Source organism: Bradyrhizobium sp. GW821-FHT12B03, assembly GCF_058807535.1.
Map to the genome: position 1 here is coordinate 111,374 of NZ_JBXAQU010000021.1, position 48,232 is coordinate 159,605.

A 48,232-nucleotide genomic window follows, 5' to 3' on the forward strand; every position below is an offset into this window, starting at 1 on the left:
CCAGGACCGATCACAACGCCTTGCGCGCCTACGCCGGTGAAATGCACGAGATCGCAGGCGCCCTGGAAGCCGAACGGGCCCGGCTTGGCCACACCATGGGCCCGGCTCGCAGCAAGGCTCGCACTCACGATCGGGCTGTCCAGCGCGGTTTCCGTTGCTCCGCCCGTCGTCGCCTTGTAGTCGACGATCTCGGCGCGCAGGCCGAAACGCTCGCGCGCGACCACGAGGAGCTCGCCGATCTCGCGCTTGACCGCCTCCTCGTCTTCGCCCGGCACCATCCGGCGATCAAGCAGCAGATCGCAGGCGCCGGGCAGCACGTTGTCGGCGTGGCCGCCATTGATCCTGGTGACCGTGAGGCTGGCTGCTCCGACCAGCGGATGGCTGCGGTGACGGACCACCTCGTCGTGATGCTCGGCGACGAGCCCGAGCAATTCGCCGGCGCGGTAGATCGCGTTCTCGCCGAGATGCGGCGTTCCCGAATGCGCCGACACGCCGTAGACCCGCACGATCGGCCGCAGGCTGCCCTTGTGCGCGGAAAAGACCGCATTCGACGTCGGCTCGCCGACCACGACAGCATCGATCCTGGGATGGCCCGCCGCGTAGAACCTGGCGCCCTCGCTGGCGACCTCCTCGTCGGCCACGAAGACGCCAAGCAGCGTGCCCGACCATGCCGCGCGATCGCCCGCCAGCATGCGCATGGCCTCCAGCATCGCGGCCAATGGCCCCTTGCAGTCGCAGGCGCCGCGGCCGTAGAGCCGCCCGTCCTTCTCGGTCAGGCCAAAGGGATCGGAGGACCAGCCCTCGCCGGCGGGCACGACGTCCATATGGGTATTGAACGCGAAGACCGGGCCCGCGCCATTCTCGAGCCGCGCGATGACGTTGACCCGTCCCGGCTTGTACTCCTGCACCGTGACGCCGAAGCCGCCACCGGCCAGCAGCTCACGCAGATAGTCCGCCGCGGGCGCCTCGTGACCGGGAGGATTCTGCGTATCGATCGCAATGAGCCTTGCAAGCTCCTGCTTCATGCGTGCGACGTCGGGAGAGCTGGACATCAACGGATTCCGGATATCGGGAGTCAGTGCAGGATCTGGTCGAGAAAGCGCCTGGCACGGTCGTTGACCGTGCCGCCGAAGAACCGGTCGCTCGGCGCGCTCTCGATGATCTCGCCGTGCTCCATGAACACGATCCTGTCGGCCGCGCGCCGGGCGAATCCCATCTCATGGGTGACCACGATGCTGGTCATGCCCTCGGCGCTGAGCGTTGCCATGACGTCGATCACCTCGCGGATCATTTCCGGATCGAGCGCGGAGGTCGGCTCATCGTACAGCATCAGCTTGGGCCGCATCGCGAGCGCGCGCGCAATGGCGACGCGCTGCTGCTGCCCGCCGGACAGTTCGTCCGGGAAGGCGTCCGCCTTCTCGGGGATCTGCACCTTGCGCAAGAGATCGACCGCGATGTCGTGGGCATCGGCCCGGCTCATTCCGAGGATCTTCACGGGCGCCAGCATGACGTTCTCGGCGGCCGAGAGATGGGCGAACAGTTCGAAGTTCTGGAACACCATGCCGATCTGCCGGCGCAACAGATGAGCCGTACGCCGGGCGCGCGTGACGTTCTCGCCTTCGAAGAAGATGTCGCCGCTGTCCACCGTTTCCAGCAGGTTGACACAGCGCAGCAGCGTCGACTTGCCGGACCCTGACGGACCGATCACGACAACCGTCTCGGAGGGATCGACCGCCAGCGTGCACGTCTTCAGGACCTGCGTCGCACCGAAGCTCTTGTTGACGCCGACGATCTCGAGAAGGTGCTGCATGTCGCTACCGCACCGCCACGATCTTCGATGTGCCAAGCATCCGTTCGGTCAGCGAAAGCCGCCGCATGCCGCGCCGCTTCTTGGGGTCGAGGGCGATTTCCATGAGGATCTGCAGACCCATGAAGATCGTGGTCATCGCGAGATAGTAGATGCCGGCCGCGGTCAGCGCCTCGAAATAGCGGAAGTCGGCACTCGCCGCCTGGTTCGCGACCAGCAGCAGCTCCTCCACGGCGATCACCGAGACGAGCGCGCTGAGTTTCAGCATGCCGATCATCTGGTTGCCGATCGGCGGCAGCACGATCCTTGCGGCCTGCGGAATCACGACATGGCGCATCATCTGGGTCCCGGTCATGCCAAGCGCGAGACCGGCCGTACGCTGGCCTTTCTTCACCGCCTGAAGCCCCGAGCGCAGGATCTCCGCCATATAGGCGCCCTCGTTCAGCGACAGCGCCAGCACCGCGCATACGAAGGCCGAGAGCCTGATGCCGAACGACGGCAGCACGTTGTAGATGAAGATGATCTGGAACAGCACGGGCGTGCCGCGGAAGAGCCAGAGATAGGCGACCGTCACGACGGCGCCGATCCGGGTCTGGCTCTCCTGGATCAGCGCGAGCACGAGACCGATCAGGATGCCGAGGACGAGCGAGGCGACCGTCAGCAGCAGCGTCATCTCCGCCCCGCGCAGGAAGTTCGGCGAGGTGAGGTACTTCAGGACGAGTTCGATGGACACCGGCAGGCTCCCTTAGTCGAACAGCGACACCGAGGCAGGAAATTTCCAGGTTTCGATCAGCTTCTTGTAGGAGCCGTCGACGACGATCTCCTTGAGTGCGGCTTCGATCGCCGATTTCATGGCGCCGTCGCCCTTGCGCACCGCCATGCCAATCTGCGTGTTGGCCTCGAACTCGGAGCCGGCCACGGCGTAGACGCCCGGCACCTTCTCCATCAGCTCAACCACGCCCGGGGTGGAATTGAACAGGGCGTCGGCACGTCCCTGCCGCAGCGTCAGCGCCGAATCCTGCGCCGTGGGCAGCGTCATCACGTTGATAGCGGCAAGCCCCTTGTCGCGGCAGCGCTTGTCGTCCTGACGCGCGTAGCTCTCCTGAATGCCGCCAAGCGTGACGGCGATGGTCTTGCCGCAGAGGGAATCGTCGCGGCCGGTGATCTTGGCGGGATTGTCCGCCTGCACCACCACGAGCGTCCCGATCTTGAGATAGGGAACGAAGTCGACCTGGCCGGCCCGCTGCTCGTTGATGTACATCGCCGAGTTGATGAGATCGACGCGGCCGCCTTGCAGCGCAACGATCAGCCCCTTGAACTCCATGTTCATCGGCTTGGGCTCGGCACCGAGTTTCTTGCCGAGCAGCCCGATCATGTCGATGTCGAAGCCGGACAGTTTTCCGTCCTTCTGGAATTCGAAGGGCGCGAAGGTGCCGGCAACGCCGTAAGTCAGCGCGCCTTTCTCGACCAGCGAGACCGAAGACAGATCCGCAGCCATCACCGATCCGGACAGAACAAGTGACAGGACTCCGCAGGCGAGGCGCAAACGAGACATCGGCAGCTCCTGACTTGATTGTTCTATTGTTGCTTATTATACAATCTTTGCTGCCTTCGACGTCAAGCCTGTTCAGCGGGCAATCGCTGACCAAGGCTTACTCATTGGGGTTTTGGCGCAGATTGCAGCCGGTAGTTATTGTATCGCTAGCAACAACTTGTACCTTAGGATGGATCCGAGAGCTCCTTTCATGGCGCGGTCAACGCAACAAAGTCGCTTTCGCCTCGCCAACCAGATTCTCGATGTCATCCGGAATGCCAGGCTGGAGCCCGGCCACCATCTGCGCGAGCAGCAGCTTGCGGACCTGATCGGTGTTTCGCGAACGCCGATCAGGTCCGCGCTCGACCTCCTCGCCGAACGCGGCATCGTCGAGACACGGAAGAACCACGGGTTCTTCCTGCGAAAGCCGTTCGAATCCCTCCATCGGATTGAGATCGAAGTGCCCTCGACGATCGACGAGGAGCTTTACGCGAAGCTCGTTCGCGATCGCCTCGAGCATCGCATTCCGAACTCCATCACGCAGAGCGAAATCGCACGGCGCTACAATGCCGACCGCGCGGCGCTGGCGCGCACCCTTGCGCGGCTCGCCGAAGACGGCCTGATCGCGCGCAAACAGGGGCATGGCTGGACCTTCCTGCCGACGCTCGACTCCCTCGTCTCGCTTCGCGCCAGCTACGAATTTCGACTGACGCTCGAGCCCTCGGGCTTTCTGCTGCCGACGTTCAAGCCGGATCCCGCCGCGATCGAACGGATGCGGCTGCAACATTTGTATCTCGCCTCGCATCCCGACATCGCCTCGATCTCCAGCACGCAATTGTTCGAGACCGATGCCGCATTTCACGAGATGTGCGCCGAGTTCTGCGGCAACGCTTTCTTTGCCCAGGCCATCCAGTACCAGAACCGGTTGCGGCGCCTGCTCGAGTTCGGCAGCTATTTCGACAGCCGGCGCGTCCGCGAATGGTGCCGCGAGCACCTTGCGATCATCGAGGCCATTGCCGCAGGCGATGCGCCGCTGGCATCGACCCGCATGCGCGCGCACCTGGAACAGGCCTTTCTCGCCGCGCGGGCGACAGCACCATGACGACGGAACAGAATTGCTGAATTCGGCGCCCGGCTTCGCCGAGCTGCTTCAGCCGTCTTCGTCACGGAAACGTCAGCCGGCCGGTCTGGAGCAACCACATCACGCTGGTCAGCGTGACCACGGACGCAAAGGTCCCGAGCAGCACCGCGACAGAGGCGGATTCGATCCAGGCCTCGTTCTGCCGGGCGATCACGAACACGTTCAATGCCGGCGGCAGCGAGGCCATCAGCACGGCGGTCGCGGCCCAGGGCTGCGCGAACGGGCCGAACGCCAGCATCAAGCCGAAGGCCATGAGCGGATGGATCAGGAGCTTCACCGCGACCACGCCCGGCACCTCCCACGGCACCCGGTCGAACGGACGGAGCGCCACGGTCACGCCGAGCACGAACAGCGCGGTCGGGGCGGCTGCGTTCTGGAGGAAGGTGATGGTGCGGTCGAGCGCGACCGGCAGCTCGATATGGAGCGCTGCCACTGCCGCGCCAAAACAGGCCGACATGATCAGCGGGTTGAGCACGATCTGCTTCAGCACCACGCCGAAGGCGTGCACGATCGAGGGATGGTCGCGGTCGGACAGCTCGATCAGCAGCGGCACGATCGTGAACAGGAAGATGCTGTCGCAGCAGAAGATCAGCGCGGTCGGCGCCGACGCCTTCGTCCCGAGCACGGCCAGCGCCAGCCCCGGCCCCATATAGCCGATATTGCCGTAGCCGCCGGACAGCCCTGCGAGCGTGGCCTCGCGCAACGTCAGGCGGCCGAGGACCTTGCCGACGACCAGCGCCAGCGTGAACGCCGCAACCGTGGACAGCGTGGTCGCGACCAGAAACGGCGGGTTGTTCAGCTCCGCGAATGGCGTCTTCGACATGATCGCGAACAGCAGCGCCGGCAGCGACACGTAGAGCAGGAAGAAGTTCATCCAGGCGAGGCCCGATTCCGGCAGCGACTTGACCTTGCCGCAGGCAAATCCGACGAAGATCAAGCCGAAATAAGGTAGTGCAAGATTGAGGATATCGACCATTTCTCAAGTTTCTTCTGAAGACTTGGGGGCTATCTGCCCCTTGGGCGGACGTTAATTCCAAATGAGGGCACTAGCATCGGCCACAATCCTGGTCTATCGACGGGGAATGATTAAAGCGCGGACCGCGAAATTCCAGATCGGACAGGTCGTTCGCCACCGGATCTTCTCGTTCCGGGGCGTGATCTTCGACATCGATCCGGAGTTCAACAACACCGAGGAATGGTGGCTGTCGATCCCCGAGGAGGTACGGCCCCACAAGGACCAGCCGTTCTACCACCTGCTCGCGGAGAACGCGGAGTCGGAATACGTCGCCTACGTGTCCGAGCAGAACCTGTTGCCCGACGAGTCCGGCGAGCCGATCCGTCATTCGCAGGTGGCCGAGATCTTCATCAAGAACAAGGATGGCGGCTACCGCCCGCGCAATCCCTCGCTGAACTGACACCTCGGCGCCAACAGGCGGCCCACAACATTCGGCGCCAGCAGGCGACCAACAAAAAAGGCGCTCATGGGAGCGCCTTTTTCACGTCCGGAATCTGATCCCGACTTACTTCTGGCCGGTCGGAGCTGCGCCGGGCGCGCCACCCTGCTGCTCGAGCTTCTTGCGCTGCTCGTCGGCCTTCTTCTGAAGCTCTTCCTGAAGCTTCTTCTGGGTTTCCTCGAACACCTTCGGATCGGTCGGCGGACCGTCATAGGCCTTCTGGAATTCGCCGGCGAGCGGCAGCGGCAGGGTCAGCGGCGCGCCGTTGGCGTTGATCGCCTGGACAACGAGATTCTGGCCCTTCTTCATGTTGGCGATGAGCTCGGGCGTGGCTTCGTAGTCCGACATGCAGCCGTTCTGGAAGCAGATCACATACGGTTGCTGCAGCGGCGCGTTGCTGTCCACGATGATGCGGGTGCCGTGCACGAGCTGCATGCCGAGCGGCAGCGTCACGCGCAGGATCTTCTTCGGCTCACCTTCCGGCTCGATGATCACGGCGGCGATGACCGGCTGGCCCGACTCGATGCGGCCGTCCTTGCCGGTGAAGCAGACCTGCTTGGCGTTGGCGTCCTGGCCCTTGAGGCAGAACTTGGTCCAGGGCGCGTAGATCAGCTGGATCTGCTGATCAGCCGGCTGGGCCGCGCCCTGCTGCGCAGGTGCGCCCTGAGCGGGAGCCGGCTGGGCGGGCGCCTGGGCCGCCGGTGCCGGAGCCTTGGGGGCAGCCTTGGGTGCCGCTTTCGGGGCCGGAGCCGCCTTGGGTGCGCCGGGGGCCGGCGCCGGGGTCTGGGCCTCAGCAGCAAACGGAACGGCCAACGCCGTCGCCGTCAACAAGGCGAGAAGTCGCCCGCGCGGCCGGACGGACGCGGCCAAGTAACGGAAATTCATTGCGGAAAACCCTTTCTGAACGGGAAGTGCCCGAACCGCTCCGAAGCGCCGAACCTGGCCGCCTGGGCGCGGCTCTCTCCCCGTCAATTGAGGCGGATAAGTGACGGGCTCGACGCTCTTGCGCGATTGCCCGCCTTCTTAACGTGGCCGACGAAAAGATCAATGCCGACAAGCGTCTTTGGCCACATCCGCAGCTGCGTCCGGTGAAATTCCCTGTGATAGGATTCAGGCCCGCCGGTCCTCGAATCAACGTGTGTCGATGTTCATGTTCCAGCGCCTGCTCGAGGGCCCCGACACCCGCCTTTGCATCCTCACCGCAGTCCTCGCTTTGGCCCTCGCCGGCGGACTGTCGGCGAGTGAGGCACGGGCCGAGGAGGCCCATGCCATCGCCATGCATGGCAAGCCGGCGATGCCCGCCGGTTTCACCCACATGCCCTACGCCAATCCCGATGCGCCCAAGGGCGGCCGGCTGACCTGGGGCATTCTCGGCACCTTCGACAGTCTCAATCCCTTCATCGTGAAGGGATTGGCGGTGCAGCCGATTCGAAGCTACGTGGTCGAGAGCCTGCTTGCGCGCGGTCAGGATGAGCCGTTCACGCTCTACGGCCTGCTCGCCAGATCGGTCGAGACCGACGACGAGCGGACCTATGTCACCTTCCGCCTCGATCCCCGCGCCCGCTTCTCTGACGGCAAACCGGTCACCGCCGAGGACGTGCTGTTCTCCTGGCAGCTGCTGCGCGATCACGGCCGCCCGAACCTGCGGCAATACTATGCCAAGGCCACCAGGGCCGAGGCGCCCGATCCCCTCACCGTCCGCTTCGACCTCACCGGGGCCAACGACCGGGAATTGCCGCTGATCCTCGGCCTGATGCCGATCCTGCCGAAGCACGCGGTCGATGTCGCGACCTTCGAGGAGACGACGCTGACGGGACCGGTCGGATCGGGGCCCTATCGCGTCGCGGCGGTGAAGCCCGGCGCCAGCGTGACGCTCACACGCGATCCCGACTATTGGGGCCGCGACCTCGCCGTCAATCGCGGGCTGTACAATTTCGACGAGATCAGGCTCGACTATTTCCGCGAGGCCAACGGCCAGTTCGAAGCCTTCAAGCGCGGCCTCTACGATTTCCGCATCGAGCACGAGCCGCTGCGCTGGCACGACGGCTACGATTTTCCAGCCGTCAGAAGCGGCGAGGTGATCCGCGACACCGTCAAGCCCGGCGTGCCGCAACCGTCCGAATTCCTGGTCTTCAACACCCGCCGTCCTGTCTTCGCCGACATCCGCGTGCGAAAGGCGCTGACGCTGCTGTTCGATTTCGAGCTGGTCAACCGCAACTACTTCTTCTCGCTCTATTCGCGCGTCGCCGGCTATTTCGCCGGCTCGGACCTGTCGGCCTATGGCCACCCTGCCGACGCGCGCGAGCGCGAGCTGCTCAAGCCATTCGCCGCGCAAATTCCGCCCGATATCATGGACGGCAGCTATCGCCTGCCGGTGACTGACGGCTCCGGCCGCGACCGGACCATGCTGCGCGCCGCGCTGAAGCTGCTGTCGGAGGCCGGCTACGATCTCGACGGCACCGTGCTGCGCAACCGCACGACCAAGGCGCCCTTCACGTTCGAGATTTTGGTCACCACCCGCGACCAGGAACGCATCGCGCTGGCCTTTCAGCGCGACCTCAAGCGCGCCGGCATCGAGCCGAGCGTGCGGTCGGTCGATCCCGTGCAGTTCGACCAGCGCCGGCTCGCCTACGAGTTCGACATGATCCAGAACCGCTGGGACCAGTCGCTGTCGCCCGGCAACGAGCAGTATTTCTATTGGGGCAGCGCCGCCGCCGACAATCCCGGCACCCGCAACTACATGGGCGCCAGGGATCCGGCGGTCGACGCCATGATCGGCGCCCTGCTGGAGGCCCGTGAACATACGGCCTTCGTCTCGGCGGCGCGCGCGCTCGACCGCGCCCTGATCGCGGGCTTCTACACAATCCCCCTGTTTAACGTATCCGAGCAATGGATCGCGCGCTGGAATCGGATAGAACGACCAACGGCCACTGCGCTGTCCGGCTATCTGCCGGAGACCTGGTGGTCCAAGGGTGTACCTCAAGCCAGTCCAGCGAAGTGACGCCGTGAACCAGCCAGCCGTATCGCCGACGCTCGACACGCTGTTCCAGCGTACGCTGATGCGCCAGCCGCACGCGCCCGCTTTGCTCGACCCGCTCAACAAGGCGCGCGTGACCGGGCACCAGCCGCGGCGGCTGAGCTATGCCGAGGCCGATACCGCCATCGAGGCGCTGTCGGCCTATTTCGTCGAATCGGGCCTGCCGGCCAATTCCGTCATCGCGATCCAGCTGCCGAACACGGTCGAGTTCGTGCTGACCGTGCTCGCCGCCCATCGCGCCGGCCTCGTCGTCGCCGTGCTGCCGCTGCTGTGGCGCCACGCGGAACTGACTGCCGCGCTGAACCGCACCGCGGCGCGCGCCATCGTCACCATGAGCAGGGTCGACGGGGTCAGCTATGCCGACCTGGCGATGCATGCCGCGGCGGAAGCCTTCTCGATCCGCCATGTCTGCGGCTTCGGCACCGAACTACCCGAAGGCATGGCCTCGCTCGACGAGGTGCTGGCCCGTCCGCCCGGCACCACGCGTGCCGTGATCCAGGACGGCCGCAAGGCGGCGATGATCTCCTTCGACGTCACGGCGGAAGGCTTTCGCCCGGTGCCGCGGCCGCATTTCAGCCTGATCGCCGGTGGGCTTGCGATGTCGCTGGAGGCCGACATCAGGCAGGGCGCGACCGTGATGGCGGCGTTCACGCCGATGTCGTTCGCCGGTCTCGCCTCCTCGCTCGCGGTGTGGCTGCTCTCGGGCGGCGCGCTGGCGCTGCATCATCCGTTCGAGAACGACGTGCTGGAGCAGCAGATCAACGAGCATGAATGCGAGGTGCTGATTGCGCCCGCGCAGCTCGCGCTGCGGCTCGGCGATTCCGACCTGGCGGCGCGGATGCCGACCTTGCGCAACGTCGTCGGCCTGTGGCGCGCGCCCGAGCAGGTGGCGGCGAGCGAGGCCTGGACCGCGCCGCATGCGCCGCTGACCGACGTCTATCTGTTCGGCGAGGCCGGCCTGTTCGGCGCCCGCCGCGGCGAGGACGGCATGCCCGTTGCGGTGATGCCGGGGCCGCACGGCGCTCCGCGTGAGCAGTCCGGCTCCTCCATCGCCGGCGAGATCCTGCTGACGCCGAAGGGCACGCTCGGCCTGCGCGGCGCGATGGTGCCGATCGCGGCCTACGCCCCGCCGCAGCCGGTCGGCGACACGCTGATCGCGCAGCCGCCGCGCGACTATGTCGACACCGGCTATGCGGCGCGGCTCGACCGTCCGAGCGGCGCGATCTGCATCACCGCGCCGCCCTCCGGTATCATGGCCGTCGGGGGCTACCGCTTCCTCTCCAACGACCTCCAGGAATGGGCGCGCCGGCTCGGCCAGGGCGCCCTGCTCACCGCGCTGCCCGACCGCCTCAGCGGTCATAGGCTGGCGGGACGCGCCCAGGACAACGCCCGCGCCCGCGAGGCGCTCAACGAGCTCGGGCTTAACCCCCTGATGGTCGAGGCTTTTCGCGACCGCTCCGGGGCGGCCTAGGCGTACTTTCGCTCCCATCGTTGACGCTGCATTAAGGCGGCCAACCTAGATTGCGCAGCACCTGTTGCGTGATCAGAGTTTCTCGATGTCCCAGGCGGGCCCGATCCTCTTTGTGTCCAATACCGAGCGCCCCGCCTTCGTGGCGGCGCTGGACGAGGCCCGTCTGTTCCCCGTGGTCGACACCGACTGGGCGAGCGCCGCACGCGCGGTCGAGCAGGTGCAGCCGGCCGCGGTTCTCGCCGCAATGAACAGCGGACATGAGCCGCACATGGCGCTGCTCGCCAGGAAGATTGCCGACCAATCGCCGTACCTGCCCTTCGTGGCCGTGGATGCGGCGGGCACGCTGCCCCACAACGCCCTGCCCTTCTCCTCGCGCGCCGGCCATCCCGATCGCCTGAGCGCGCGGCTGCGCGCCGCGCTGCGCGTGCGCACCCTTCATGCGACCGTGCTGCGCCGGCTGCCGGAGGTGAAGGTCGCGCTGCCGGAGAGCGACCCGTCGCGCGATGCCACCGTGCTGCTGATCGGCCGCGGCGCGGCCTATCCCGCACTCTCCGTCGCGCTCGGCGAGCGCGTCGGCGTCATCGGCGCGCTCTCGATCGAGGCCGCGGCCAAGCATCTCAACACCCGCGACATCGACGGCGTCGTGCTGGCCGAAGGGTTTACGGCGCGCGTGACGGATGCCTTCCTCACGGTGCTCGCCGAGGACACCCGCTTCCGCAGCCTGCCCGTGGTCGTCACCGCGCACCAGCTCGTGCAGAGCTACGACCTGCCCAATCTCGAGCTCATCCCGGGCGAGCCGGCGAGAGTCGCCGCCAACGCGCTGCCGCTGATCCGCCAGCACGCGATGGAAGCGCAACTGAGCCGCACGCTGCGCTCGATCGATGCCGGCGGCTGGCTCGATCCGCGCAGCGGCCTGCTCACGACGGAAGCCTTTGCCCGCGATTTTGCCAGGGCGGTGGAGCAGACACTCGCCCGTGGCGGCGGCCTGTCCGTGGCGCGCTTCGCCTTCGACCCCTCGAATCCCCGCGCCCAGCTCGATGCCGCGCGCATCCTGAGCCGCCTGATGCGGCAGATGGATTTTGGCGCGGCGCAGAAGGACGGCTCGGTCATCGTCGTGTTCGCGGAGACCGACTTCCGCACCGCCCACATGATCGCCCGCCGCCTCTCCGCGGTGATGCGGCACACCGCGAACGGCAAGCACGAGATGCGCAGCGATCCCGTGGTCAGCGTGGATTCGCTGTCGCCATCGGATACGGCAAGGTCGCTGCTGGCGCGGCTGTCCGCCGACGCCTCGCGCGCGGCGTCGTAGTCAGCCGCCGGCGTTCCCTGATCCGATGCTCGTCTTGACGTCCGCCGTCGGGCCTTGGCTGCTCAGGTCATCACGAGCTTGATCTGGCCGTCCTCAACGGCTCCTATCGCGAGAGCGTCGCGAGCCATCTTTTCGACGGCCGGCCAATTCGCGAGAAGATATTTTTGCGCCTGCGCCTTGGTTGGAAGCGTGGTTTGCAAGATACAGGTCTGCCGCGCGTTCCCGTTCGCGATCTGAAAGGACACGGTTTGAGGCCCCTCTTTGAGCTCTTGCTCGGTGGGCTTGGGAAACTTGCGCATGCGGCTCCTTCTCGAGGCTCAGCGAACCGGTGCGGTGACACCGGACGCTTGATCGGCGCGGGTGATCCCGACCGCGATCTTCCGTGCTTTCGCTGGGCGCTTCGACGCGCTGCCGGGCTGCGTGTTGCGGACGGCCTCGGTCAGCATCTGGCGGAGTTCCGCCTTCGTCTTGGGTGCTTGCCGCGGACTCGACTTCTGCCAGTTGGTCATGCCCCTATATGGGGATGATCGCGCTAAATGCCACTCTTCGCGTTCGCGTTGGCCGAAAGAGCGGGAGTAGCCAGGAGAAAGCCGACAGAATCGTGCAAGAGTTCGTAGGCACGGTCGACAATATCGTCCAGCGAGATGGTCTTGGCGAACATGCGCTGCGCTTCGGCCAGCAACTGCTCGCGGGTCGGCATGCTGGAGAGGCGCAAGTCGGCACGTTGCTGCAACAGACTGAGCGCGTCGCGGACCGACAATTCGGTTTCATGGATCGACGTTCTGATCGCGAGCGCGATGTGTTCGGGGTCAAAGCGCGCGGCCAGCTGCTCGGCCGCTTGCTTGACCACGCGTGATCCCAGCCGATGCTCGTTGCGCAGGACCTGCCTGGGCGGCAGCTTCAGATCCCGGACGATCCCGAGCCAGGACAAGGCCACCAGGACATAATAGGTGAGATCAACCTCGTACCAGTAGAAGCCCTGACGCGCGCTGGCCTGGTAGGCGTGATGGTTGTTGTGCCAGCCCTCACCCATCGTCAACAGAGCGAGCAGCCAGTTGTTGCGGGAGTCGTCACCGGTCACATACCGCCTGCGTCCGTGAACATGTGCGAGGGAGTTGATGCAGAACGTGGCGTGATACACAAGCACGGTGCTCCAGAGGAATCCGACCACGAGTCCCGACCACCCGGCGATGAGGAAGCACAGCCCCGCGAGCACGGCCGCCGGCAGGAGCTCCAGCCTGTGCAGCCACATCAACTCGGGATACGACGCCAGATCCGATACCTTCACGAGGTCAGTCGCATCGTGCTGCCGGTAGAAGATCCAGCCGACATGACTGTAGAAAAAGCCCTTGTGCCGGGGCGAGTGCACATCATGCGCGGTGTCCGAGTGCAGATGATGATGACGGTGTTTGGCGGCCCACCACAGCACGCTTTTCTGAGCGCTGCTCTGGGCAAGCACGGCAAGGATGAACTGGAACACCCGGCTCGTCGCATAAGCCCGATGCGAGAAGTACCGATGATATCCGGCCGTGATCCCGAACATGCGCAACCAGTACAGAGCGGCGCAGATCGCAATGGCTTGCCACGAGATGCCAGACCAGATCGCCGCGACGCATCCGGCGTGGATCAATACAAACGGCAGGACCTGCGGGTACATGACGTCGTCATGTTCCTGATCTGACTCATGGTCTGATCCTTGGCCTGAATCGATATTGATAGACACGCGCGCGCCCTCAGCTGTTTCGATGGACGGGGTAACCCGCAGCCGGTGTAAAAAAACCCGCGGCCGGTGAACCAGTCGCGGGTCGAAAGAACCAGAAGCTCTGCCAGTACATCCGTGGTCAAAGCAACATAGTACCGATTGCGGCAGCCTAGGCGGCGCGCAGATTGTCCGCCGAAGACTTGCCGGTCCGGCGGTCTGCGACGACTTCGAAGGAAACCTTCTGCCCCTCGTTGAGGGTGCTCATGCCGGCGCGTTCAACGGCGCTGATATGAACGAAAACATCCTGGCCACCCTGGTCCGGCTGAATGAAGCCGAAACCTTTTTGACCGTTAAACCACTTCACAGTTCCCGTATTCATGGGGTCGTCCTTTTAGAGATATATAAGGCTTTAGAACCGCGCTCAGGGAACGCAGTCCGCGAATTCGAGATCTGGAGGGAGGGTCGTCAGTCAGGCACGCTGTTCAGCGGCGAGGCCAAGTCGTTCGGCCGAAACTCGATTCGAGGAGTATGGCCATTGTTCGGTCATTCCGCAAGGGGCCATATGTCGCGGTTTCCGGATCAAAGCGCCGCGTTGATGGCCTCGGGCGCCGACAAAGCGCTTTTTGCTGGGTGCGCCGAGCGTCCGCCCAATCCAGGATTCCGGCGGTCGCGGGGGCGGACCTCGAAGTCGCGATGGCGGGCCAGGACCAAGCGCGGGCAACGTTGTGACGACCGCCTTACGGTTTGTAGCGGAGTGCGCCGATCAGTGCCGCCAATGCGGGAGGCGTCTGCCGCCGGCTGGGGTGATAGAGGTAATAGCCCGGGAAGGTCGGGCACCACCTGTCCAGAATTCGCTTGAGCCGCCCGGCCCTGATGTCGGCAGCCACCTCGTCCGCGTAAACATAGGCGACGCCTTGCCCCGCCAGCGCTGCCTCTCGAATCAGATCGGCATTGTTGAACACGAGCGGCCCCTCGACACGAACCTCGAACGGCCGTCCCTTCTCCTCGAAATCCCAGGCGTAAAGCCCACCGGATCTGACGTGCCGATAGTTGATGCAACGATGGCCGGCGAGCTCTCGGGGTGTCCTGGGCGGCGGATGGTCTGCGAAATACGAGGGCGCGCCGACGACGGCCATCCGGATGTCCGGCCCGATGCGGACGGCGATCATGTCCTTCTCGACGATGTCGCCGAAACGGATGCCGGCGTCGATGCGGTCCGCGACGATGTCGGTCAGATTGTCATCGACGATCATGTCCACCCGGATATCGGGATGGGCCGCGAGGAAACGCGGCAGGACAGGCATCACGACGGACGAGACCGCGTGCTTGGTAGCCGTGACGCGGACGGTGCCGGACGGCTTGCCGCGAAGCGCGCCGAGCGCGTTGACGCCTGAGGAGATTTCGTCCAGCGCGGGACGCAGCGAACGCAGCAACGTCTCCCCCGCTTCCGTCGTCGACACCGAACGCGTGGTGCGCGACAGCAGCCGCACTCCGAGCCGCTCCTCCAGGGCCTTCATGGCGTGGCTCAACGCCGACTGCGACATGCCGAGCTCGGCCGCCGCACGGGTGAAGCTGCCATGCTCCGCGACCGCAGCAAAGGCTGCGAGGTCATATAGATCGTCTCGCTTCATTCATGCACCACATACATAAGCTTAAGCGAATTATAACGGCTAATCGAAATCCGCATCCAGGTTTATCTGGGTTGTCAGCGGGCCCGTAGCGCGCCGGTCGAGACGACGCCGGTGCGGCCGTCCGACAGTTCCGAACGCTGCCGAGATGTCGGCACGTCCGATTGACCAACTTGGCCTGCGCGACAGGCCGCAAGGAGCGGATTGATGAAGCTTATGGTGAACAATCGAGAGGTCACGATCGATGTCGATCCTGCGATGCCCCTGCTCTGGACGCTGCGCGACGTCATCGGGTTGACCGGCACCAAGTTCGGCTGCGGCGCCGCGCAGTGCGGCGCCTGCACGGTGCATCTGGACGGCGAGGCCATTCGTTCCTGCATCACGCCCGTCTCCGAAGCCGAAGGCAAGAAGCTCACCACCATCGAAGCCGCGACCGACGGCACCGACCGCGTCGGCGCCGCTGTGCATGCAGCCTGGGTCAAGCACGACGTGGCGCAGTGCGGCTACTGCCAGAGCGGCCAGATCATGAGCGCCATCGCCTTGCTCAAGTCGCTGGCCCCGGGCCAGCAACCCACGGTCGACAACATCGACACGGCCATGGCCGGCAACATCTGTCGCTGCGGCACCTATGTCCGCATCCGCGCCGCCGTGGCCGACGCCGCCCGCACGCTCGCCTGAAGGAGCCGTCATGTTGCCGAACATCGACTACAGCGAATTGCCGCGCGCGCTTCAGCATATGTTGGACCGGGACCAGACTAGTACGAGGACGCTGCCGCGCCGCAGCTTCCTGAAGCTCGCCGGCGCCACCGGGCTGGCACTTGGCGCCTTTCCGCATATCGCGATGGGCGCGACGACCGGTGGTGACGCCGCCAGCGCCCTCAAGCCGACCCAGCAGCCATCGGCCTTCGTCCAGATCGCCGGCAATGGCGAGGTCACCGTGACCATCAACCGGCTTGAATTCGGACAGGGCGTCCACACCGCATTGCCGATGATCCTGGCGGAGGAGCTCGACGCCGACTGGAGCCTGGTGCGCAGCCGGCACGGCACCAACGATGCCGCCTACGCCGATCCGCTGTTCGGCATTCATCTCACCGGCGGCTCGCATTCGATCAAGAACAGTTTTTCGCAATATCGCGAGCTCGGCGCACGCGCGCGGACCATGCTGCTCGGCGCCGCCGCAGCGCGCTGGAAAGTGGATGTAGGCACCTTGCGCACACATGCCGGTGCGGTGCTCGGCCCCGGCGGCCGCAAGCTCGGTTATGGCGAACTGGCCAAGGCTGCCATGGCGCAGCCGGTGCCCGAGAAGGTCACGCTGAAGGATCCGAGGGATTTCCGCATCATCGGCCGCCCGACGCCGCGCCTCGATGCGCGCGCCAAGAGCAGCGGACGGCAGGATTTCGGCATCGACATGCGCCTGCCCGGCCAGTTGACCGCCGTCGTGGCACGTCCGCCGGTATTCGGGGCACGCCTCGCCGCCGTCGATGACAGCGCGGCGCGCGCCGTGAAGGGCGTCAAGGCCGTGCTGCGCGTGCCGCTGGATGGCGGCGCCGAAGGCGTGGCGGTGGTCGCTGACGGATACTGGCAGGCAACGCAGGGCCGCGACGCGCTGAAACTGAACTGGGACACCGCGAAGGTGGAGAAAGTCGACAGCGAACGGCAGCTCGTCCAGTATCGCGAGCTGGCCGGCCGCTCCGGCCCGCGCAAGTTCGACGCCGATATGGCGCCGCTCGCCGCTGCGCCCCGGCAACTGGAAGCCGAATTCGTCTTTCCCTACCTCGCCCACGCGGCGATGGAGCCCTTGAACTGCACCGTTGCCCTCACCGAGGGCCGCGCCGAATTGTGGGTCGGCAGCCAGTGCGCCGGGCTGGACGCCGGCGCGGCGGCACGCGTGCTGAACCTCAAGCCCGAGCAGGTCACGCTGAATGTGCAAATGGCAGGCGGTGGCTTCGGCAGGCGCTTCTCCAGCACGAGCGACATGGTGGTCGAGGCCTGCGAGATCGCGAAGGCCGCACGCGCCGCCGGACTGAATGCGCCGGTACGCACGCTGTGGAGCCGTGAGGATGACATGCGGGGTGGCTTCTACCGTCCCATGCATCTGCACCGCGCCCGTATCGGCTTCGACGAGCGCGGTAACATTCTGGCCTGGGACCACGTCATTGTCGGTCAGTCCATCACCACGGGCTCCGTGTTCGAGCAGTTCCAGGTCAAGAACGGCATCGACGGCACGGCCACCGAAGGCATGCGGGAGCCCTACCCGGTGCCGATGCGCCTGACCGTGCATCACCCCAAGGTCAACGTGCCGGTGCTGTGGTGGCGCAGCGTCGGCTCCACCCACACCGCTTTCGTCATGGAGACCGTGCTCGACGAGATCGCCCGCGCGACGCAGCAGGATCCGGTCGCCTATCGCATGCGGATGTTCGGCGACAAGCATCTGCGCCACAGGGACGCCCTGCAACTGGCGGTCGACAAGAGCGGATATGGCAAGACGCGCCTGTCTGAGGGGCGGGCTTGGGGCGTGGCGGTGCACGAGTCCTTCGATTCCGTGGTGGCCTATGTCGTGGAAGCCTCGGTGAAGGACGGACGTCCCGTACTGCATCGCGTGACCGCCGGCGTGCATTGCAATCTGGCGGTGAACCCGCGCACCGTGGAGGCCCAGGTCCAGGGCGCCGCAGTCACTGGCCTGTCGATGTGCCTGCCGGGTTCGGCGATCACGCTCAAGGACGGTGTGGTCGAACAGAGCAACTTTGATGGCTACATCGTCGCGCGCATCACCGACATGCCCGAGTTCAGCGTCCACATCGTGCCCAGCGCCGAGCCGCCCACGGGCATGGGCGAACCCGGCCTGCCACCTCTGGCCCCCGCATTCGCCAATGCCATTGCCCGGCTGACGGACAAGCCGCTGCGCCAGCTCCCGTTCAAACTGGCCTGACGCAATGGCTCGGTTGTCTTCCGAAGATCCAGATCATCGATAAACAGACAGAAGACGTCATGACACCAGACGCGAACAAGGCCGCGATGATCCGTTTCACGGACTTCATCAACACCGCTAGCGAGACTCTGGCCGCAGAGCTCATTTCTCCAGATGCGATCTTCCATGTCCCCGGACGCAGCGAGCCGATGCGGGGGCCAGCGGGCTATCTCGACATCATCCAGATGATGCGAGGAGGTTTCCCGGATATTCAATGGACGCTCGAGGAGATGGTCGCCGAAGGTGACAAGGTGGCTGCCCGCTTCACCATGCGAGGCACGCACCTCGGCACCTTCTTCGGCACCGCATCGACCGGGAAGACGATCGCGGTCCAGGCCCTGAACATCTACCGCCTCTCGGGTGGGCAGATCGTCGAAGAAACAGGCCAACCCGATCTGCTCGGATTGCTTCAGCAAATCGGGGCGATCCCTGCAAATTAGCGTCTGTCCGGCAAGCCGCGGCGCCAGCGCCCTTTCAACAATACGGGAAACAGGAATTCATCATGAGCAAGGTCTGGTTCATCACGGGTGCCGGCAGCGGTATTGGCGCGGCAACCGCCAAGGCGGCACTGAAGGCCGGCGACCGCGTGGTCGCGACCGGCCGGAACCTCGACAAACTCCGCAAAGCCCTGAACGACGTCGCAGGCGACAACCTCGCGCTCGCCCAGTTGGACGTCGCCAACGAGGCCCAGGCAAAGCCCGCGGTTGACGCGGCGATCAAGGCGTTTGGGCGCATCGACGTTCTCGTCAACAATGCCGGCTACAGTCTGCTCGGCAATTTCGAGGAGTTGAGCACAGCCGAGATCGAGCGACTGATCGCGACCAATTTCTACGGCGTGCTGTACATGATGCGCGCGGTGCTTCCGGTGATGCGCAAGCAGAGGTCCGGCCGGATCATCAACATCAGTTCGCTTGCAGGTATCGTCGGCTTCAAGCATTGCGGGCCTACAGCGCCGCAAAGTTCGCGGTCGAGGGCCTGTCGGCATCCGTAGCCCATGAAGTGGAGCCGTTCGGTATCAAGATCACGACGGTCGAACCCGGCTTCTTCCGGACAGACCTTCTCGAAGCTCACAACGCCAAATATGCCCGGAGCTCCATCGAGGATTACACCGCGGAAGGCACCGCGGAAAACATGTGGTCAGGCTATCACGGCGCCCAGCAGGGTGACCCGGCCAGGCTCGGTGACGTCCTGGTCAAAATCGCCGGGATGGACAATCCGCCGAAGCAGTTCCTGGCCGGCAGCGACGCACTCGCGGTGGTCCAGCCAGCCCTCGAAGCTCGCCTTGAGGAACTACGCGCGTACTCTGATCTCTCCAAGTCGACAGACGGCTCGTTCTGAAGTCACGCCGCCTTCTTGCTCGTCGCGAGCTGGGCCAGCTGCCGCATGATCTCCGTGGTGCCGGCGAGCCGTTCTTCCGGCGTCTCCCAGTCCTGGAGGAACACCACCTTCATGTCGGGCCGCACCTTGGCCGCCTGACCGTGGCTGCGGATGAACGACACCAGGCGGTCGGGATGCGCGAATGAACTGTCGCGGAAGGCGATGACGGCGCCCTTCGGGCCGGCATCGATCTTCTCGACATTGGCCGTCCGGCAGAACGCCTTGATCGCGGCGACCTTGAACAGGTAGCGCACCTCGTCCGGCAGCACGCCGAAACGGTCGCGCATCTCGGCGCCAAAATTCTCGATCTCCTCCTCGGTGTCGAGGTCGGCCAGCCGCCGGTACAGCGACAGCCGGACCGAGAGGTCGCTGACGTAATCCTCCGGAATGAGCACGGGCATGCCGATGGTGATCGACGGCGACCAGCGGTCGGCCGCGGGCTCGGAGACGCCGGCCTTGAGGTTGACGATCGCCTCCTCCAGCATCGACTGGTAGAGCTCGAAACCGACCTCCTTGATGTGGCCGGACTGCTCCTCGCCGAGCAGATTGCCGGCACCGCGGATGTCGAGGTCGTGCGAGGCGAGCTGGAAGCCTGCGCCCAGCGTCTCCAGCGATTGCAGCACGGTGAGCCGGCGCTCGGCCTGCGCGGTGATCTTCTGCTGCGCCGGCAGCGTGAACAGCGCATAGGCCCGCAGCTTGGAACGGCCGACGCGGCCGCGGAGCTGGTAGAGCTGCGCGAGGCCGAACATGTCGGCGCGGTGCACGATCAGCGTGTTGGCGTTGGGAATGTCGAGGCCGGATTCGACGATCGTGGTCGACAGCAGGATGTCGAACTTGCCGTCGTAGAACGCGGTCATGATGTCCTCGATCACGGCGGGCGGCATCTGCCCGTGCGCAACCGCGACCTTCATCTCCGGCACGTTCTTGTCGAGGAAGTCCTTGACCTCGGCGAGGTCGTCGATGCGCGGCACCACGTAGAACGCCTGGCCGCCGCGATAGCGCTCGCGCAGCAGCGCCTCGCGGATCATCAGGGGATCGTGCGGGGCAACGAAAGTGCGGACCGCGAGGCGGTCGACCGGGGGCGAGGCAATGATCGAGAGCTCGCGGACGCCGGTGAGTGCCAGCTGCAGCGTGCGCGGGATCGGGGTTGCCGACAGCGTCAGCACATGCACCTCGGCGCGAAGCGCCTTCAGCCGTTCCTTGTGCGTGACACCAAAATGCTGCTCCTCGTCGACGATGACGAGGCCGAGATCGCGGAATTTGATCGCCTTGCCGAGCAGCGCGTGCGTGCCGACGACGATGTCGACCGAGCCGTCGGCGATCCCTTTCTTGACCAGGTTCAGCTCCTTGGTCGGGATCAGGCGCGAGGCCTGCGCCACGTTCACCGGAAAGCCCTTGAATCGCTCGGTGAAGGTCTTTGCGTGCTGGCGCGCCAGCAGCGTGGTCGGCACCACGACGGCGACCTGCTTGCCTTCGAGCGCCACGGCAAAGGCCGCACGCAAGGCGACCTCGGTCTTGCCGAAGCCGACGTCGCCGCAGATCAGCCGGTCCATGGGACGGCCGAGCTCGAGGTCCTTCAGGGTGGATTCGATGGCCCCGAGCTGGTCCTCGGTCTCGTCATAGGGGAAGCGCGCGCAGAATTCGTCATAGAGGCCCTGCTGCACCGGCAGCTTGGGCGCCTCGTGCAGATGGCGCGCGGCAGCGATCTTGATCAGTTCGCCCGCGATCTCGCGGATGCGGTTCTTGAGTTTCGCTTTTCGGGTCTGCCAGCCGGAGCCGCCGAGACGATCCAGCTCGACCGAGGTCTGGTCGGAGCCATAGCGCGACAGCAGCTCGATGTTCTCGACGGGGAGAAACAGCTTTGCGTCGGCGGCATAATGCAGCTCGAGGCAGTCATGCGGCGCACCGGCAACGTCGAGCGTCTGCAGGCCGACGAAGCGGCCGATGCCGTGATCGGCGTGGACGACGATGTCGCCCGCGGTGAGGCTCGTGATCTCCGAGATGAAATTGTCGAGCTTGCGGCTGGCCTTGCGCGTCCGCACCAGGCGGTCGCCCAGAATGTCCTGCTCGCTGATCAGCGCGATCTCGTCAGTCTCGAAACCGGCCTCCAAGCCGAGCACGGCGAGCATGGTCTCGTTGCGCGGGGTCGCCTGCACCGTCCGCCAGGCGTTGACGCTGGTGGTGTGGGCCAGCTTGTGGTCGCGCAGCATCGAGGTCATGCGGTCGCGCGAGCCTTCGCTCCACAGCGCAATCACGACCTTCTTGCGCTGCGCCTGCAAGGCCATCACGTGGCTGACCACGGATTCGAACACGTTGACGGTGCTGTCGTTGCGCTCGGGCGCGAAATCGCGGCCCTTGCGTGCGCCGGCATCGACGACACTGGTGCCATCGGCCGGCACGGAGAACTGCGTCAGCCGCGCCAGCGGGATGTCGCCGAGACGCTTGGTCCACTCGTCTTCGGTGAAATACAGCCGATCAGGCGGCAGCGGCTTGTAGATGGCGCCACCGCCGGGATGCTCCATCGCATCGCGGCGGGCCTCGTAATAGTCCTGGATCTGCTTGAAGCGCTCGCGGACGGCGTCCTCGGCCTGCGGCTCGATCGCGACCGCTGCGCCCTGCAGATAGTCGAACAGCGTGTCCATCCGGTCCTGGAACAGCGGCAGCCAGTGCTCCATGCCGGGATGGCGGCGGCCTTCGCTGACGGCCTCATACAGCGCATCGTCGCGCTCGGGCGCGCCGAACTCGGCGACATAGCCCATGCGGAAACGGCGGATGGTGTCGGTGACGAGCTGGAATTCGGAGACCGGCACGAGGTCGAGCGAGCGCATGTCGAGCAGCGTGCGCTGGGTCTCGGCGTCGAAGGAGCGGATCGATTCCAGGCTGTCGCCGAAGAAATCGAAGCGGACGGGCTGGTCGAGGCCGGCGGGAAAGAGATCGAGGATACCGCCGCGCACGGCGTATTCGCCGGGCTCGCGCACCGTCGAGGAGCGGTTGTAGCCGTTGTGCTCGAGCCAGGCGACGATGGTGTCCATCGGCACGACGTTGCCGGGCGCGACCGACAGTGCCTGCGCGGCGACCAGCTCTCGCGCGGGCACGCGCTGCACGATTGCATTGACCGTCGTCAGCACGATCAGCGGCTTGTCGCTGCCGGTGAGCGGAGCCAGCCGTGCCAGCGTGGTCAGGCGTTGCGCGAGGATGCCACCGTGCGGCGAGACGCGGTCATAGGGCTGGCAGTCCCAGGCCGGAAACGTCAGCACCGGCAGGTCAGGCGCGAAGAATTGCAGCGCGCGCTCGAGCTGCTGCATGCGCGCACCGTCGCGGCAGACCACCGCAAGGCTGACGGCCGGCTTCTTCGGCCGCGCCGCGATGGCGCGCGCCAGATCCGAGATGACGAGGCCTTCGGCACCTTCCGCGACATTGGCAAGCGTCAGCGCACGGCCGGGCGTGAGCAGCTCGGCCGGCGACTTCATCCCCTGCTTCATGCGTCGCGATCCGCGATCGGAAACGCCTTGATCCGGGCAAACAGCGCGCCGGTGACTTCGGCCGGCAGCACCTTGTCGCCGGTGATGGCGGCGTAGAGGTCGGGATCGGATTCTTCGAGCAGGGTCTCGAGCTCGGTCAGCTCCGCATCGGACAGATTGCCAATCTCGGCATCCGCGAAGCGGCCGAGGATCAGGTCCATCTCGCGCGTGCCGCGGTGCCAGCAGCGGAACAAGAGCCGCTTGCGGCGGTCGTCCAGCCCGTTGCTCGATCGTGTCGTTCCCGTCATGTCTCAGATCCAGTCAAACGCCGAAAGCCCGGACGTGCCGGGCGGGGGTGATATAGCCACTCGGGCGGGCCGTGTCAGCCCTTTGTTATTGCAATTGTTCGGGGAGCATCATTGCCGGGCTTGACCCGGCAATCCATCGTCATTGAAAAGACGTGATGCGCCCCAGCCTGCTCAATCCGCTGTTTGCTCCCGTGACCAGCCTGCCCGGCGTCGGCCCGAAGCAGGACAAGCTGCTGCAGTACCTGCTCAGCCGGAGCGAGACGCCGCGGCTGGTCGACCTTCTGCTGCATCTGCCGAGCCAGGTCATTGACCGCCGGGCCCGGCCGAAAATCCGTGACGCCGCCCAGGGAACCATGGTGACGCTGGAGGTCACGGTGGATCGCCATCGCCCGCCTCCGCCCCGCAACGCCCGCGCGCCCTATCTGGTCTATGCCAGCGACGACACCGGCGATGTCGTGCTGACCTTCTTCCGCGCCAAACCCGGCTATGTCGAAAAACTGCTGCCAATGGGCTCGAAGCGCTACGTCTCCGGCACACTGCAGATGTATGACGGCATCCCGCAGATCGTGCATCCCGACCGCGTGCTCGACGAGGAGGCGATCTCCAAACTCTCGGGGATTGATCCTGTCTATCCCCTGACGGAGGGCCTGGCGCTCGGATCGCTCCGCCGCGCGGTCGCGAAGGCGCTGCAAAAGCTGCCCGCCTTGCCGGAATGGATCAGCCCAGAGGTGATGCGCCGCTGCCACTTCCCGCCAATCGCGGAGGCGCTCAATCGCGTGCACCAGCCGGTCGAGCTGACCGACATTTTACCAGACCGGCCGTTCTGGTCCCGCCTCGCCTTCGATGAACTGCTGGCCGGCCAGCTCGCGCTGGCCCTGATCCGCGCGCAATTGCGCCGCCCGGCCGGCGTCCGCAACGCCGGCGACGGCCATCTGCGCAACAAGATCATCGACGCCCTGCCCTATGCGTTGACGATTTCCCAGCGCGACGCTGCCGCGGCGATCGCGAATGATCTGCAACAGCCGGTGCGGATGCTGCGCCTGCTCCAGGGCGATGTCGGCTCCGGCAAGACGGTGGTCGCGTTGCTGGCAGCCGCCGCCGTCGCCGAAGTCGGCAAGCAGGCCGCGCTGATGGCGCCGACGGAAATCCTGGCGCGCCAGCACATCAAGACCATCGCGCCGCTCGCCGAGCGCGCGGGCCTAAGGGTCGCGATCCTCACCGGACGCGAAAAGGGCAAGGAGCGCCGCGAGATCCTCGCCCAGCTTGCCGAAGGCGAGATCGACCTGCTCGTCGGCACCCACGCGCTGATCCAGGACGACGTGATCTTCCGGGACCTCGCGCTGGCCGTGGTCGACGAGCAGCATCGCTTTGGCGTGCGCGAACGGCTCGCGCTGACCTCGAAGGGCGAGGCCGTCGACGTGCTGGTGCTCAGCGCCACCCCGATCCCGCGCACGCTGGTGCTGACCTATTTCGGCGACATGGACATCTCAGAGCTAAGGGAGAAGCCCGCCGGCCGCCAGCCGATCGAGACTCGGACCATCTCGATGAGCCGCCTCGGCGAGGTCACGGACAGCATCGGGCGCGCGCTCGAGGCCGGCAAGCTGGTCTACTGGATCTGTCCGCTGGTCGAGGAATCCGAGGCCGAGGGCACCGAGCACCTCACCAATGCGACGAAGCGTTTCGAGAGCCTGCAAAAGCGCTTCGGCGAGCGCGTCGGCCTCGTCCACGGCCAGATGAAGGGCACCGAAAAGGACCGCGTGATGGGCCAGTTCGCCGCGCACGAGATCGGGCTTCTGGTCGCAACCACCGTGGTCGAGGTCGGCGTCGACGTGCCGGCCGCCACCATCATGGTGATCGAGAACGCCGAACGCTTTGGTCTTGCCCAGCTCCACCAGTTGCGCGGCCGCATCGGGCGCGGCTCGGAAGCCTCGACCTGCCTGCTGCTCTACTCCGAGCCGCTCGGCGAGATGTCGAAGGCACGGCTGAAGGTGATCCGCGAGACCACCGACGGTTTCCGCATCGCCGAGGAGGACCTGAAGCTGCGCGGCGAAGGCGACGTGCTGGGCGTGCGCCAGAGCGGCCTGCCCGGCTACCGCATCGCGCGCTCGGAGGTGCACGGTCAGCTCATCACCCAGGCTAGAGACGAGGCGCTGCGCATTCTCAAGGACGATCCGAAGCTGAAGGGCGAGCGCGGCGAAGCGCTGCGGTGTTTGCTGTATCTGTACGAACGGGACGAGGCGATCCCGCTGATTGGGGCCGGTTAGCTCGCCGCTCTTCGCCGCCCGACTTCGTAGGCCGCCACATGCGCGCGGGCCAGGTCCAGCAGCGGTGTGTCGATGCCGAGCGTACGGGCCCGATTGGCCATGTCACCGAGGATATGCTCCGCCTCGGTGACCGAACCGCGCTCGATATCGCGCAGCATCGAGGCCTTGAGCGGTGAGTCCAGGGTCGTGAAGAGTTTTCGGTCGAACTCGATGAACGGGGCGCGCGGCTCAAACCCGGACGCCGTCGCGACGGCGCAGTGTTCCACGAACAGGCGGAAGATCGACTGCTCGCCATTCGGCACGGCCAGGATGTCGCCGATGCTGGCGCGCATCAGGCAGGTGATGCCGGCGAGCGTTGAGAGCTGGACGAACTTTTCCCACATGTCCTGCATGATCGTTTCGCTGGCGCGCACGTCGATACCGGGGACATTGAGCAATGCCTCCAGCGCGAGCGCACGCTCGCTCAACGAGCCCTGGGTCTCGCCAAACACAATCGTCTGATTGGCCATGAACTGGACGACACGGCCATCCGCATCGAGCCCGGCGCTGACATTGGCGAGCCCACCAAGCACGCGCGCTGCGCCGAACCGCGCAGTCAGTGCATCGATATGCTTCAATCCGTTGAGTACAGGCAGAACCATCGTGTCGGCGCCAACAGCCGGGGCAAACTGGGCCATCGCATCGTCGAGCGAGTAGGATTTCACCCCGACGAGCACGATGTCGAACGACTCCTTGAGATCGTCAGCCATGATGACTTTCGGCTGCACGGCAAAGTCGCCGTGCGGGCTCACGACCTGCAATCCGTTCCGCCGCAATTGCTCGGCCCGCGCGGGCCGCACCAGAAACGTCACATCGCCGCCGGCTCGGACCAGGCGAGCTCCGTAGTAGCCTCCGAGCGCTCCTGCGCCGATCACCAAAACTCTCATTCCAACTCCCATTGCAGAAGAACTGCTTCGGCAGAGACCATAACAGATGAGCCTCGCAACGTCTCCTCCTCGTCATTGCGAGCGCAGCGAAGCAATCCAGACTGCCTCCGCGGAAAGATTCTGGATTGCTTCGCTGCGCTCGCAATGACGATGCGGATAGACCCGGTTCAGAAGACTTCCCCTTTCGCCGCGACTGACTTTATGAAAACCTTGCCGCCATGCGCCGGATCATCGTCCTTGGCTGCCAGGGAAGCGGAAAGACGAGTCTTGCCCTCAAGCTCGGGCAAAAGCTCGCGCTGCCGGTGGTGCATCTCGACGTACTCTACTGGCGGCCAGGCTGGAAGCCTTCCGACACGGCGAGCTTTCGAACGCGCGTCACGGAAGCGATCGCGGGCGATGCGTGGGTCGTCGACGGCAGCTTCTCGGGACTGGCCTTCGATCTCACGCTCGCGCGCGCCGATATTCTGGTCGTGATCGACCGCCCGCGCTGGCTCTGCCAATGGCGCATTCTGTTGCGATCCGCCTTCGATCGCGACACGACGCGGCCCGATCTGCCAGAGGGATGTCCGGAACAGTTCGACTGGAAATTGATGCAGGAAGCGTGGCGCTACGACACCGAGCGCGCGCCGGTCATCGAGGCCGAACGGCTGCAATATGGCCCTGATATCCCCGTCGTGCGCTTGAGACGCGACTGGGACATCCAGGGCTTTCTGGAGTCGGTTTCCACAGATACGGACGACTAGGCCTTCTTCTGCGCGATGCTCGCCGCAAACGCCTTCATCAGCCCGGCGTCCACCTTCTCGCCTTTCGCATCCTCGGCGAGGTGCTCGAACCAGCGCGCAAAACCCTCATAGATCTGGGCTGCCGGATGATCAGGCCCGAGGAATCCGGAAATCTCCCGCATCTCCGCGACCCAGCGATAGGCCTTCGGGATCATGTCCGGCAGCGCGACTTCGAGCCGTGCCAAAATCGCGGGCTGGCTCAGTGCGAGTTCGTCGCGCAGCGCATCGGCCGCGCCTGCCTTCGTGGCCGCAATCACCATGGCCGAGCCGATGCCGGCAAGGCCCTTGACGATGCCGGCGTAGGACATTTTCAAAGCCGAGGCTGCGCCGACCGGGCCTTCGACGATCCGCACGTCGAGGCCGAGGTCCTTCAGAACAGCCACCTCCCTGGCATGCTCACCGGACACGTAGAAAGCCGGGCTCTTGCCGCCGGGCTGCGGCGGAAAGCCGATGATGCCGCCGTCGACGAACGGCGCCTGCGCCGAGCCGATGATCTCCTCGATCCGTTGCACGGTATCGACGTTGACCGCGTTGCAGTCGACCACGAGCGGCTTCCTGGCGCGCCGGACGATCAGCGCGGCGAGGCGTTCGGCCAAAGCCACGGCTTCGCCCGGCGGCACGATCGAGAGGATGATGTCGGCGTCTGCGATCGCCTCGTCGTCGGCGCCGATCATGCCGGCATCCGCCGCGCGTTTTTGCGTCGCCTCGCTTCGCCCCTTCAACGACGTCAGCACGCGCGCGCCGTTTTCGCTGAGGCGGCGGGCCACGGCGCTGCCCATGGCACCGGGGGCGAGGATCGCAATGGTTTTGGACATCGTGCACTCCAGGTCGGATTCGGAGCAAGGCGCTCAATTCGACCGGAAGACTAGCAGAGGACGAAACTGCTTGCGTGAATGCGGCCATCCGAAACGGGAATGGCCCTACTCCACCTTCGCAGGCTGGGGCTGGAGCGCCGAGGCATTGGCGATGCGCGCCGCATTCGCCATGCCCGCGAGCGCCGCAGCCTTCTTCGGGTCGGGCGCCGAGCCCGGCTGCACCACGCCGGCCGACATGATCAGCGTCGCGGCATCCTCGGTGCTCATGTCGACTTCGACGATCTTGCTCTTGGGCACGTAGAAGAAAAAGCCCGTGGTCGGGTTCGGCGAGCAAGGCAGGAACACCGAGACGTGCTCCTCCTGCCCCGGCAGGCTGCGCGCGACCTCTTCGTTCGGCGACTGCGAGATCAGCACGATCGACCACATGCCCGGCGATGGAAACTCGACCAGGCCGACCTTGCGGAAGCTCGAGCCCTTGCCCGAAAACAGCGTCTCGAACACCTGCTTCAGGCCACGGTAGATGGCACGCACCGCCGGAATGCGGCCGAGGAAGGTCTCGCCGACATCGACCAGCGTCCGGCCGATCAGATTGGCGGCGAGGAAGCCGACCAGCGTCAGCGTGAAGAATGCGACAATCAGTCCCCAGCCGGGGATGACATACGGCAGATAGGTTTCCGGACGATAGGCCAGCGGCACGAACGGCCGCACCACGCCGTCGACCCAGGTGACGAACCACCAGACCAGATAGAGAGTGATCGCAATCGGCCCCGTCACCACGAGGCCGGTCAGAAAGTAATTCCGGATGCGGCCCATCAGGCCGGTATGCGGTTCCGGGATGGGATCAAGCGGCGCAGGCGCGTCGTCGCGGGCGGTCATTCGGGTTCCAGGTCAGTCGCTGCACTCAAGCTAGGGGCTTCTAGCAGGTTTTGGAAGAGCGCGGCCTGATCCGTTCTGCCTATTCCACGGTCACCGATTTCGCGAGATTGCGCGGCTGGTCGACGTCGGTGCCCATGATGACGGCCGTGTGATAGGCGAGCAGCTGCACCGGGACGGCATAGACCATCGGCGTGAACGCGGCCGCCATGTCGGGCATGACGATGGTGACGAGCGACTCGACGGTCGCCTCCGCCGCGCCCTTGGCGTCGGTCATCAGGATGATCTTGCCGCCGCGGGCAGCGACCTCCTGCATATTGGAGACGGTCTTCTCGAACACCCTGTCGTGGGGCGCGATGACGACGACCGGCATGGTCTCGTCGATCAGCGCGATCGGGCCGTGCTTGAGCTCGCCGGCGGCGTAGCCCTCGGCGTGGATGTAGGAGATTTCCTTCAGCTTCAGCGCGCCTTCGAGCGCGAGCGGGAAGCTGGTGCCGCGGCCGAGATAGAGCACGTCGCGCGATTTCGCGATCTCGCGCGCCAGCTTCTCGATCTGGAGTTCGGTCGTGAGCGCATCCGACATCAAACGCGGTATCTCGACGAGGCCATGGACGAGCCTGGTCTCGTCCTCGTCGGACAATTCGCCTCTGGCCTTGCCGGCCGCGATCGCAAGGTTTGCCAGCACCATGAGCTGGCAGGTGAAGGCCTTGGTCGAGGCGACGCCGATCTCGGGACCGGCCAGCGTCTGCAGCACCGTCTCGCTCTCGCGCGCGATCGTCGAGGTCGGCACGTTGACGACGGCAATCGTGTGCACGCCCTCGGCCTTGGCGTAGCGCAGCGCAGCCAGCGTGTCGGCGGTCTCGCCCGATTGCGAGATGAAGATGGCCAGATCGCCCTTGCGCAAGGGCGCCTCGCGGTAGCGGAATTCGGAGGCGACATCGACCTCGACCGGCACGCGCGCAAAACGCTCGAACCAGTATTTGGCGACGTAGCCGGCATAGCTCGCGGTGCCGCAGGCCGTGATGTTGATGCGCTGGATGTTCTTGAAGTCGAACGGCAGCTTGACCGGCAGCGAAACCCGCTCGGTCGCCATGTCGACATAGCGCGCCAGCGTGTGGCCGACCACTTCCGGCTGCTCGTGGATCTCCTTGGCCATGAAGTGACGGTAATTGGCCTTGTCGACCAGCGAGGTCGAGGCGGCGTGCTTGATCTTGTCGCGCTGGACGGCGTGGCCGTCCTTGTCGAAGATCGCTGCGCTCTTGCGGGTCAGCACGACCCAGTCGCCGTCCTCGAGATAGCTGATGGTGTCGGTGAACGGGCCGAGCGCGATGGCGTCGGAGCCGAGATACATCTCGCCGTCGCCATATCCGATCGCGAGCGGCGGACCGTTGCGGGCGCCGATCATCAGGTCGTCGTCGCCGGCGAAGATGAAGCCGAGCGCGAAGGCGCCGCGCAGCCGCGCCAGCGCCAGCTTCACCGCTTCCACCGGCCTGTTGCCGCGCCTGAGCAGGTCGTCGACGAGATGCAGCACGATCTCGGTGTCGGTCTCGGTGTGAAACACCGTGCCGTTCTTCTCGAGCTCCTCGCGCAGCTCCCGGAAATTCTCGATGATGCCGTTGTGGACGACGGCGACGCGTTCGGTCGCATGCGGATGGGCGTTGTTGACGGTCGGCTTGCCGTGGGTGGCCCAGCGGGTGTGCCCGATTCCGGTGGTGCCCTTGAGCGGCTCGGCCTCCAGCCGCTTCTCCAGATTTTTCAGCTTGCCCTCGGCGCGGCGGCGCGCGAGATGCTTGCCTTCGAGCGTGGCAACGCCCGCGGAGTCGTAACCGCGATATTCAAGACGTTTGAGCGAATCCACCAATTGCTCTGCAACCGGCTCGCGCCCGAGAATGCCGACAATCCCGCACATGCGGATCAATATCCCCCAAATCGTCGAAAAATCGCCAAAACGACGCGCTCAGTTTTTAGCGAAGTTCCTAAGGAACCAGATACTCAATAATTATTGCTGATTGAGACAGCATCCGGTGTTGCTCGCGCTTCGCCTGCGTCGATGTGGCCGGCCTTAAACCGCACGCGTTAACTCGTTGTCAATCAATTTGACCAACGATTCCCGGTCAGGAGAACAAGGCCATGAAAGGCTCATCCGACCGCAAAGGTCTGTCGTCGATGTCGATGCGCGCCAGCGAGACCTCGGGCACGCACCTGGCGCATTGGCCACCGCCCCAGCGCGGCAAGGAAAGCAAGCCCGTCTTCGTCAAGCACCCGGAAGGCGAACCGGTCAAGCGCGCCAAGCCGCGCGGCTGGCGCTTGACCCGCGCCATCTTCTCCGAATTCGCCGACGACGAATAGCGCTTTTCACTTCTCCGGCGTCTTGCCGCCGGTCTTCATCTCGCGATAGCGCGCCGCGCCGCCTTCCCTGATGGTCTGCTGGTTGCGCTCCAGCGCCATCGCATCGTCGGGCACGTCGCGCGTGATCACCGAGCCCGAACCGATATAGGCGCCGTTGCCGATCTTCACCGGTGCGACCAGCGAGGAGTTGGTGCCGACGAAGGCGCCCTGCCCGATCACCGTCTTGTGCTTCTTGAAGCCGTCGTAGTTGCAGGTGATGGTGCCGGCGCCGATGTTGGAATTGGCGCCGACGGTGGCATCGCCAATGTAGGAGAGATGGTTGACCTTGACGCCGGCCTCCAGCGTCGCGGCTTTCGTCTCCACGAAATTGCCGATCCGCGCACCGTCGCCGAGCGAGGTGCCGGGACGCAGGCGCGCATAGGGGCCGATGGAGACGTTCCTGCCGAGCGTGGTCTCGACGATGTGCGAGAAGGAATGGATCACCGTGCCGTCGGCGATCGAGACGCCGGGGCCGATCACCACGAACGGCTCGATCGTGACGTCCTTGCCGAACAATGTGTCGGCGGAGAGATACACGGTCTCCGGCGCGATCAGCGTGACGCCGGCCTCCATCGCCGCCTTGCGCAGCCGCGCCTGCATCACGCCTTCTGCCTCGGCGAGCTGCGCCTTGGTGTTGATGCCGCGCACCTCGTCCTCGCTGGTCTCGATCACCACGGACTCCCATCCCTGCTTGCGGACGATTTCGACGGCGTCCGTCAGATAAAATTCGCCCTTGGAATTGGCGTTGCCGATCTTGTCCAGGATGGCGAGCGCACGGTGCCCGTCGATCGCCATCACGCCGGCATTGCACAGATCGATCTTGCGTTCCTCCGCGCTGGCATCGGCCTGCTCGCGGATCGCGACCAGGCGGTCACCCTCGACGATGAAGCGGCCATAGCCGGTGGGATCGGCGGCGCGGAAGCCGAGCGCGGCGATCGCGGCGCCCTTGGCCAGCGGCGCACGGAGCCGCGCAAAGGTCTCGGCCGAGATCAGCGGCGTGTCGCCGAAGGCGATCAGCAGATCGTCCACGCCCCGTACGATCGCCGCGCGCGCCGCCAGCACCGCATGCGCGGTGCCGAGCCGCTCTGCCTGCACGAAAGTGAGCGCGTCGGGACGGATGCGCCTCGCCTCATCCGCCACCGCCTGATGATCCGGACCGATCACGACGGCGAGCGAGGTGCCGGTTCCCTTGGGAGCGGCGGCGAGCACATGGGCAAGCAGCGTCTGGTGGGCGACGGGATGCAGCACCTTCGGCAGACTCGATCGCATGCGCGTGCCTTCGCCGGCGGCGAGCACGATCGTGAGGCTGGAGCGGGCGGTCATCGCAATCCTGTCAGATACGGCCGAATCAAATGGCGCGACGGGCGGAACGCCCTCATGAGCTGCCCGCCTTGCTACCCCCGCAAACGCCCGGAATTCAAGTGCGAGGTGCTTTTCCTGTTAATGTTCCTTGATTGATTCGGGGAAGCCGGACAGGGCTGGGCACTAAACGTTCATGGCAAAGGATTCCGACCCACTGGCGGATGCCTTCGGCACCAAGGAGACGGACGGGCTGTTCTCCGGACTTTTGGCCGAGGAAAGCACGTTCGACCGCCGCATGATGTGGCGGCTGGGCACGTGGGGCGTCGCGGCCGTCGGCGCCGTCGTCATCGCCGTGATGGCCAACCAGGCCCAGCTCGGCTGGCGGCGCGACCAAATGGCCTCCGCCGATCTCGCACGCCAGGCCGACCGGCTCCAGCTGCTGACCAGGGAAAGCCAGAACGAGGCCCGCCGCCTCGCCGCCGCCGTCGAGACGCTGAACAGCGATCGCGACCGGCTCTATTCGCGCGTCACCGTGCTGGAGCAAGGGCTCGATTCCGTCACCGGCGCCATCGCCAAACAGGCCGCAAAGCCGCAGGACGCGCCGGCGCCCGACGCGCAGCCGGCAACCGCTGCGCCCAGCGTCGCGCCGGTCGCCTCGCTGCCGGCGTCCTCCAGCGACAAGCCGCGTGCGGCAGCCGCGAAGGAACAGGCGAAGGAGCCGACAAAGGACACCGCAAAGGAGCCGACGAGCCCGCCGCCGCAGAGCGCGGCGGCCGCCTCGCTCGTGCAGCAGCCGCCGGCGACGACACCGGCGCTGCCGATGCTTCCGCTGGTGCCCTCCAAGTCGATCATGGCGCCGCCTGATCCGGCCGCGTCGAAACTGATTCAGCCCGAGACAGTCGAGAGGGCGTCCGAGAAGGCCGCCGAGAAGAAGCCCGAACCCGCGCCCGCCCCGACCGAGGTCGCCGCCGCATCGACCAAGCCGGCGGAGGCAACTGAAAGCGAGGCACCAGCCATCGCGGTTCAGCAGACGCGCTTTGCGATCGATCTCGGCGGCGCCAACTCGATCGACGGCCTGCGCGCGCTCTGGCGCGGCGTGACCAAGTCGAATCCGGAAGTTGCGGCGCTGCGGCCGATCATCATGATCAAGGAAGCCACCACCGGCCTCGGCATGCAGCTGCGTCTCGGTGCCGGTCCCCTCGTCAACGCGGCCGCCGCCGCAAAGCTCTGCGCTGGGCTGGCGGAGAACGACCGCCACTGCGAGACCACCGTGTTCGACGGCCAGCGGCTGTCGATGCGCGGTGGTTCGGAGAAGGGGCAAGAAAAATCTCAGGACCGGGTTCAGGAAAAGAACGCCGAGAAGAACCCGGACGCGGTGCCGCAAGCCGAGACCGCACCTGCGCCTGCCCCCACCGCCAAGCCGGACAAGCGCCGCCGCAGCTATTCATCGAAACGCTCGTCGAAGCGCGAGGAGCCTGCGCCGGCGCCTGCGGCGCAGCCAGCACCGGCCAAGCCGGAGACGGCGTCGGCTGGATCGACGTTGTCGTCGTTCTTCAGGCGGTAGCTGGTCTCTCGAACGCGCCATTGTGTCAGCTAATTCACCCGGCATTCTCGCGTGAATTCGCAGGAAACTTCCCTGCGCCTGTTGCCCCCTCCCCCCATCCCGACCATATTGCGCGCATGACAAAAAAGCCCTTCCGCCTCACGCCCTACCAGGTGCAGTTCCTGATCGTCGTCGGCTTCGTATCCGTCGGCTATGCGATCTATCTGCGCTATCTCGCAATCGAAAACTCGCAAGTCGGCCTTGCCTGCGACGCCGGTTTGCAGACGCTGATCTGCAAGGCGCGCGCGGTCTCGACCGTGCTCTTCAAGAATTCGGTATTCGGCATCGTCGCGCTGGTCGTTGCGACGCTCAACCTGATGCGACCGTCGATCGTGCTGCTCACCGTCGGCGTCATCGCCGCCGGCCTCGGCATCGTGCTCTACAACGTCGTGCTGTCGGGCCTTGCGATCGGCCTGCTCATCCTTGGCTTTGCTCGGCCCGCGCCCGCCACAGCGTGAGCGCGAACAACAGAAACATCGCGCAGGTCCACAGCGACTGCCAGTTGTCGCGGCCTTCGTTGAAGAGCACATAGGCCGCCGACAGCGCGAGCACGCCCGCAAATACGGCCTCCGCGATCGGACGCACGCCGATCTGCGGCCGGTTCAGCATCAGGATCGCGAACGGCACCACCGCCATCGTCAACGAGGCGTAGGGGAAGTCGTGGTAACGCGGATCGAACACGAAGCCGAGCGCGGTCTGTGCGGCGATCACCGCCGTCACCGCCAGCGTGAGGCCGAGCACGGCGGTGAGCTTTGACCATTTGCGGCCCTCGCTCGGGCCGAGCAGGTCGAGGAAGGTCGGCAGGCTGCGGCCGATCACCAGCGCCTGCGCGCAGAAGATCGGCGACACGATGCCGGCCAGCAGCAGCGCGCCCCAGAGCAGCCAGCCGCCGATGCCGTAGCTCTCGTAATACATCTTGTCGGCGCCGATCCCGAGCAGGACGCCCGCTGTCGTCGCCGAGATGCCGACGCCAAGCCAGGCCGAGAAGCGCGGAGTCCAGGGCCGCCGCCGCAGCGTGATCAGCGCCACCGCGAACACCAGCACGGAAAGGCCCATGCCCGCGCCCATGTACCATTTCCAGTACGGGAAATTGCTGATCGGCTGGCCCGGCGGATATTTCAGGTTCCGGCGCACCGAGTCATAGAGGCCCCAATAGCCGCCGACGGTGCCTTCCAGCTTGCGCTTCCACGGCTGGTCGTAGGACTCGATCAGATTGACGCGGAACTTCTGCGCCTTCGCAAGGCTGAGGATTTCAGAGACCACGCGCGCCTGGTTGGTGCGCGACGGCAGCGCGCCCTCGCGCATGCGGCCCTCGCTTGGCCAGCCGGTTTCGCCGATCAGGATTTCCTTGCCGGGAAACGCCACCGCCATGCGCTCGCGGATCTGCTCGACATGGCTGGCGGCGAACTTCGCGCGCACCGGAACATCTTCCCAATAGGGCAGGATGTGGATCGTCACGAAGTCGACGGCCTCGTAGATCTCGCGATTCCTGAGCCAGAATTCCCAGACATCGGCATAGGTGACGGGCACGCTGACCTGCGTCTTCACCAGACGGATGATGGAGACGAGGTCGGCCGTCGTCATCTCACCGCGCAGCAGCACCTCGTTGCCGACGATGACCGCGGTGATGATGTCGGGGAATTGCTTGGTGAGACGGATGGCGAGCCCGGCCTGCTCGTAGTTCTTGGTGCGGTTGCTGGAGAGCCAGATGCCTTGCAGCACTTTCAGCCCGACCTTGGCAGCGATCGCCGGCACCTGGTCGAGCCCGTTCTCCATCGAATAGGTGCGGACGCAGTCGGTGATCTCCTTGAGCTGGCGCAGGTCCTGCTCGATCTGATCGGCTTCGATATGGGTCCATGCGTCCAGCGGCGACTGCTCGCCGCGGAACGGCGCATAGGAGACGCACTGAACCTTGTCGGCGGGATCGATCGGGGCGCGCGCGAGCGTGATTGGCGTGGCCAGCCACCACCACACGGCAGCAATCGCACCCAGTGAAACGAGCAGCAGCGCCAGTGGCGTACGAAGTGAAATCGGTTCCGTCCTCCGCGAAGGGTCCGTCGATTACCTGCTTGCACGCCGTCTGCCAAGGGGGTGCCCCAATGCCGATCCGCCCCTGCCCTGCGGGAATCCGGCCGTCGACCGTCACCTAGCATCGTGACTTTGCTGGACAAAATTCCAAATTCAGGTCATGGACTCCGAAAGACTTTTCCGCCGCATTGGAGACCCATTTGGACGCCATCACCGGCGCGTCCGCGGGATCCTGACGCGGACGGGCAGCGGATACATTGGGGAATTCATGCGGCAACGGGTGTTCGAGTCACGAAATGCGGTCCTGCGGCAGTTCGCCGCCACGCTGGCCGTTTCCTGCCTTGTCCTTAACGCCAGCTTTGGCGGCGCGTCCGCCCAGAGCGGCACGCCTGCCCCTGACCAGGGCAAGCAGCCGGCGGCCCAGGCCACTGACGCCGCCAAGGACGCCAGCCAGAGCCAGAGCCAGAACCAGAAGCGGACCGACGAGTTCGCCGAAGCTGCCCGTGCCATCAATGGTCCGGGGGGCAACCCCGAATGCGTCTGGCTCGGCCGTCGCGCGGTTCAGTTGATGTACAGGGACGACCTCGATACCGCCTTCCGCCACCTCGATCTGTACGACCGCTTCGGCTGCCCCGGCGGCCACATCCAGGCCGCGTTCCGCTGCCTGACCCGCTTCCTGCCCCAGATCGACGACAAGGTTCCGAACAGCCTGAATAACCTGACCCAGGCTTGCTGGATCAACCCGGCTGCACAGCCGCAGCAGGCGGCGGCCGCAGCCTCCCAGCCGGCAACGCCGACCACCGGCAATGCGCCGGCACCGCAGCCGGCCGCGAGCCCCTCACCGGCAGCCAGCCCGTCGGCCGCGCCCCCGAAATAGTCGCGAACGTTTCAGCTGTCGTTCAGGAACGATCGGCGATAGAGGCGATTGGCACTGCCGCGCGTCTTCTGGAAAAGGCCATGCCCTTATAAGGACATGAGACCATGACAGTTGTGAAACCGCGCGGCAGAGGTATGCTCCCTTTGCCGCGGACTTGGTCGGATCTCGGGGTCGGATCCGCTTCCCTGCCCCCTCAGCCCCTTTTGGTTTAGCCGCGATGCGCGTTGTCGCCGCCGTTTTGTTGCTCGTGTCCGTGCTTCACGCCGGCATCTGGGGAGTCTTGCGCGACAAGGAACCCGCGCCTGACTTCAGGGGCCTGCTGCCCTCGGTTTCCTACGCGCCGTTCGAAGGCTCGGCCCACCCTGACATCGACAACATCCCGTCCATCGAGAAAATCCGCGCCGACCTGAAGACGCTGTCGACGATGACGCGCGCGATCCGTCTCTATTCGTCCACCGGCGGCGTGGAACTGGTGCCTCCGATCGCGGCCGAGTTCGGCATCAAGGTCACCGTCGGCGCCTGGATCGACAAGGACAAGGATCGCAACGACCGCGAGATCAAGGCGGCGATCGAGCTCGCCCGCAAGAACAGCAACGTCGTCGGCGTCGTGGTCGGCAACGAGGTGATCTACCGCGGCGAGCAGAAGGTCGAAGACCTCATCGACATGATCAAGAAGGTCAAGGGCTCGGTCCGCGTGCCCGTCACGACCGGTGAGATCTGGAACATCTGGCGCGACAATCCCGAGCTCGGCTCCAGCGTCGATTTCATCGCCGCGCACGTGCTGCCCTATTGGGAAAATTTCCGCTCGGACCAGGCGGTCGACCAGGCCGTCGACCGCTACAATTTGTTGCGCAATCAGTTCCCGGGCAAGCGCATCGTCATCGCCGAATTCGGCTGGCCGAGTGCGGGCTATAATTTGCGCAACGCCGACCCCGGTCCGTTCCAGCAGGCCCTGACCTTGCGCAACTTCGTCAGCCGCGCCGAAGCGCTCGGCATGGAATACAACATCGTCGAGGCGATCGATCAGCCCTGGAAGTATTTCGAGGGCGGCGTCGGTCCCTATTGGGGCATCCTCAACGCCAGCCGTGAGCCGAAATTCGCGTGGACCGGCCCGGTCGAAAACCCTGACTACTGGAAGCTGATGGGAATAGCGCTGCTGGTCGGCATCCTGCTGTCGCTGCCCATCCTGCGGATCGAAAAACCGACCGTGAAGCAAGCCTTCCTGCTGTCGGCGACCGCCAACGGCGTCGGCGCCTGGGCCGCGACCGTGTTCGCGTTCTGGAACGACCACTATTTCATCTTCGGCTCGGCCTTTGCGCTGACGCTCGGCATGATCCTGCTTGTTCCGCTGGTGCTGATCGCGATGGCGCGCATCGACGAGATCGCCGCGGTCGCCTTCGGCCGGCCGCCGCAGCGGCTGCTCACCAAGGGCAAGCCGGTCGAGAACGTGCCGGAGAACTACTATCCGAAGGTCTCGATCCACATTCCGGCTTACTTCGAGCCGGTCGAGATGCTCAAGCAGACGCTCGATGCGCTGTCGCGGCTGAACTATCCGAACTACGAATGCGTGGTCATCATCAACAACACGCCCGACCCCGCCTTCTGGCAGCCGATCCAGGACCACTGCCGCGCGCTCGGTGAACGCTTCAAGTTCATCAACGCCGAGAAGGTGCAGGGCTTCAAGGCTGGTGCGCTGCGCATCGCGATGGACCGCACCGCTGCCGATGCCGAGATCATCGGCATCCTCGATGCCGATTATGTCGTTGATCCCGACTGGCTGAAGGACCTCGTGCCGGCTTTCGCCGACCCGCGCGTCGGCCTCGTGCAGGCGCCGCAGGAGCATCGCGACGGCGACCTGTCGATCATGCACTACATCATGAACGGCGAATATGCCGGCTTCTTCGATATCGGCATGGTCCAGCGCAACGAGCTCAATGCCGTCATCGTGCACGGCACGATGTGCCTGATCCGCCGCGCCGCGATGGACATGGCCGGCGGCTGGTCATCCGACACGATCTGCGAGGACTCAGATCTCGGCCTTGCGATCCAGGAGCTCGGCTGGGTCACGCATTACACCAACCATCGCTACGGCCAGGGCCTCTTGCCCGACACCTACGAGGCCTTCAAGAAGCAGCGCCATCGCTGGGCCTATGGCGGCCTGCAGATCGTCAAGAAGCACTGGCGGCAGTTCCTGCCCGGCAAGAGCCGCCTGACGCCCGATCAGAAGCGCGAATACGGCCTCGGCTGGCTGAACTGGCTGGGCGCCGAAAGCCTCGGCGTGGTCGTGGCGCTGCTCAACCTCATCTGGGTGCCGATCGTCGCCTTTGCCGACATCGCCATTCCCGACAAGATCCTGACGCTGCCGATCATCGGCGCCTTCGTCGTCTCGCTCGCGCACTTCCTGTCGATGTACCGCGCCCGCGTTGCGATCAAACCGGGCCAGATGCTGGGTGCGATGATCGCGGCGATGAGCGTGCAATGGACGGTGTCGCGCGCGGTCGCGCAAGGCCTGATCACCGAGCACATCGCCTTCGCGCGCACCTCCAAGGGCGGCCTCAGCAGGATGTCGATCGAGTTCCAGGCGTTCTGGGAGGCCGTGATCGGCGCCCTGCTGCTGATCGGCGCCGGCGTATTGATCGCCTCCAACAGCTTCCGCCAGATCACCGAGATCTACATCTTCGCCGGCGTCCTGGTGTTGCAAAGCCTGCCGTTCCTCGCGGCGGTCGCGATCGCGATCCTCGAGCTCAGCCGCATCAACTCGTTCCAGTTCTGGCGCGACAGCGCGATCCGCTCGGCCGAGCTGATCGGCCTGCGCCCGGTCGCGCTGCCGGCCCCCGGCACGCCGCAAGCCGTGCCGAACGAGGTCCGGCGCGAGACCAACTGACGGGACGAATGGCCTTGTGGCGCGGGTGAAACCTACGCGCCGGCAAGCCACCGGCGCTATCCGGCGTGGATAGCGTCCCGCCAATCGGGTTGAAAATTTCGCCTTAAGCTGCGGACACCCCAGGAAAATCCCCGCTCCTGCCAACAGTTTCGGCAACCACCCCTGCTATTGACCTCGGCGCCCCGTCCCCCTACACAGCGCGGGCCGAAAGCATGATCCGGAAACAGCCGGTTTTTCCCCGCGACGCAAGCTTAAGCGCAGCGGCAAGACATGCTTCTCGAATGTCCGACGACGATGGTGATCTTCTTGAAGCCATCCGCGGCCATGGGAGCGCGTAGCTCAGCCGGTAGAGCACGTGACTTTTAATCACGGGGTCCTGGGTTCGAGCCCCAGCGCGCTCACCATAGCAAAAGGCTCATTTTCAGTGCATTAGCGAGCGGCCCTTGCGACTGGCGCCACCTGCCCCCGGATGCCACCGTCGCCGGTTCAGACTACCTGAACAATGCCGAACTCTCCTACAGCAGGCCTTCGAGACTTTGCATGCAACGGACGCCACAGCGGTCGATGTTTGACGTCATCGTTGGGATGAGTACCCATTGCGACCCGTGATGAATCTCAGAGTAATCCTCAGCGGCCCCTTGTCGCAAAAGAGCGCGCCAATTTCCGATAGACTCCAGTAGTCGCCCCGAGATGAACTCCACCCCGCCTGCGCCTATTGTGCCCTTTCCCTCCGGGCATGTTGGCGATGATCTGCGCAGCGAAAGACAGCCCGCCCGTTCTGCTCTGCTCCAGCTGCAGACGGCCGATGACGTTTCTGGCCACGCTGCCCGCAATCCTCACGCTTCCCGCAGTGCATGCCTACCAGTGCCGTCCCTGCTTGCGGGTGGACACCATCCCGCTGGCTTGAGGCCGAAAGGGCCGAGCGCGCGTTACGGGGCATCGTGCTCTCGACTGCCGCGCCCTGCGATTGCGTCGCACCCGCGGCTGCTCCAGGCCGCCCGGGCCCAAAATCCCGGAAGACAACGGGCCGGAAACGTGTAGGATTCCCCAAAACCGGAGGAACGGCATGTTTGAGATCAACGGTTTCGACACGGCGGGCGTCGTCAACCTGAAGCGGGCGTCACTCGCCGCCGCCCTCAAGAAGGCCAAGGAGCTGGTTGAGGACGGCTGCTGGGACGTTCAGGTCGTCGATCCCAATGGCCGGGTCTACACCTCGTTCGAAGAGCAGGCCGCCTAGTTCCGAGCGATCACCTGCCGTTACCCGCCTCGGCCGACATTCGACGAGGCATTGTTCAGCCAGCGCCGCGTTGCTTCGTCGCTCCAGCCGGGGACTGCAAAGCGCGCCGGTGGGCTTGCGTTCGTGTGTGGCCGGTCCACCGCGTCATGGCGCGCGCGAGGATGATGCGCTGTTGCTGTCTGCACCGCACTGCATGGTACGAGCGACAGGCCCACGAGACCTACGGAAAGAAGAGCGCGCATCGCGTCAGCTCCAATCGAGCAATCTTTCCGTAATCTGATGTCCCGATCTGGGCACCACAATTGCTCGGCGCATCACAACCAGGCGAGACATGTGCGCTTTACGGCGACATTGGCGGACGGGCAATCGGCGCCCTGCCATTGCCAGTCCACTGGTTTGGGCGCAGGCTCTCTGTAGGCGCTTAAGACGCCACACGGGAGAGAGACATGAAGGAAGCGGGCCTAGACGGCCGCCACCGCGACAAGGATGGCAGCATCAGCAAGAAGCACGGCAACACGCTGGTCGGCACATTGCGCAAAATCTACGGAAGGGGTTTTGCGGCCGGATATCCCGATGCGACGCCACTGAGCGAGGTCCTCACCCAGCTGAACGAGACGTCGCTGAGCCAGTTGCGCCGCGATCACGACACCGGGCATTTGGCGCACAAGATCGATCACGCCTTGAAGTGACGTTCTGCGCAGACCCGGCGCACCGCAGCAGCGTGGACGTCATCCGAAGAGTTCAGCTCGACCTGGCTCAGCTCTCCGGAGCTGCCGCCGCAGCAGGCACGGTCAGCGGAGCCCCGCCAACCGAAACAGGCCCCAGGGGCGCCAGAGGCTTGGACTCCCGAACGATCCGTTTGCGCATCGCTGCAGAGAGTCCATAGCGCGCATGCGCTTTTCGAATGGAGGACGTCACGTCCGACATCGTCATCGTGCTTTGCAGCGCATCGATCTTGGCCATCAGCGTCGACAGCTGCGATGAGATCTTCCTCACATCGACCCGCTCGTCGGTGATGCTCTGTCGCAGCGACAGCAGCAGCATTGAATCCTGCTGCAGCAAAACCGAGTTCTGATCCGATGCCTGATTGTTCTGCTGCAGCATCGCGGTGTGTTGCTGCTGGGCCGCCTGAATGTCCTTCAACGCAGCGACAACGGGATCCGGCTTTGGCTCGGACCCTTCGAGGCGCGGGAGCAGTTCAGCCAATCGGCTGACGTTCAGCGACGAAAAATCGGTTTGCGACGTATAGATGGCCGCCGCGCCGTTGATGGCCAGGGCACAGACCGAAAAGGCCAGGATCGATTTGCGGCTGGACCGCTTGACCGACTCCGGGGCTTCGGCAGTTTCGGATTCATGCGCTGACGCGGCGTCGGCCAGTGCGACTGCGTCGAGTTCTTCGGCGAAGTTCGCCGTTTCCAATGTCGTGGTCACGTGCATGGACCCCAATGAGCGAGCAGCAGGCAGCCGCCCATGGAACGTCCTCGCGACGAGTCCTTGTACGCAGCACCCTTACACAACTGTCTAAAATTGTGAGCATTTTGAATTAATTCCACGTTAGCGGCCGGGCCCAGCGACCCCGGCCGATTACGGGGGGCAGAGCGAAGACAGCGGCATGACGCTGACACTGCCGTGGAGCCGCTGTTGGCTCATCATTCAGAAGGACAAATGTCCCAAGGCTGGCACATACCCCTGTTTTGCCCGACGGCGCAAATCCGCGCTTTCACCGGATTCGAAACCCCTTATGCCAGTGCCACTTAGCTACTGTGCATGGGGTTGTTATCGCACTCTCGAGACGCGCCTACCCTTCGTCCAGCAGCTCGAACAGTTCCTCCACCCGCTCGAACGGCGCGTCCTGCATCTTGGCGTGATAGACCACCCGATCCCCGCCGCGCTGCAGTGATTTCCCCCGCAACTTCCGCAACCGTCCCGGCAGGAACGTCGCGGCCGCAGCCTCCGGTCCGACGTCGAGGCGGACGATGCCGCGTCGCTTGCATTCGAGCCTGAGCCATCCTGCGGCGAAGAAGTCGCGCGCGACCGGTGGCAGCGGCCCGAAGCGGCGGGAGGTTTCCTCCTCGAGGTCGTCGAGGTCATCCTCGCTGCTGCATCGTGCGGCGCGCGCATAGAGCTCGAGCCGCACGGGCTCGGACTGCACATAGGTCTCGGGCAGCATGTCGGCGACCGGCAGGTTGAGGTCGGGCACCCACACCGCGGCGCGCGCTTCGTCGACCTTCTCCGAGGCCATCTTCAGCAGGTGGCTGTAGAGCACGGGCCCGAACACCTGGACATGGCCGGATTGCTGCTCCGAAAACAGGTCGCCCGCTCCTCTGAGATCGAGATCGCGCTCGCTGATGGCAAAGCCGGCGCCGGGCCGGCTGAACTCCTCGAGCACGGCCAGCCGCTTCTCGGACTGCCCGGAATTCGTCTCGGTCAGCAAATGGGCGAAGGCGCGGATGCCGCTGCGGCCGACCCGCCCGCGCAGCTGATGCAGCTGGGCAAGGCCGAACTTTTCGGGCCAGCAGACCACGATGGTGTTCGCACGCGGAATGTCGAGGCCGCTCTCGACGATGTTGGTCGCGAGCAGGACGTCGGCCCTGCCCTCGACGAAGCTCATCATCCGGTCGTCGATCTCGTCGGCCGCCAATCTGCCGTGCAGGCACACGATGCGAAGATCGCCCGCCACCGCCTGCACCCGCGCCAGCATCGGATCCAGGTCCTGGATGCGCGGACAGATCAGAAAACTCTGCCCGTGGCGCCGCTGCTCGCGCAGCAGCGCGGAGGCGATGGCGGCATCCGACAGCGGCGCAATCCTCGTTGCGACCGGAAGCCGGTGCACCGGTGGCGAGGCGATCACGCTGAGGTCGCGGAAGCCGGCAAGGCCCGCCGCCAGCGTGCGCGGGATCGGCGTCGCGCTCATCATCAGCACATGGATATTCTTGGCAAGGCCGGCGAGCTTGGCCTTCTCCGCCGCGCCAAAATGCTGCTCCTCGTCGATGATGACGAGGCCGAGGTCGTCGAACTTCACGTCCTTTGCCGTGAGCGCCTGCGTTCCGACCACGACCTTGATCCGGCCGCTGCGCAGTCCCTCCCTGGTCTCGCGCAGCTCGGCGCCTGAGGTCGCACGCGACAAATTGCCGACCTCGATGCCGAACGGCGCAAACCGCTTCTGGAAGGTTGCGACGTGCTGCCGTGCCAGCACCGTCGTCGGCACCGCGATCGCCACCTGCTTGCCCGACAGCACCACGGCGGCCGCCGCCCGCAACGCCACCTCGGTCTTGCCAAATCCCACGTCGCCGCAGATCACCCGGTCCATCGGATGGCCGGATGCAAGATCCTCCAGCACGTCGCGGATCGCCTTGGCCTGGTCGATCGTCGTGAAAAAAGGAAAGCGCGCGACGAACTTCTCATAGGCCGATCCCGGCGGGACCAGCTTTTCGGCACGCCGCCTGCGCCGCTGGCTGATGTGCTTGGCCAGTGCCTTGCCGGCGATCTGGATTTCGCGCTCGGCCGACGTGCGGCGCGCCCACCACGAGCTGCCGTCCGCCTTGTCGAGCGCCAGCTTGCCGGGTTCGGTTGCGTAAGGCCACATCAGCGCCAGATCGGGCGGCGGCACGAGAACCGCATTGTCGCCCGCGAACACCAGACGGATCATCTCCCGCAGCGCGCCGCCGCCCGTGTTCACGGTCTGCAAGCCGTCGAGCACGGCAAGGCCACGCTGGAGATGCACGACCACCGTGCCCTGCTCGGGCACATCGGCATGGTCGAAGGCCGCGCTCCAGGCCCGTGCCATCGGCTGCGGGTGATGCGCCCGGCTGCCGAGCACGTCGGACGCCGTCACGACGACGAGAGACTTTTTTCCCGGCACGACGAAGCCCGCATCGAGATCGGCCAGAAGCGCCGCCTCGCCGTTCCGCCCGCGCACCGCCTCGTCCCAATCCGCGCAGCGCTGCGCCTTGACGCCGCCCATCCGCTCCATCGCGCGCAGATCGTCCTCCTGCGCCGCGACCAGGATCAGCCGCGAACCGGCCCGCCGCGTCTCCTCGACGAAGGCCCGCAGCGCCTTCCTGGAGGAGGTCAGCTTCGAAAACTCCGGGATGGGCTGGAACGACGCCGTCCGCGGCAGCACCTTCATGCCCCTGGAGAGCTGCTTCCAGTCGCGCCGTCCGAGGTATTCGCGCTCCCTCTCCGCGCGAGGCGCCGCTTCCTCGATCGTGCCCAACCAGCCGTCGACATGCAACGGGACGCCGGCATCGGCGATCCATTTGGCCCGCCCGCAATAGTCGAACAGCGTCGCGCGCTTGCCGCGTTTGCCGGCGAAGGCGAGCCGCTCCGACATGGGATCGACGAGCAGCTCCGTGGTCTCGAAAATGATCCGGTGCTCTTTCGGATCGAACGCCACGATCCGGCTGATGGCGCGGCCTGAATGCTCGATCCGAAACGGCCCCAGCGCGCCGGCGGGAAATATCTCGAAGGTCTGCCCGTGAAACAGGGCCCCGCCCGGATAGTCCGGCTCGTCCTCGAGATCGTAGCCCAGGGCCTCGAGGCGCCCGCGCAGCTCCCGTTCGGCAAACGCCCCGCCCACCTTGAGGCTCACGCTCAGGCGCGACAGGCTTGCAGGCGGCGGCAGACGCTCCATCACGGCTTCCGCCGTCGAGACCAGGAAGAGCGGCTTCCTGGATTTTGCGAGGCGTCGCAGCACGGAGGCTCTGCGCCCCGCCAGCTCGTGCGACGGCTCGAGCTGATCGAACGGCAAGGTGTTCAGACGCGGAAACACCAGGACCTCGCAGGAGGGATCGAGCGCGTGAATGACGCTGCCGAGCCGCTCCGCCCTGTTCTCACTCTCGGCGAGAAACACGATGCCGCTGCGTCCGGACTGCTTCCATTGTGCAAGCAGATGGAGCGCCATCGAACCGAGGGGCGACGAAGACGAGATCGTGGCGCGCTGCGACCCTTTGCCCTTCTTTGGCGATGTCTTGTTTGGCGATGTCTTGGTCGCCTTCGCCTTTTTGGTAAGCCTCACTTGAATCCGTCTCTGGTCGTAAACTGTCACCCACCGAACGCGAGCTGCCCGCACTGCGATTCGGCAACTCGCCGCCATGCATATGGGATTTGCCCTGCCAACGCACGCCTCGTGGCAACGTTCGGGACGCCTTCGCGCTCCCGAAACTCTTGGATCGTTCTGTGGACGGGAACTTGCGCTGCTCCGGCGCATCCAACGCGGCGCGGGATCGGCTTCGCTGGATGCAAGGCCTGATGCGATCAAGGACGCCCTGCCCGCATGGCCGGCACGAAAAACCCCAGCGCTTGGACGCTGGGGCGTTTCGTTCAAAATGAATTGGTCAAGCAATGACGCTTTCTTAGCAGCGAATTCGCCGCGCGTTTGTGAACTGGTTCACACGTCTTGCTGATTGTTGGCGCGGCCCAATCAGGCCGGACCGGGGTACCGTACCTCCGGTTTGAGTATGCGCCCGCCGCGCGCTAGGATGCCTCCTTTCACGGAGGCTCATTTGAAACTATTCATTTTCATCGCCGCCATTGCGCTGCTTGTGACGGCCCCCGCCCGCTCACAGCCGCTGGTCGACCCCAACAAGGTTGCCCCCGAATACCGCGAGGCCGCCGAGAAGCGCCGGGCCGAGCAGTTGCGGCAGCGTGAATGTGCGCTGAAGGCGGATCTGGAGAAAGTGCTGCCCAGGGATCGCACCGCCTTTCTCAACCATTGCCTGGACACGATGGCGGCCAAGCAATAGCGGCCGATTGGGTGGTCTTGATGCGCTGAACCCGCGGCCCATCGGCGTGGGCTGACCGCGCTCGGCCGCGCGTTCCGCGAGCGCCGCCTGCATGCTCGCGCCCGTTGCATCGGGTGCGACAGGACGTGCGGCCTATTCCCGTCCGGCATTCAAGCTTTCTTCAGACATTTGGCGTGAGGTGGTGATCCATTTCCAATAGTCATTGTTGTCCGCACGTGAGCTTTGTCCAGATCCAGTGCACGCGCTGCAAGACCGTGTTTCGCGATCGTGCGGGACGGTTGCAGGATGGCTATTCGCGGCAATGTCCGAGTTGCGAAGTCGTGCTGTTCTTCGCCGAGGATTCCCCGAACCCTCAGGTCAAGCTCGCGATGAAGCGCGCGCGCAAGGCCCGCAAGGAGCAGCGCGAGGCCGAAATGGTCAGGGCGCCCGCGCCGCAATCGCGCACGACCTCTTCGCGATCTTACGGTGGACGGATGCAGCAGCCGGCTGAGGAGGAGCAGGACTAGGGCGTGTACTCATAAACGTCGGTTTGTCAACGCAAAGCGGAAGTCTCCCGCCTTGAACGTGCTCGGAAGCTTATGACCCTGGCTGTGTGAAAACGCTGCGCTTGAAGTGATTCGCGCGATATGATTCCCGCACGATTTGCGGGGGCTCGGATGAAGCGCTTCGTTGAGGGTGCGGCTCGTGGGCAGAGCACGCTGTTTCCTGAATGCGTGGAGGACTGGATCGACGCGGATAATCCAGTTCGCGTCATCGACGTCCTCGTCGACGACCTCGATCTGGCCGGACTCGGGTTTGGCGGGGTCGATCCCGAGGCAACCGGCCGACCGTCGTACCATCCCTCGATTCTCCTCAAGCTTTACATTTACGGCTATCTAAACCGGGTTCAGTCGAGCCGGCGGCTGGAACGAGAGGCCGGGCGCAATGTCGAGGTGATGTGGCTGCTAGGTCGGCTCGCTCCCGATCACAAGACGATTGCGGACTTCCGCAAGGATAACGGCCTGGCGCTACGCAAGGTATGTGCGCGCTTCGTCGAACTCTGTCGTCAGATGGGTCTTCTCACGACAGCGAGCGTCGCCATCGATGGCAGCAAGTTCAAAGCTGTGAACAATCGCGACAAGAACTTCACGCGGGCGAAGGTGGAACGGCGGCGTGCCCAGCTGGAGGAAAGCGTCGCGCGCTATCTGAGCCAACTTGACACGGCCGATCGACAGGAGCCGACGGAGGCGCTGGCTGCGAAGGTAACAAGGCTTACCGAGAAGTTGACGAAACTGAAGGAGGAGATGGGCAAGCTTGGCGTTTGCGAGAAGCA

41 protein-coding genes, 1 tRNA gene and 1 pseudogene (1 of these 43 only partly in view) are annotated in these 48,232 nt (G+C 65.2%); 22 read left to right on the forward strand and 21 right to left on the reverse strand.

The features are described from left to right. The 4 genes in view from AC1RUR_RS31400 to AC1RUR_RS31415 are tightly spaced (at most 23 nt apart) and all read right to left on the reverse strand, a layout consistent with a single transcriptional unit that may run on beyond the window. Window positions 1-1,052, reverse strand: partial view of a M20 family metallopeptidase gene (locus tag AC1RUR_RS31400; RefSeq protein ID WP_492851285.1) — the 5' portion only. The gene continues 106 nt to the left of window position 1, outside the view; only the first 1,052 of its 1,158 coding nucleotides appear in the window; the start codon lies at window positions 1,050-1,052; its stop codon lies beyond the left edge, outside the window. Window positions 1,053-1,075: 23 nt separating this feature from the next. Then, complete coding sequence (locus AC1RUR_RS31405; protein WP_492851287.1) at window positions 1,076-1,810, reverse strand: amino acid ABC transporter ATP-binding protein; 735 nt, start codon at window positions 1,808-1,810, stop codon at window positions 1,076-1,078. Between the two features lie 4 nt (window positions 1,811-1,814). Then, on the reverse strand, window positions 1,815-2,540 hold the full coding sequence (locus AC1RUR_RS31410) for an amino acid ABC transporter permease (RefSeq protein ID WP_492851289.1): 726 nt from the start codon (window positions 2,538-2,540) through the stop codon (window positions 1,815-1,817). 12 nt (window positions 2,541-2,552) lie between these two features. Continuing rightward, on the reverse strand, window positions 2,553-3,362 hold the full coding sequence (locus AC1RUR_RS31415) for an ABC transporter substrate-binding protein (protein WP_492851291.1): 810 nt from the start codon (window positions 3,360-3,362) through the stop codon (window positions 2,553-2,555). Window positions 3,363-3,552: 190 nt separating this feature from the next. Here AC1RUR_RS31415 and AC1RUR_RS31420 point away from each other — a divergent pair, with 190 nt between their 5' ends. After that, window positions 3,553-4,443, forward strand: a complete 891-nt coding sequence (locus AC1RUR_RS31420) for a GntR family transcriptional regulator (RefSeq protein ID WP_492851293.1) — start codon at window positions 3,553-3,555, stop codon at window positions 4,441-4,443. A 61-nt stretch (window positions 4,444-4,504) separates the two neighbouring features. Here AC1RUR_RS31420 and AC1RUR_RS31425 read toward each other — a convergent pair whose 3' ends face one another. Beyond that, window positions 4,505-5,458 carry an AEC family transporter gene (locus AC1RUR_RS31425; RefSeq protein WP_492851295.1) on the reverse strand — a complete coding sequence of 318 codons (954 nt, stop codon included), beginning with the start codon at window positions 5,456-5,458 and terminating at the stop codon, window positions 4,505-4,507. Between the two features lie 106 nt (window positions 5,459-5,564). Between AC1RUR_RS31425 and hspQ the strand changes: the two genes are divergently transcribed. Beyond that, entirely contained in the window at window positions 5,565-5,897 is a 333-nt protein-coding gene (gene hspQ, locus AC1RUR_RS31430) for a heat shock protein HspQ (RefSeq protein ID WP_018317973.1), read from the forward strand. A 105-nt stretch (window positions 5,898-6,002) separates the two neighbouring features. Here hspQ and AC1RUR_RS31435 read toward each other — a convergent pair whose 3' ends face one another. Further along, entirely contained in the window at window positions 6,003-6,821 is an 819-nt protein-coding gene (locus AC1RUR_RS31435) for an invasion associated locus B family protein (RefSeq protein WP_492851298.1), read from the reverse strand. 259 nt (window positions 6,822-7,080) lie between these two features. Between AC1RUR_RS31435 and AC1RUR_RS31440 the strand changes: the two genes are divergently transcribed. The 3 genes from AC1RUR_RS31440 to AC1RUR_RS31450 all read left to right on the forward strand — a co-directional run bounded on the left by AC1RUR_RS31440 (window position 7,081) and on the right by AC1RUR_RS31450 (window position 11,753). Next, complete coding sequence (locus AC1RUR_RS31440) at window positions 7,081-8,937, forward strand: extracellular solute-binding protein (protein ID WP_492851360.1); 1,857 nt, start codon at window positions 7,081-7,083, stop codon at window positions 8,935-8,937. A gap of 4 nt (window positions 8,938-8,941) precedes the next feature. Continuing rightward, window positions 8,942-10,444 carry an AMP-binding protein gene (locus tag AC1RUR_RS31445; RefSeq protein ID WP_492851300.1) on the forward strand — a complete coding sequence of 501 codons (1,503 nt, stop codon included), beginning with the start codon at window positions 8,942-8,944 and terminating at the stop codon, window positions 10,442-10,444. Window positions 10,445-10,529: 85 nt separating this feature from the next. After that, window positions 10,530-11,753: a GGDEF domain-containing protein gene (locus AC1RUR_RS31450; RefSeq protein ID WP_492851302.1), complete on the forward strand. Its 1,224-nt coding sequence runs from the start codon at window positions 10,530-10,532 to the stop codon at window positions 11,751-11,753. Between the two features lie 62 nt (window positions 11,754-11,815). On the opposite strand, the gene AC1RUR_RS31455 is transcribed toward AC1RUR_RS31450, so the two are convergent. The 5 genes from AC1RUR_RS31455 to AC1RUR_RS31475 all read right to left on the reverse strand — a co-directional run bounded on the left by AC1RUR_RS31455 (window position 11,816) and on the right by AC1RUR_RS31475 (window position 15,086). Next, window positions 11,816-12,052, reverse strand: coding sequence for a hypothetical protein (locus AC1RUR_RS31455; protein ID WP_492851304.1), 237 nt, complete (start codon window positions 12,050-12,052; stop codon window positions 11,816-11,818). A gap of 18 nt (window positions 12,053-12,070) precedes the next feature. Next, on the reverse strand, window positions 12,071-12,262 hold the full coding sequence (locus tag AC1RUR_RS31460) for a hypothetical protein (protein ID WP_492851306.1): 192 nt from the start codon (window positions 12,260-12,262) through the stop codon (window positions 12,071-12,073). 23 nt (window positions 12,263-12,285) lie between these two features. Beyond that, the gene (locus AC1RUR_RS31465) at window positions 12,286-13,410 is read right to left on the reverse strand and encodes an acyl-CoA desaturase (RefSeq protein ID WP_492851308.1); all 1,125 of its coding nucleotides are present in this window, start codon (window positions 13,408-13,410) and stop codon (window positions 12,286-12,288) included. A 214-nt stretch (window positions 13,411-13,624) separates the two neighbouring features. Beyond that, window positions 13,625-13,834: a cold-shock protein gene (locus tag AC1RUR_RS31470; RefSeq protein ID WP_492851310.1), complete on the reverse strand. Its 210-nt coding sequence runs from the start codon at window positions 13,832-13,834 to the stop codon at window positions 13,625-13,627. Between the two features lie 358 nt (window positions 13,835-14,192). Continuing rightward, window positions 14,193-15,086, reverse strand: a complete 894-nt coding sequence (locus AC1RUR_RS31475; RefSeq protein ID WP_492851312.1) for a LysR family transcriptional regulator — start codon at window positions 15,084-15,086, stop codon at window positions 14,193-14,195. Between the two features lie 204 nt (window positions 15,087-15,290). Here AC1RUR_RS31475 and AC1RUR_RS31480 point away from each other — a divergent pair, with 204 nt between their 5' ends. The 4 genes and pseudogenes from AC1RUR_RS31480 to AC1RUR_RS31495 all read left to right on the forward strand — a co-directional run bounded on the left by AC1RUR_RS31480 (window position 15,291) and on the right by AC1RUR_RS31495 (window position 19,389). Further along, window positions 15,291-15,761: a (2Fe-2S)-binding protein gene (locus tag AC1RUR_RS31480; RefSeq protein ID WP_492851314.1), complete on the forward strand. Its 471-nt coding sequence runs from the start codon at window positions 15,291-15,293 to the stop codon at window positions 15,759-15,761. 10 nt (window positions 15,762-15,771) lie between these two features. Further along, window positions 15,772-18,012 carry a xanthine dehydrogenase family protein molybdopterin-binding subunit gene (locus AC1RUR_RS31485; RefSeq protein ID WP_492851316.1) on the forward strand — a complete coding sequence of 747 codons (2,241 nt, stop codon included), beginning with the start codon at window positions 15,772-15,774 and terminating at the stop codon, window positions 18,010-18,012. Window positions 18,013-18,071: 59 nt separating this feature from the next. Next, window positions 18,072-18,491: an ester cyclase gene (locus AC1RUR_RS31490; RefSeq protein ID WP_492851318.1), complete on the forward strand. Its 420-nt coding sequence runs from the start codon at window positions 18,072-18,074 to the stop codon at window positions 18,489-18,491. 62 nt (window positions 18,492-18,553) lie between these two features. After that, a pseudogene (locus tag AC1RUR_RS31495) lies at window positions 18,554-19,389 on the forward strand (SDR family NAD(P)-dependent oxidoreductase). Window positions 19,390-19,391: 2 nt separating this feature from the next. Here the strand turns inward: AC1RUR_RS31495 and mfd are convergent. Both mfd and AC1RUR_RS31505 read right to left on the reverse strand, forming a co-directional pair. Then, complete coding sequence (mfd, locus tag AC1RUR_RS31500; RefSeq protein ID WP_492851320.1) at window positions 19,392-22,910, reverse strand: transcription-repair coupling factor; 3,519 nt, start codon at window positions 22,908-22,910, stop codon at window positions 19,392-19,394. Beyond that, entirely contained in the window at window positions 22,907-23,197 is a 291-nt protein-coding gene (locus AC1RUR_RS31505) for an FAD assembly factor SdhE (protein ID WP_492851322.1), read from the reverse strand. The genes mfd and AC1RUR_RS31505 overlap by 4 nt, the downstream gene beginning before the upstream one ends. A 155-nt stretch (window positions 23,198-23,352) precedes the next feature. Here AC1RUR_RS31505 and recG point away from each other — a divergent pair, with 155 nt between their 5' ends. Further along, window positions 23,353-25,461 carry an ATP-dependent DNA helicase RecG gene (gene recG, locus AC1RUR_RS31510; protein WP_492851324.1) on the forward strand — a complete coding sequence of 703 codons (2,109 nt, stop codon included), beginning with the start codon at window positions 23,353-23,355 and terminating at the stop codon, window positions 25,459-25,461. Here the strand turns inward: recG and panE are convergent. Beyond that, a complete protein-coding gene (gene panE / locus AC1RUR_RS31515; RefSeq protein ID WP_492851326.1) occupies window positions 25,458-26,387 on the reverse strand; it encodes a 2-dehydropantoate 2-reductase in 930 nt (309 codons plus the stop codon). The genes recG and panE overlap by 4 nt on opposite strands. Before the next feature lie 218 nt (window positions 26,388-26,605). Here panE and AC1RUR_RS31520 point away from each other — a divergent pair, with 218 nt between their 5' ends. Beyond that, on the forward strand, window positions 26,606-27,130 hold the full coding sequence (locus AC1RUR_RS31520; protein ID WP_492851328.1) for a P-loop NTPase family protein: 525 nt from the start codon (window positions 26,606-26,608) through the stop codon (window positions 27,128-27,130). On the opposite strand, the gene AC1RUR_RS31525 is transcribed toward AC1RUR_RS31520, so the two are convergent. The 3 genes from AC1RUR_RS31525 to glmS all read right to left on the reverse strand — a co-directional run bounded on the left by AC1RUR_RS31525 (window position 27,127) and on the right by glmS (window position 30,766). Further along, window positions 27,127-27,984 carry an NAD(P)-dependent oxidoreductase gene (locus AC1RUR_RS31525; protein WP_492851330.1) on the reverse strand — a complete coding sequence of 286 codons (858 nt, stop codon included), beginning with the start codon at window positions 27,982-27,984 and terminating at the stop codon, window positions 27,127-27,129. The genes AC1RUR_RS31520 and AC1RUR_RS31525 overlap by 4 nt on opposite strands. Window positions 27,985-28,089: 105 nt before the next feature. Continuing rightward, on the reverse strand, window positions 28,090-28,860 hold the full coding sequence (locus AC1RUR_RS31530) for a DUF502 domain-containing protein (protein ID WP_492851332.1): 771 nt from the start codon (window positions 28,858-28,860) through the stop codon (window positions 28,090-28,092). Window positions 28,861-28,939: 79 nt separating this feature from the next. Beyond that, window positions 28,940-30,766, reverse strand: a complete 1,827-nt coding sequence (gene glmS / locus AC1RUR_RS31535) for a glutamine--fructose-6-phosphate transaminase (isomerizing) (protein ID WP_492851333.1) — start codon at window positions 30,764-30,766, stop codon at window positions 28,940-28,942. Between the two features lie 221 nt (window positions 30,767-30,987). Between glmS and AC1RUR_RS31540 the strand changes: the two genes are divergently transcribed. Then, window positions 30,988-31,206 (forward strand): hypothetical protein, encoded by a 219-nt coding sequence (locus AC1RUR_RS31540; protein WP_492851334.1) that lies wholly within the window; start codon window positions 30,988-30,990, stop codon window positions 31,204-31,206. 6 nt (window positions 31,207-31,212) lie between these two features. On the opposite strand, the gene glmU is transcribed toward AC1RUR_RS31540, so the two are convergent. Beyond that, complete coding sequence (glmU, locus tag AC1RUR_RS31545) at window positions 31,213-32,568, reverse strand: bifunctional UDP-N-acetylglucosamine diphosphorylase/glucosamine-1-phosphate N-acetyltransferase GlmU (protein WP_492851335.1); 1,356 nt, start codon at window positions 32,566-32,568, stop codon at window positions 31,213-31,215. Window positions 32,569-32,740: 172 nt separating this feature from the next. Here glmU and AC1RUR_RS31550 point away from each other — a divergent pair, with 172 nt between their 5' ends. Beyond that, window positions 32,741-34,111, forward strand: a complete 1,371-nt coding sequence (locus tag AC1RUR_RS31550) for a hypothetical protein (protein ID WP_492851336.1) — start codon at window positions 32,741-32,743, stop codon at window positions 34,109-34,111. A gap of 116 nt (window positions 34,112-34,227) precedes the next feature. Next, window positions 34,228-34,608 carry a hypothetical protein gene (locus AC1RUR_RS31555; protein WP_492851338.1) on the forward strand — a complete coding sequence of 127 codons (381 nt, stop codon included), beginning with the start codon at window positions 34,228-34,230 and terminating at the stop codon, window positions 34,606-34,608. On the opposite strand, the gene AC1RUR_RS31560 is transcribed toward AC1RUR_RS31555, so the two are convergent. Beyond that, window positions 34,568-36,124 (reverse strand): glycoside hydrolase family 17 protein, encoded by a 1,557-nt coding sequence (locus AC1RUR_RS31560; protein ID WP_492851340.1) that lies wholly within the window; start codon window positions 36,122-36,124, stop codon window positions 34,568-34,570. The genes AC1RUR_RS31555 and AC1RUR_RS31560 overlap by 41 nt on opposite strands. A 322-nt stretch (window positions 36,125-36,446) precedes the next feature. Between AC1RUR_RS31560 and AC1RUR_RS31565 the strand changes: the two genes are divergently transcribed. The 5 genes from AC1RUR_RS31565 to AC1RUR_RS31585 all read left to right on the forward strand — a co-directional run bounded on the left by AC1RUR_RS31565 (window position 36,447) and on the right by AC1RUR_RS31585 (window position 41,865). Further along, window positions 36,447-37,055 (forward strand): beta-1-3, beta-1-6-glucan biosynthesis protein, encoded by a 609-nt coding sequence (locus AC1RUR_RS31565; protein ID WP_492851342.1) that lies wholly within the window; start codon window positions 36,447-36,449, stop codon window positions 37,053-37,055. A 217-nt stretch (window positions 37,056-37,272) separates the two neighbouring features. Further along, window positions 37,273-39,939, forward strand: coding sequence for a glycosyltransferase (locus AC1RUR_RS31570; protein ID WP_492851344.1), 2,667 nt, complete (start codon window positions 37,273-37,275; stop codon window positions 39,937-39,939). Window positions 39,940-40,267: 328 nt separating this feature from the next. Further along, window positions 40,268-40,343 (forward strand) — tRNA-Lys (locus AC1RUR_RS31575). A 662-nt stretch (window positions 40,344-41,005) separates the two neighbouring features. Further along, window positions 41,006-41,176, forward strand: coding sequence for a hypothetical protein (locus AC1RUR_RS31580; protein ID WP_375858496.1), 171 nt, complete (start codon window positions 41,006-41,008; stop codon window positions 41,174-41,176). Window positions 41,177-41,622: 446 nt separating this feature from the next. Next, a complete protein-coding gene (locus AC1RUR_RS31585; RefSeq protein ID WP_492851346.1) occupies window positions 41,623-41,865 on the forward strand; it encodes a hypothetical protein in 243 nt (80 codons plus the stop codon). A 67-nt stretch (window positions 41,866-41,932) separates the two neighbouring features. Here the strand turns inward: AC1RUR_RS31585 and AC1RUR_RS31590 are convergent, their stop codons facing one another. Together AC1RUR_RS31590 and AC1RUR_RS31595 are read right to left on the reverse strand one after the other, a co-directional pair. Then, window positions 41,933-42,613 (reverse strand): hypothetical protein, encoded by a 681-nt coding sequence (locus tag AC1RUR_RS31590; protein WP_492851348.1) that lies wholly within the window; start codon window positions 42,611-42,613, stop codon window positions 41,933-41,935. A 361-nt stretch (window positions 42,614-42,974) separates the two neighbouring features. Beyond that, window positions 42,975-46,079 carry a DEAD/DEAH box helicase gene (locus AC1RUR_RS31595; RefSeq protein WP_492851362.1) on the reverse strand — a complete coding sequence of 1,035 codons (3,105 nt, stop codon included), beginning with the start codon at window positions 46,077-46,079 and terminating at the stop codon, window positions 42,975-42,977. 601 nt (window positions 46,080-46,680) lie between these two features. Here AC1RUR_RS31595 and AC1RUR_RS31600 point away from each other — a divergent pair. From AC1RUR_RS31600 to AC1RUR_RS31610, 3 genes are all read left to right on the forward strand, one after another. Beyond that, a complete protein-coding gene (locus tag AC1RUR_RS31600) occupies window positions 46,681-46,920 on the forward strand; it encodes a hypothetical protein (RefSeq protein ID WP_492851350.1) in 240 nt (79 codons plus the stop codon). Window positions 46,921-47,135: 215 nt separating this feature from the next. Further along, the gene (locus tag AC1RUR_RS31605; RefSeq protein ID WP_492851352.1) at window positions 47,136-47,426 is read left to right on the forward strand and encodes a hypothetical protein; all 291 of its coding nucleotides are present in this window, start codon (window positions 47,136-47,138) and stop codon (window positions 47,424-47,426) included. Window positions 47,427-47,576: 150 nt separating this feature from the next. Beyond that, a partial coding sequence (locus tag AC1RUR_RS31610) for a transposase (protein WP_492851354.1) occupies window positions 47,577-48,232 on the forward strand: 656 nt, incomplete at its 3' end.

Coding starts and splice junctions, on each gene's coding strand:
- AC1RUR_RS31405 (WP_492851287.1), bottom strand. CDS start 1,810: ATGCAGCACCTTCTCGAGATCGTCGGCGTCAACAAGAGCTTCGGTGCG.
- AC1RUR_RS31415 (WP_492851291.1), bottom strand. CDS start 3,362: ATGTCTCGTTTGCGCCTCGCCTGCGGAGTCCTGTCACTTGTTCTGTCC.
- AC1RUR_RS31420 (WP_492851293.1), top strand. CDS start 3,553: ATGGCGCGGTCAACGCAACAAAGTCGCTTTCGCCTCGCCAACCAGATT.
- AC1RUR_RS31425 (WP_492851295.1), bottom strand. CDS start 5,458: ATGGTCGATATCCTCAATCTTGCACTACCTTATTTCGGCTTGATCTTC.
- hspQ (WP_018317973.1), top strand. CDS start 5,565: ATGATTAAAGCGCGGACCGCGAAATTCCAGATCGGACAGGTCGTTCGC.
- AC1RUR_RS31435 (WP_492851298.1), bottom strand. CDS start 6,821: ATGAATTTCCGTTACTTGGCCGCGTCCGTCCGGCCGCGCGGGCGACTT.
- AC1RUR_RS31440 (WP_492851360.1), top strand. CDS start 7,081: ATGTTCATGTTCCAGCGCCTGCTCGAGGGCCCCGACACCCGCCTTTGC.
- AC1RUR_RS31450 (WP_492851302.1), top strand. CDS start 10,530: ATGTCCCAGGCGGGCCCGATCCTCTTTGTGTCCAATACCGAGCGCCCC.
- AC1RUR_RS31455 (WP_492851304.1), bottom strand. CDS start 12,052: ATGCGCAAGTTTCCCAAGCCCACCGAGCAAGAGCTCAAAGAGGGGCCT.
- AC1RUR_RS31460 (WP_492851306.1), bottom strand. CDS start 12,262: ATGACCAACTGGCAGAAGTCGAGTCCGCGGCAAGCACCCAAGACGAAG.
- AC1RUR_RS31465 (WP_492851308.1), bottom strand. CDS start 13,410: ATGTACCCGCAGGTCCTGCCGTTTGTATTGATCCACGCCGGATGCGTC.
- AC1RUR_RS31470 (WP_492851310.1), bottom strand. CDS start 13,834: ATGAATACGGGAACTGTGAAGTGGTTTAACGGTCAAAAAGGTTTCGGC.
- AC1RUR_RS31475 (WP_492851312.1), bottom strand. CDS start 15,086: ATGAAGCGAGACGATCTATATGACCTCGCAGCCTTTGCTGCGGTCGCG.
- AC1RUR_RS31480 (WP_492851314.1), top strand. CDS start 15,291: ATGAAGCTTATGGTGAACAATCGAGAGGTCACGATCGATGTCGATCCT.
- AC1RUR_RS31485 (WP_492851316.1), top strand. CDS start 15,772: ATGTTGCCGAACATCGACTACAGCGAATTGCCGCGCGCGCTTCAGCAT.
- AC1RUR_RS31490 (WP_492851318.1), top strand. CDS start 18,072: ATGACACCAGACGCGAACAAGGCCGCGATGATCCGTTTCACGGACTTC.
- mfd (WP_492851320.1), bottom strand. CDS start 22,910: ATGAAGCAGGGGATGAAGTCGCCGGCCGAGCTGCTCACGCCCGGCCGT.
- AC1RUR_RS31505 (WP_492851322.1), bottom strand. CDS start 23,197: ATGACGGGAACGACACGATCGAGCAACGGGCTGGACGACCGCCGCAAG.
- recG (WP_492851324.1), top strand. CDS start 23,353: ATGCGCCCCAGCCTGCTCAATCCGCTGTTTGCTCCCGTGACCAGCCTG.
- panE (WP_492851326.1), bottom strand. CDS start 26,387: ATGAGAGTTTTGGTGATCGGCGCAGGAGCGCTCGGAGGCTACTACGGA.
- AC1RUR_RS31520 (WP_492851328.1), top strand. CDS start 26,606: ATGCGCCGGATCATCGTCCTTGGCTGCCAGGGAAGCGGAAAGACGAGT.
- AC1RUR_RS31525 (WP_492851330.1), bottom strand. CDS start 27,984: ATGTCCAAAACCATTGCGATCCTCGCCCCCGGTGCCATGGGCAGCGCC.
- AC1RUR_RS31530 (WP_492851332.1), bottom strand. CDS start 28,860: ATGACCGCCCGCGACGACGCGCCTGCGCCGCTTGATCCCATCCCGGAA.
- glmS (WP_492851333.1), bottom strand. CDS start 30,766: ATGTGCGGGATTGTCGGCATTCTCGGGCGCGAGCCGGTTGCAGAGCAA.
- AC1RUR_RS31540 (WP_492851334.1), top strand. CDS start 30,988: ATGAAAGGCTCATCCGACCGCAAAGGTCTGTCGTCGATGTCGATGCGC.
- glmU (WP_492851335.1), bottom strand. CDS start 32,568: ATGACCGCCCGCTCCAGCCTCACGATCGTGCTCGCCGCCGGCGAAGGC.
- AC1RUR_RS31550 (WP_492851336.1), top strand. CDS start 32,741: ATGGCAAAGGATTCCGACCCACTGGCGGATGCCTTCGGCACCAAGGAG.
- AC1RUR_RS31555 (WP_492851338.1), top strand. CDS start 34,228: ATGACAAAAAAGCCCTTCCGCCTCACGCCCTACCAGGTGCAGTTCCTG.
- AC1RUR_RS31565 (WP_492851342.1), top strand. CDS start 36,447: ATGCGGCAACGGGTGTTCGAGTCACGAAATGCGGTCCTGCGGCAGTTC.
- AC1RUR_RS31570 (WP_492851344.1), top strand. CDS start 37,273: ATGCGCGTTGTCGCCGCCGTTTTGTTGCTCGTGTCCGTGCTTCACGCC.
- AC1RUR_RS31580 (WP_375858496.1), top strand. CDS start 41,006: ATGTTTGAGATCAACGGTTTCGACACGGCGGGCGTCGTCAACCTGAAG.
- AC1RUR_RS31585 (WP_492851346.1), top strand. CDS start 41,623: ATGAAGGAAGCGGGCCTAGACGGCCGCCACCGCGACAAGGATGGCAGC.
- AC1RUR_RS31590 (WP_492851348.1), bottom strand. CDS start 42,613: ATGCACGTGACCACGACATTGGAAACGGCGAACTTCGCCGAAGAACTC.
- AC1RUR_RS31595 (WP_492851362.1), bottom strand. CDS start 46,079: ATGGCGCTCCATCTGCTTGCACAATGGAAGCAGTCCGGACGCAGCGGC.